The 55,744-nt window shown below is 74.3% G+C and carries 57 protein-coding genes and 1 other RNA gene (1 of these 58 running past the window's edge); 27 read left to right on the top strand and 31 right to left on the bottom strand.

Annotated elements, in window-relative coordinates:
• Positions 1-412: 412 nt before the first annotated feature.
• Together O2V61_RS04905 and O2V61_RS04900 are read left to right on the top strand one after the other, a co-directional pair.
• The gene (locus O2V61_RS04905; RefSeq protein ID WP_269182202.1) at positions 413-790 is read left to right on the top strand and encodes a PadR family transcriptional regulator; all 378 of its coding nucleotides are present in this window, start codon (positions 413-415) and stop codon (positions 788-790) included.
• Between the two features lie 14 nt (positions 791-804).
• Positions 805-1,560 (top strand): hypothetical protein, encoded by a 756-nt coding sequence (locus O2V61_RS04900; protein ID WP_269182201.1) that lies wholly within the window; start codon positions 805-807, stop codon positions 1,558-1,560.
• Positions 1,561-1,733: 173 nt separating this feature from the next.
• Here the strand turns inward: O2V61_RS04900 and O2V61_RS04895 are convergent, their stop codons facing one another.
• Both O2V61_RS04895 and O2V61_RS04890 read right to left on the bottom strand, forming a co-directional pair.
• Positions 1,734-2,156, bottom strand: coding sequence for a VOC family protein (locus O2V61_RS04895; RefSeq protein ID WP_269182200.1), 423 nt, complete (start codon positions 2,154-2,156; stop codon positions 1,734-1,736).
• A 10-nt stretch (positions 2,157-2,166) separates the two neighbouring features.
• Positions 2,167-2,601, bottom strand: a complete 435-nt coding sequence (locus O2V61_RS04890; protein ID WP_269182199.1) for a helix-turn-helix domain-containing protein — start codon at positions 2,599-2,601, stop codon at positions 2,167-2,169.
• Between the two features lie 218 nt (positions 2,602-2,819).
• On the opposite strand from O2V61_RS04890, the gene O2V61_RS04885 reads away from it, so the two are divergent.
• The 5 genes from O2V61_RS04885 to O2V61_RS04865 all read left to right on the top strand — a co-directional run bounded on the left by O2V61_RS04885 (position 2,820) and on the right by O2V61_RS04865 (position 7,548).
• Positions 2,820-3,452, top strand: coding sequence for a DedA family protein (locus tag O2V61_RS04885; RefSeq protein WP_269182198.1), 633 nt, complete (start codon positions 2,820-2,822; stop codon positions 3,450-3,452).
• A gap of 96 nt (positions 3,453-3,548) precedes the next feature.
• Positions 3,549-6,074 (top strand): ATP-binding protein, encoded by a 2,526-nt coding sequence (locus O2V61_RS04880; RefSeq protein ID WP_269182197.1) that lies wholly within the window; start codon positions 3,549-3,551, stop codon positions 6,072-6,074.
• Complete coding sequence (locus O2V61_RS04875; RefSeq protein WP_269182196.1) at positions 6,071-6,763, top strand: response regulator; 693 nt, start codon at positions 6,071-6,073, stop codon at positions 6,761-6,763. Before O2V61_RS04880 ends, O2V61_RS04875 begins: the two co-directional genes overlap by 4 nt.
• Before the next feature lie 33 nt (positions 6,764-6,796).
• Complete coding sequence (locus O2V61_RS04870; protein ID WP_269182195.1) at positions 6,797-7,069, top strand: helix-turn-helix transcriptional regulator; 273 nt, start codon at positions 6,797-6,799, stop codon at positions 7,067-7,069.
• The gene (locus O2V61_RS04865) at positions 7,066-7,548 is read left to right on the top strand and encodes a hypothetical protein (RefSeq protein ID WP_269182194.1); all 483 of its coding nucleotides are present in this window, start codon (positions 7,066-7,068) and stop codon (positions 7,546-7,548) included. Before O2V61_RS04870 ends, O2V61_RS04865 begins: the two co-directional genes overlap by 4 nt.
• Positions 7,549-7,599: 51 nt before the next feature.
• Here O2V61_RS04865 and O2V61_RS04860 read toward each other — a convergent pair whose 3' ends face one another.
• The 5 genes from O2V61_RS04860 to O2V61_RS04840 form a co-directional block, all read right to left on the bottom strand.
• Positions 7,600-8,391: a M23 family metallopeptidase gene (locus O2V61_RS04860; RefSeq protein ID WP_269182193.1), complete on the bottom strand. Its 792-nt coding sequence runs from the start codon at positions 8,389-8,391 to the stop codon at positions 7,600-7,602.
• 300 nt (positions 8,392-8,691) lie between these two features.
• Positions 8,692-9,834: a hypothetical protein gene (locus O2V61_RS04855; RefSeq protein WP_269182192.1), complete on the bottom strand. Its 1,143-nt coding sequence runs from the start codon at positions 9,832-9,834 to the stop codon at positions 8,692-8,694.
• An 11-nt stretch (positions 9,835-9,845) separates the two neighbouring features.
• A complete protein-coding gene (locus O2V61_RS04850; protein ID WP_269182191.1) occupies positions 9,846-10,520 on the bottom strand; it encodes an SCO family protein in 675 nt (224 codons plus the stop codon).
• On the bottom strand, positions 10,517-11,248 hold the full coding sequence (locus O2V61_RS04845) for a YcnI family copper-binding membrane protein (RefSeq protein WP_269182190.1): 732 nt from the start codon (positions 11,246-11,248) through the stop codon (positions 10,517-10,519). The genes O2V61_RS04850 and O2V61_RS04845 overlap by 4 nt, the downstream gene beginning before the upstream one ends.
• 35 nt (positions 11,249-11,283) lie before the next feature.
• The gene (locus O2V61_RS04840; protein ID WP_269182189.1) at positions 11,284-13,098 is read right to left on the bottom strand and encodes a copper resistance CopC/CopD family protein; all 1,815 of its coding nucleotides are present in this window, start codon (positions 13,096-13,098) and stop codon (positions 11,284-11,286) included.
• Positions 13,099-13,219: 121 nt separating this feature from the next.
• Here O2V61_RS04840 and O2V61_RS04835 point away from each other — a divergent pair, with 121 nt between their 5' ends.
• From O2V61_RS04835 to O2V61_RS04815, 5 genes are all read left to right on the top strand, one after another.
• Positions 13,220-14,662 (top strand): MFS transporter, encoded by a 1,443-nt coding sequence (locus tag O2V61_RS04835; RefSeq protein ID WP_269182188.1) that lies wholly within the window; start codon positions 13,220-13,222, stop codon positions 14,660-14,662.
• A 57-nt stretch (positions 14,663-14,719) separates the two neighbouring features.
• Positions 14,720-14,851, top strand: coding sequence for a putative leader peptide (locus tag O2V61_RS04830; RefSeq protein ID WP_269171151.1), 132 nt, complete (start codon positions 14,720-14,722; stop codon positions 14,849-14,851).
• 90 nt (positions 14,852-14,941) lie between these two features.
• A complete protein-coding gene (locus O2V61_RS04825; RefSeq protein ID WP_269182187.1) occupies positions 14,942-15,952 on the top strand; it encodes a sulfite exporter TauE/SafE family protein in 1,011 nt (336 codons plus the stop codon).
• Positions 15,953-16,063: 111 nt separating this feature from the next.
• On the top strand, positions 16,064-17,077 hold the full coding sequence (locus tag O2V61_RS04820) for an NAD(P)/FAD-dependent oxidoreductase (RefSeq protein ID WP_269182186.1): 1,014 nt from the start codon (positions 16,064-16,066) through the stop codon (positions 17,075-17,077).
• A gap of 9 nt (positions 17,078-17,086) precedes the next feature.
• Complete coding sequence (locus O2V61_RS04815; protein ID WP_269182185.1) at positions 17,087-17,722, top strand: class I SAM-dependent methyltransferase; 636 nt, start codon at positions 17,087-17,089, stop codon at positions 17,720-17,722.
• Between the two features lie 31 nt (positions 17,723-17,753).
• Here O2V61_RS04815 and O2V61_RS04810 read toward each other — a convergent pair whose 3' ends face one another.
• Positions 17,754-18,731, bottom strand: a complete 978-nt coding sequence (locus tag O2V61_RS04810) for an NAD-dependent epimerase/dehydratase family protein (protein ID WP_269182184.1) — start codon at positions 18,729-18,731, stop codon at positions 17,754-17,756.
• A gap of 101 nt (positions 18,732-18,832) precedes the next feature.
• Here O2V61_RS04810 and O2V61_RS04805 point away from each other — a divergent pair, with 101 nt between their 5' ends.
• The gene (locus O2V61_RS04805) at positions 18,833-19,219 is read left to right on the top strand and encodes a hypothetical protein (protein WP_269182183.1); all 387 of its coding nucleotides are present in this window, start codon (positions 18,833-18,835) and stop codon (positions 19,217-19,219) included.
• Positions 19,220-19,287: 68 nt separating this feature from the next.
• On the opposite strand, the gene O2V61_RS04800 is transcribed toward O2V61_RS04805, so the two are convergent.
• The 3 genes from O2V61_RS04800 to O2V61_RS04790 all read right to left on the bottom strand — a co-directional run bounded on the left by O2V61_RS04800 (position 19,288) and on the right by O2V61_RS04790 (position 22,501).
• Entirely contained in the window at positions 19,288-19,767 is a 480-nt protein-coding gene (locus O2V61_RS04800) for a DUF5994 family protein (protein WP_269182182.1), read from the bottom strand.
• Between the two features lie 304 nt (positions 19,768-20,071).
• On the bottom strand, positions 20,072-21,961 hold the full coding sequence (gene typA, locus O2V61_RS04795) for a translational GTPase TypA (protein WP_269182181.1): 1,890 nt from the start codon (positions 21,959-21,961) through the stop codon (positions 20,072-20,074).
• A 201-nt stretch (positions 21,962-22,162) separates the two neighbouring features.
• On the bottom strand, positions 22,163-22,501 hold the full coding sequence (locus O2V61_RS04790) for a hypothetical protein (RefSeq protein ID WP_269182180.1): 339 nt from the start codon (positions 22,499-22,501) through the stop codon (positions 22,163-22,165).
• A 120-nt stretch (positions 22,502-22,621) separates the two neighbouring features.
• Between O2V61_RS04790 and O2V61_RS04785 the strand changes: the two genes are divergently transcribed.
• Entirely contained in the window at positions 22,622-24,724 is a 2,103-nt protein-coding gene (locus tag O2V61_RS04785; RefSeq protein ID WP_269182179.1) for a putative bifunctional diguanylate cyclase/phosphodiesterase, read from the top strand.
• A gap of 57 nt (positions 24,725-24,781) precedes the next feature.
• Here O2V61_RS04785 and O2V61_RS04780 read toward each other — a convergent pair whose 3' ends face one another.
• Positions 24,782-25,339, bottom strand: a complete 558-nt coding sequence (locus O2V61_RS04780; RefSeq protein ID WP_269182178.1) for a YceI family protein — start codon at positions 25,337-25,339, stop codon at positions 24,782-24,784.
• 89 nt (positions 25,340-25,428) lie between these two features.
• Here O2V61_RS04780 and O2V61_RS04775 point away from each other — a divergent pair, with 89 nt between their 5' ends.
• A complete protein-coding gene (locus tag O2V61_RS04775; protein WP_269182177.1) occupies positions 25,429-25,947 on the top strand; it encodes a MarR family winged helix-turn-helix transcriptional regulator in 519 nt (172 codons plus the stop codon).
• A gap of 117 nt (positions 25,948-26,064) precedes the next feature.
• The gene (locus O2V61_RS04770) at positions 26,065-26,937 is read left to right on the top strand and encodes a type IV toxin-antitoxin system AbiEi family antitoxin (protein WP_269182176.1); all 873 of its coding nucleotides are present in this window, start codon (positions 26,065-26,067) and stop codon (positions 26,935-26,937) included.
• 56 nt (positions 26,938-26,993) lie between these two features.
• Here O2V61_RS04770 and O2V61_RS04765 read toward each other — a convergent pair whose 3' ends face one another.
• The 3 genes from O2V61_RS04765 to O2V61_RS04755 all read right to left on the bottom strand — a co-directional run bounded on the left by O2V61_RS04765 (position 26,994) and on the right by O2V61_RS04755 (position 30,020).
• The gene (locus tag O2V61_RS04765) at positions 26,994-28,160 is read right to left on the bottom strand and encodes a glycerophosphodiester phosphodiesterase (protein WP_269182175.1); all 1,167 of its coding nucleotides are present in this window, start codon (positions 28,158-28,160) and stop codon (positions 26,994-26,996) included.
• Positions 28,161-28,366: 206 nt separating this feature from the next.
• Entirely contained in the window at positions 28,367-29,131 is a 765-nt protein-coding gene (locus O2V61_RS04760; protein WP_269182174.1) for a crotonase/enoyl-CoA hydratase family protein, read from the bottom strand.
• A gap of 34 nt (positions 29,132-29,165) precedes the next feature.
• Positions 29,166-30,020, bottom strand: a complete 855-nt coding sequence (locus tag O2V61_RS04755; RefSeq protein ID WP_269182173.1) for a patatin-like phospholipase family protein — start codon at positions 30,018-30,020, stop codon at positions 29,166-29,168.
• Positions 30,021-30,113: 93 nt separating this feature from the next.
• On the opposite strand from O2V61_RS04755, the gene O2V61_RS04750 reads away from it, so the two are divergent.
• On the top strand, positions 30,114-31,934 hold the full coding sequence (locus O2V61_RS04750; RefSeq protein WP_269182172.1) for a class I adenylate-forming enzyme family protein: 1,821 nt from the start codon (positions 30,114-30,116) through the stop codon (positions 31,932-31,934).
• Here O2V61_RS04750 and O2V61_RS04745 read toward each other — a convergent pair.
• Positions 31,825-33,987 carry an MMPL family transporter gene (locus O2V61_RS04745; RefSeq protein WP_269182171.1) on the bottom strand — a complete coding sequence of 721 codons (2,163 nt, stop codon included), beginning with the start codon at positions 33,985-33,987 and terminating at the stop codon, positions 31,825-31,827. The genes O2V61_RS04750 and O2V61_RS04745 overlap by 110 nt on opposite strands.
• 40 nt (positions 33,988-34,027) lie before the next feature.
• On the opposite strand from O2V61_RS04745, the gene O2V61_RS04740 reads away from it, so the two are divergent.
• The 3 genes from O2V61_RS04740 to ggh all read left to right on the top strand — a co-directional run bounded on the left by O2V61_RS04740 (position 34,028) and on the right by ggh (position 37,407).
• Positions 34,028-34,570, top strand: a complete 543-nt coding sequence (locus O2V61_RS04740) for a MarR family winged helix-turn-helix transcriptional regulator (RefSeq protein WP_269182170.1) — start codon at positions 34,028-34,030, stop codon at positions 34,568-34,570.
• Between the two features lie 94 nt (positions 34,571-34,664).
• Positions 34,665-35,690 (top strand): potassium channel family protein, encoded by a 1,026-nt coding sequence (locus O2V61_RS04735; RefSeq protein WP_269182169.1) that lies wholly within the window; start codon positions 34,665-34,667, stop codon positions 35,688-35,690.
• A 160-nt stretch (positions 35,691-35,850) separates the two neighbouring features.
• Positions 35,851-37,407 (top strand): glucosylglycerate hydrolase, encoded by a 1,557-nt coding sequence (gene ggh, locus O2V61_RS04730; protein WP_269182168.1) that lies wholly within the window; start codon positions 35,851-35,853, stop codon positions 37,405-37,407.
• 45 nt (positions 37,408-37,452) lie between these two features.
• Here ggh and O2V61_RS04725 read toward each other — a convergent pair whose 3' ends face one another.
• Entirely contained in the window at positions 37,453-38,454 is a 1,002-nt protein-coding gene (locus O2V61_RS04725; protein WP_269182167.1) for an aldo/keto reductase family protein, read from the bottom strand.
• 124 nt (positions 38,455-38,578) lie between these two features.
• Here O2V61_RS04725 and O2V61_RS04720 point away from each other — a divergent pair, with 124 nt between their 5' ends.
• Both O2V61_RS04720 and O2V61_RS04715 read left to right on the top strand, forming a co-directional pair.
• The gene (locus O2V61_RS04720) at positions 38,579-39,082 is read left to right on the top strand and encodes a hypothetical protein (protein WP_269182166.1); all 504 of its coding nucleotides are present in this window, start codon (positions 38,579-38,581) and stop codon (positions 39,080-39,082) included.
• A 123-nt stretch (positions 39,083-39,205) separates the two neighbouring features.
• A complete protein-coding gene (locus O2V61_RS04715) occupies positions 39,206-40,390 on the top strand; it encodes a serine hydrolase domain-containing protein (RefSeq protein WP_269182165.1) in 1,185 nt (394 codons plus the stop codon).
• A gap of 37 nt (positions 40,391-40,427) precedes the next feature.
• Here the strand turns inward: O2V61_RS04715 and O2V61_RS04710 are convergent, their stop codons facing one another.
• The gene (locus O2V61_RS04710) at positions 40,428-40,640 is read right to left on the bottom strand and encodes a LuxR C-terminal-related transcriptional regulator (protein ID WP_269182164.1); all 213 of its coding nucleotides are present in this window, start codon (positions 40,638-40,640) and stop codon (positions 40,428-40,430) included.
• Positions 40,641-40,730: 90 nt separating this feature from the next.
• Between O2V61_RS04710 and O2V61_RS04705 the strand changes: the two genes are divergently transcribed.
• Entirely contained in the window at positions 40,731-41,189 is a 459-nt protein-coding gene (locus tag O2V61_RS04705; protein ID WP_269182163.1) for a hypothetical protein, read from the top strand.
• A 207-nt stretch (positions 41,190-41,396) separates the two neighbouring features.
• A complete protein-coding gene (locus O2V61_RS04700; protein ID WP_331254204.1) occupies positions 41,397-42,161 on the top strand; it encodes a DUF6518 family protein in 765 nt (254 codons plus the stop codon).
• A gap of 69 nt (positions 42,162-42,230) precedes the next feature.
• Here the strand turns inward: O2V61_RS04700 and O2V61_RS04695 are convergent, their stop codons facing one another.
• The 4 genes from O2V61_RS04695 to O2V61_RS04680 all read right to left on the bottom strand — a co-directional run bounded on the left by O2V61_RS04695 (position 42,231) and on the right by O2V61_RS04680 (position 45,653).
• Positions 42,231-42,890 carry a response regulator transcription factor gene (locus O2V61_RS04695; RefSeq protein ID WP_269182162.1) on the bottom strand — a complete coding sequence of 220 codons (660 nt, stop codon included), beginning with the start codon at positions 42,888-42,890 and terminating at the stop codon, positions 42,231-42,233.
• A complete protein-coding gene (locus O2V61_RS04690) occupies positions 42,878-44,095 on the bottom strand; it encodes a sensor histidine kinase (protein WP_269182161.1) in 1,218 nt (405 codons plus the stop codon). Before O2V61_RS04690 ends, O2V61_RS04695 begins: the two co-directional genes overlap by 13 nt.
• A 140-nt stretch (positions 44,096-44,235) precedes the next feature.
• Positions 44,236-44,718: a hemerythrin domain-containing protein gene (locus tag O2V61_RS04685; protein WP_269182160.1), complete on the bottom strand. Its 483-nt coding sequence runs from the start codon at positions 44,716-44,718 to the stop codon at positions 44,236-44,238.
• Entirely contained in the window at positions 44,715-45,653 is a 939-nt protein-coding gene (locus tag O2V61_RS04680; RefSeq protein ID WP_269182159.1) for a non-heme iron oxygenase ferredoxin subunit, read from the bottom strand. The genes O2V61_RS04685 and O2V61_RS04680 overlap by 4 nt, the downstream gene beginning before the upstream one ends.
• 161 nt (positions 45,654-45,814) lie before the next feature.
• On the opposite strand from O2V61_RS04680, the gene O2V61_RS04675 reads away from it, so the two are divergent.
• Together O2V61_RS04675 and O2V61_RS04670 are read left to right on the top strand one after the other, a co-directional pair.
• The gene (locus O2V61_RS04675) at positions 45,815-46,849 is read left to right on the top strand and encodes a 5-methyltetrahydropteroyltriglutamate--homocysteine methyltransferase (protein ID WP_269182158.1); all 1,035 of its coding nucleotides are present in this window, start codon (positions 45,815-45,817) and stop codon (positions 46,847-46,849) included.
• A 60-nt stretch (positions 46,850-46,909) separates the two neighbouring features.
• Positions 46,910-47,602: an NADPH-dependent F420 reductase gene (locus O2V61_RS04670; protein ID WP_269182157.1), complete on the top strand. Its 693-nt coding sequence runs from the start codon at positions 46,910-46,912 to the stop codon at positions 47,600-47,602.
• 47 nt (positions 47,603-47,649) lie between these two features.
• Here the strand turns inward: O2V61_RS04670 and O2V61_RS04665 are convergent, their stop codons facing one another.
• The 5 genes from O2V61_RS04665 to O2V61_RS04645 form a co-directional block, all read right to left on the bottom strand.
• On the bottom strand, positions 47,650-47,784 hold the full coding sequence (locus O2V61_RS04665; RefSeq protein ID WP_269182156.1) for a methionine/alanine import family NSS transporter small subunit: 135 nt from the start codon (positions 47,782-47,784) through the stop codon (positions 47,650-47,652).
• On the bottom strand, positions 47,781-49,394 hold the full coding sequence (locus O2V61_RS04660) for a sodium-dependent transporter (RefSeq protein ID WP_269182155.1): 1,614 nt from the start codon (positions 49,392-49,394) through the stop codon (positions 47,781-47,783). Before O2V61_RS04660 ends, O2V61_RS04665 begins: the two co-directional genes overlap by 4 nt.
• Positions 49,395-49,436: 42 nt before the next feature.
• Positions 49,437-49,892: a hypothetical protein gene (locus O2V61_RS04655; RefSeq protein WP_269182154.1), complete on the bottom strand. Its 456-nt coding sequence runs from the start codon at positions 49,890-49,892 to the stop codon at positions 49,437-49,439.
• Positions 49,893-50,487: 595 nt separating this feature from the next.
• Positions 50,488-50,863, bottom strand: a transfer-messenger RNA (tmRNA) gene (gene ssrA, locus O2V61_RS04650).
• Positions 50,864-50,937: 74 nt separating this feature from the next.
• Positions 50,938-51,363 (bottom strand): iron-containing alcohol dehydrogenase, encoded by a 426-nt coding sequence (locus O2V61_RS04645; RefSeq protein ID WP_269182153.1) that lies wholly within the window; start codon positions 51,361-51,363, stop codon positions 50,938-50,940.
• A 150-nt stretch (positions 51,364-51,513) separates the two neighbouring features.
• Here O2V61_RS04645 and O2V61_RS04640 point away from each other — a divergent pair, with 150 nt between their 5' ends.
• A complete protein-coding gene (locus O2V61_RS04640) occupies positions 51,514-52,419 on the top strand; it encodes a dioxygenase family protein (protein WP_269182152.1) in 906 nt (301 codons plus the stop codon).
• 16 nt (positions 52,420-52,435) lie between these two features.
• Here O2V61_RS04640 and corA read toward each other — a convergent pair whose 3' ends face one another.
• The 4 genes from corA to O2V61_RS04620 all read right to left on the bottom strand — a co-directional run.
• The gene (gene corA, locus O2V61_RS04635; protein ID WP_269182151.1) at positions 52,436-53,581 is read right to left on the bottom strand and encodes a magnesium/cobalt transporter CorA; all 1,146 of its coding nucleotides are present in this window, start codon (positions 53,579-53,581) and stop codon (positions 52,436-52,438) included.
• Between the two features lie 251 nt (positions 53,582-53,832).
• Positions 53,833-54,369: a carboxymuconolactone decarboxylase family protein gene (locus O2V61_RS04630; RefSeq protein WP_269182150.1), complete on the bottom strand. Its 537-nt coding sequence runs from the start codon at positions 54,367-54,369 to the stop codon at positions 53,833-53,835.
• Entirely contained in the window at positions 54,366-55,247 is an 882-nt protein-coding gene (locus tag O2V61_RS04625) for an SCO6745 family protein (protein WP_269182149.1), read from the bottom strand. The genes O2V61_RS04630 and O2V61_RS04625 overlap by 4 nt, the downstream gene beginning before the upstream one ends.
• 18 nt (positions 55,248-55,265) lie before the next feature.
• Positions 55,266-55,744, bottom strand: the 3' portion of a protein-coding gene (locus tag O2V61_RS04620) for a hypothetical protein (protein WP_269182148.1). 541 nt of this gene lie beyond the right edge of the window; the window shows 479 of its 1,020 coding nt (coding positions 542-1,020); its start codon lies off the right edge, out of view; the stop codon is at positions 55,266-55,268.

Genomic DNA, 55,744 nt, shown 5'->3' with positions numbered 1-55,744 from the left:
CGCACCGCCAGCGCGAGCAGCCCGAAGACCACCAGCGTCAGGAGCACGTAGACCACGTCGGTCACGTCGAGAGCACCTTCATCCGCATCCGGGTGGACGACCTGACGTCGTCCACGTCCGGGCGGCGACGCTAGGAGCGCTCAGCGGTGCTGAGGGGTGTCTTGACGAGTCCTTGACGGCGGGGGGTGGCGACCTTGACGCCGTCCTGACGGACATCGCCCGAGTGCGACAGAAATGGCGGCGGTCTCAACGGGTGCGTGCAACAGCCGCTGCGGATGATGACGAGCTCGTGGTCTGGGAGGCGGTTGGCGTGAAGTCGTTCGGACGGGCGGACGGTCCCGGCCTGAGACACGCCGGGAAGTCCGGACAGCAGCTACTAGACAGGCGGTCTAAGTAGAGGGACTATCAAGGTGTGCCGACCGGACCGCAGCCCAGCGAGTGGCTCCGCGGGGTCCTCGAGCTGTGCGTCTTGCGGGTCATGGCTGATGGGCCCACCTACGGCTATGCCATCGCCGGTCGGCTGGCCGACGCGGGCTTCGGCGACATCAAGGGCGGCACGCTCTACCCGCTGCTGGCCCGGCTCGAGAAGAACGAGCTGGTCATCGTCGACTGGCGGACCGGTGGCACCGGTCCGGGGCGCAAGTACTTCACCCTCACCGACGCCGGCCGCGCCGAGCTGGAGCACGGCCTCACCCGGTGGGAGGCGTTCTCGGCCCGGGTCGGCGTCCACCTTGCCGCGGGCGGCGACGCCTTTGTCCACTCCACCCACTCCTCGAGGAGTTCAGCATGAGCGAGTCCCCCGGCGTGCAGGCCGCACCGCAGGAGGTCTGGGAGCGTCCGTTCGTCCGGGCCCACCAGGAGTGGTGCAGCGCGTTCGTGCTCGAGCTGCGGCTGCGAGACGTCCCCGGCCCGGTGATCGGGGAGCGCCTGGGCGAGGTGGAGGGCCACTGCACGGAGACCGGTGAACCCCCATCGGCAGCGTTCGGTGATCCCACCGACTACGCCCGGGAGATCGATGCGGAGAGCTCACCCGAGCGCGTGTCCGGGGTGTGGACCATCGCCGCCCTCGGCGCCGGTCAGGTGCTGGCCATGCTCGTGGGCACCGCTGCGATCCGGAACTGGGCCAGTGGTGAGCCACTGACCTACAACCTGGTGCAGCTCGGCTGTCTCGCCGTGGTCGCGGCCGCGCTGCTGTGCCTGCCTCGAGTGCTGCGCCCGCTGTTGGCGCACCCTTGGGTGGTGGGCACCGCCCTCTTCGCCGTGGTCACCGCGGCTGGTGTGGGAGCCGCAGCAGCCAGTGGAATCTCGTCAGCGACCGTTGTTCCGGTGTCACCGGCAGTGATCGCGATCGGGCTCTTCATGGTGGTGCTCGCCCTGTCCTGGCTCGAGTACCGCGAGCTGACTGGCGACTCCGCCGACGATCTCGTCACCTCCCCTCTCGCCCCTGAGCCGCGAGCGAACAGGGCAGCCCAGCGATCAGGCTGGATCACCTTGGTGCCGGCCCTGATGGTCCCCACCTATTACCTTGCGGTGGGGATCGTGTTCTGGGTCTTGGGCTGAAGCACGTGAACCAGTCCGACGGCGTGCCGCGTTGAGGCAACAGCGTTCCGCCGGCAGTCGTCGGACTGGTCTCGATCTGATCGCCTGCCGTCGCTGAGTCGCGCACGACGCGTGCCACCAGCCAGGGCGACACGCGCGAAGCGCCTTTCCATCACCCGCGTCGCGCGGGCGAGTCAGGTGGACGGCGGCGGGGTGAGCTGGGCGACGCGGACGTGGTTGCCGAACGGGTCGCGGAAGCCGAAGTCGATGCCGTAGGGCTGCACGACCGGCTCCTCGGGGATCTCCACGCCCCGCTCCTTGAGCTCGGCATGGGTCTTGTGCGCGTCGTCGGTGCTGAAGAACAGGTGCCCGCCGGCGGCGCCCTTGGAGATGAGGTCACGCACCTGGGCGGCGATCTCCTCGCTGTAGCCGGGCGGGCCCGGCCGCTCCAGCAGGACGGCGTGCCCGGGGTCGGTGGGCAACGCGACGGTGAGGAAGCGCATCGGGCCGAACTGCATGTCGGTCTGCACCTCGAAGCCGAGCTTGCCGACGTAGAAGTCGAGCGCGGCGTCCTGGTCGGGGACGAAGACCTGACTGATCGTGATGGTGTTCAACATGGTCAGGACGCTAGGGGCGAGCGTCGTCCCCGGGCTTCTCCGAAACTGCGCTGTCCGTGCTCGGCCGCAACCAGCGCATGCCGAAGCAGGACGGCACCGGCGCCAGCGGCCCACGGCGGCGGTAGACGCTCGGCGGCTCCCCCACGATCTCGGCGAAGACCCGGCTGAACGTGCCGAGGCTGCTGAAGCCCACGGCCATGCAGATCTCGGTCACCGACCGGTCCGTGCTGCGCAGCAGCCACATCGCCCGCTCCACCCGACGCCGCTGCAGGTACCGGTGCGGCGTCTCGCCGAACGTGGCCCGGAAGGTGCGGATGAAGTGCGCCTCCGACACGAAGGCGATCCGGGCCAGCGCCGGGACGTCGAGCGGCTCGGCGTAGGAGCGGTCCATCGCGTCCCGGGCGCGCAGCATCCGCCGGTTGGAGTCCTCGCTCGCGCGGCTCATCGGACCGGTCCTGACCTGCTGCTCACGGCGTCTCCTCCTGAGGGTCGACCGTGGCGTCGCCGGGCCCCGTGGTCAAGGGATCAGGGGGATCCCTGATGTGCCGGGGCACCGGTTCCCGACAGGCTGAGCCCAGCCGATCGCCAGCGGCACCGACCACCGTCGGGACGACGGCGACCAGGGGGGCAGCAGATGCGGACGACGGTGCGGGCACGTCCGTGGTGACCACCGCGCTCGACCAGGTCGGCGGGTGGCCGGCGGTGCTGGTGCTCGGGGTCGCCGCGCTGGTCCTGGCCCTGGAGAGCGGGGTGATCGCCGGGGTGCTGCTGCCCGGGTCGACCACGCTCGTCGTCCTGGGGCTGTGGTCGGCGACCACCGGCACGCACCCGGCGCTGCCCATCGCCGTCGCCGCGACCGCAAGCGGCGGTGGGGCGGTGCACGGCTGGCTGCGCGGCCACCACCGCCGGACGACCGGCCCACCGCAGGGCCGATTGCGGACCCGGGTCGAACCCGCGGTGCGGCAGGCGGAGGCGTGGCTGACCAGCACGTCGCCCGGGCACACGGCGCTGGTGCTCGCCGCCGCCCACTGGGCCGCGGTCACCCGGACGCTGACGCCCCGCGTCGCCGGCGGCGGCGGGGTGCCGCTGCGGCTGCTGGCGCCGGTCGTCGTCGCCAGCAGCACCGCGTGGGCGACCACCGTCGTCCTGCTGTCCCGGGAGCTCGGGCAGCAGGTCGCCGACGACGCCGCCTGGGTGCCGGCCGCCGCGGTCGCCGTCCTGGTCGGGGCGCTGCTGGCCCGCCGCCGGCTGCGGCACGGGTCCCTGGCCTGCCGGCCGCACCGCCAGGCCAGCTGAGCCGGCCGACCCCGGGTCACCCGGCAGGGGTGGTCTTGACGGGATCCTGACGCGCGGCGGCACCGGACTGTCGGTACCCGGGGTGATCATGGCGGCATGGCCCGCGGCACGCTGCGCATCTACCTGGGCGCCGCCCCCGGCGTCGGGAAGACCTTCGCCGTGCTCGGCGAGGCCCACCGGCGCCGCGAGCGGGGCTGCGACGTCGTCGTCGGCCTGGTCGAGACGCACGGCCGGCCGCGCACCGCCTCCGCCCTCGACGGGCTGGAGGTGCTCCCCCGCGCCCAGGTCACCCACCGCGGCGTCACCCTCGACGAGCTGGACGTCGACGCCGTCCTCGCCCGCCGCCCGGACGTCGTCGTCATCGACGAGCTGGCGCACACCAACGTGCCCGGCAGCCGGCACGAGAAGCGCTGGCAGGACGTCGAGCAGGTGCTGGACGCCGGCATCAGCGTGCTCACCACAGTCAACGTGCAGCACCTGGAGAGCCTCAACGACGTGGTCGAGCAGATCACCGGCGTCCCGCAGCAGGAGACCGTGCCCGACGCGGCGGTCCGCCGGGCCGACCAGATCGAGCTGGTCGACATGAGCCCCGAGGCACTGCGCCGCCGCCTGGCGCACGGCAACGTCTACCCCGCCGAGCGGGTCGACGCCGCCATGGGCCACTGGTTCCGGGTCGGCAACCTGACCGCGCTGCGGGAGCTGGCGCTGCTGTGGCTCGCCGACCGGGTCGACGAGGGGCTGCGCACGTACAAGCACGACCACGCCATCGACCACGTCTGGGAGGCCCGCGAGCGGGTGGTCGTCACCCTCACCGGCGGCCCAGAGGGCGAGACGCTGATCCGCCGTGCCTCCCGGGTGGCCCGGCGCAGCGGCAACGGCGTGCTGCTCGCCGTGCACGTGCTCTCCGGCGACGGCCTGGCCGGCGCCTCCTCCGGCGCGCTGCGCGCCCAGCGGGTCCTGGTGGAGAGCCTGGGCGGCAGCTACCACCAGGTGGTCGGGGACGACGTCGCCGACGCGCTGCTGGAGTTCGCCCGCGGCGTCGACGCCACCCAGCTGGTCATCGGCACCAGCCGCCGCACCCGGTGGGCACGGGCGCTGCGCGGCGGCATCGGCGGGCGGGTGATCGCCGGCTCCGGCGAGATCGACGTGCACATCGTCACCCACTCCGCCGCCGGATCGCAGGGCTGGCGGCTGCCCCGCAGCCACGGCGCCCTGACCGCGCGGCGCCGCTGGCTGGGCTGGCTGCTCGCGGTGGTCGGCGTGCCGGTCCTGGCGCTGGGCTGCATCGCCGCGCAGGCGGCGCTGTCGCTGGCCAGCGTGCTGCTGGCCTTCGTCCTGCTCGTCACGGCGGTGGCGATCGTCGGTGGGCTGGGGCCCGCACTGGCCGCCGCCGTCGCCGGCGGGCTGGTCGCCAACTGGTTCTTCACCGCCCCCACCGGCCGGCTCACGGTCAGCCAGGTCGACGACGTCGTCTCGCTGTTCGGCGGGGTGGTCGTGGCCGTGGCGGTGGCCGCCGTCGTCGACCGGTCCGCCCGCCGGGCCACCGCAGCGGCCCGCTCCCGCGCCGAGACGGCCATGCTCGCCTCGCTGTCCCGCTCGGTGCTCGCCGGCGACCGGGCCCTGCCCAGCCTGCTGGAGCAGATCCGAGAGGCGTTCGGCCTGCGCGCGGTCACGATGGTGGAGCACGCCGAGGGTCGCGAGCACACCGTCGGCACCTGCGGCGAACCCGGCGCTGACGACCAAGTCGACGACGTCGCGGTCACCGACACCCTCACCCTGCGGCTGTGCGGGCGCGCGCTGCCGGCCGGTGACCGGAAGGTGCTGGTCTCCGTCGCCGAGCAGGCCGCCGTCGCCCTGCAGCAGGGCCGGCTCGCCGCCCAGGCCGCGGAGGCCTCCCGGCTCGCCGCGGGCAACAGCATGCGCAACGCCCTGCTCGCCGCGGTGAGCCACGACCTACGCACCCCGCTGGCCGGGATCAAGGCCGCCGCGTCCGCGCTGCGCACCGAGGAGCTCGCGCTGAGCGAGGAGGACCGCGCCGAGCTGGTCGCCACCGTCGACGAGTCGGCCGACCGGCTCACCGGCCTGGTCGACAACCTGCTGGACATGAGCCGGCTGCAGGCCGGTGTGGTCACCCCGGCCGCGGACCCGGTCGACGTCGCCGCGGTGGTCGGCCGGGCGCTCACCTGGCTGGACCCCACCCAGCGGCGGCGGGTGACCCGCCCCGACGCCACCGACGTGCCGCCGGCGCTGGCCGACCCCGGGCTCCTGGAGCGAGTGGTGGCCAACCTGCTGCTGAACGCCGCCGGCCACGCGCCCGGCGGCCTGCAGGTCGACGTCTCCCGCGTCGACGGCCGGGTCGAGGTGCGCGTGGTCGACCGTGGCCCCGGCGTGCCGGCGCGGGACCGGGACCGGATGTTCGCGCCGTTCCAGCGGCTGGGCGACTCCCCCGCCGGGCAGGGCGTCGGCCTGGGCCTGGCCGTCGCCCGCGGCCTGACCGAGGCGATGGGCGGCACCCTCACCGCTGAGGAGACCCCGGGTGGCGGGCTGACCATGCTGGTGTCACTGCCGGCCGCCCCCGTCGACCACGCGCCCGGGACCCGACTGACGGCGGCCGAGGCGTGAGCCGGGTGCTCGTCGTCGACGACGACCCGCAGCTGCGCCGTGCCCTGCGGATCACCCTGCGCGCCGCCGGCTTCGACGTGGTCACCGCCGAGGACGGGCGCACCGCGCTCGCCGAGGCGGCGGCCGCCCACCCCGACCTCGTCGTGCTGGACCTGGGGCTCCCCGACCTCGACGGCACCGAGGTGCTCGCCGGGCTGCGCCCGTGGTTCACCGGCCCGATCGTGGTGCTCTCGGCCCGCGGCGACAGCTCGGACAAGGTCGGCGCCCTGGACGCCGGCGCCGACGACTACGTGACCAAGCCCTTCGACATGGCCGAACTGCTCGCCCGGCTGCGCGCCGCCCTCCGCCGGGGCACCGCCGACCCCGGGCAGGCGCAGGTGGTCACCGACCACTTCACCGTCGACCTCGCCGCCAAGCAGGTGACGGTGGACGGCGTCGCGGTGCGGCTGACCCCCACCGAGTGGGCGCTGCTGTCGGAGCTGGTGCGCAACCCCGGCCGGCTGGTCGGCCAGCGCGAGCTGCTGCAGTCGGTGTGGGGCCCGGCGTACGAACGGGAGACCAACTACCTGCGGGTCTACCTGGCCCAGCTGCGCCGCAAGCTCGAACCCGACCCGGCGCACCCGCGGTACCTGCACACCGAGCCCGGCATGGGCTACCGCTTCCTGAAAGACCCTCCCCTCCCGGGATAGCGCGTCAGCGATCAGACGTAGTAACTTTGCTACATGCCGCCGCGTAAGCGCTCCGAGGAGCCACAGCTGTACAACCGGCTCACCCTGCTGCGCACCGAGCGCGGCATGTCCCGCCAGGAGCTGGCCGACGCCGTCGGCGTGCACTACCAGACGATCGGCTACCTCGAACGCGGCGAGTACAGCCCCAGCGCCACCCTCGCGCTGCGGCTGGCCGCCGTCTTCGGCCTCCCGATGGAGGCGGTCTTCTCCCTCACCCCGTTCCGCACCCTGTCCGAGCAGGTCTACGGCACCCAGGAGTCCTCATGAGCAGCCCCACCCGCACCCAGCGGCGCGCCGCCCGTCTCGACGACCCGCGCTTCGAGTCCACCCGCACCCCACGCGTCCGACGCCGGCTGGTGGTGGCGATGTGCGGGCTGCTGGTCGTGGAGGCGGGTCTCTTCCTCATCGCCGAGCGGGCGCCCGTGCCCTTCGCCGTCGGCATGGCGGTCCTGCTGGTCGCGTTCACCCTGTGCCTGGGCGCCCTCAAGGGCAGCACCCGCGGGGTGGAGGAACTGCCGGCTCACGCACTGGACGAGCGTCAGTGGCAGCTGCGCGGCGAGGCCTACGCACGTGCCTACCGGATCGGCTTCGCCCTGCTGACCCTGGAGCTCGCCGCCGTCGCCGTCTGGCTGGTCGCCGACTGGCCGGCGCCGGGCACGAACATCCTCCTCGGCGCGATCCTGCTGCCGTTCCACATCGGGATCGTGCTGCCCACCCTGGTCACCGCCTGGCATCGCCAGGTCTGAGCGGGCGCTACAGCTCGACGCCGCGGGCGCTACAGCTCGACGCCGCGGGCGCTACAGCTCGACGCCGCGGGCGCGCAGCCAGACCACCGGGTCGACGCGCTTGCCGTCCAGCCCACCCTGGTGGACCTCGAAGTGCAGGTGCGGGCCGGTCGACTGGCCGCGGCTGCCCAGCAGGGCGATCTGCTGGCCGGCGCTGACCACGTCACCGGCTTCGACCTGGATCTTCTCCATGTGCCCGTAGACGGTCACGTCACCGCTGACGCCCAGGATGTAGACGACCAGGCCGTAGCCGCTGGCCGCACCGGCCCGCAGGACGACGCCGTCCTCGACCGCGTACTCCGGGGTGAGCATCGGCGCCGCCAGGTCGATCCCCCAGTGCATCGTCCCCCAGCGCGGGCAGAAGCAGCTGGTCAGCCGGGCGCCCTTCACCGGCGGCGATGCCTTGGGCCGAGCTGCCTCCGCCGCCGCCTCGGCGGCCTCGGCTGCGGCGGCCTGCTCCTTCGCCACCCGGTCGGCCCGCTCGGCCCGCGAGGCGGCGACCTCCTCCAGCCGGGCGCGCGCCTCGACCTCGGTGATCGCCAGCTGCGGCGTCAGCTCGGTCTCCAGCAGCCCCTCGGCGTCCGAGCCGAGCAGCTCGGCCACCTCGACCGACTCCCGGGCATCGGCGGCGGGCAGCGTCTGGGTGCCGATCAGGGCGACCGTGGCCCCCACGACGAGCGCCGCCAGCAGCGCGGCCGGACGCCGGCGGGCGACCGCCGCCGGGGCAGCCGGGAGAGCGGCCGGCCACGAGCCAGACGACGGGGAGCCGGACGACGGGAAGACCGAGGGCTCCGCGCCAGACAACGGGGAGACCGAGGGCTGAGCGCCCGAGGACGGTGCGACCCGACGTCCGCGGGGGCGGACGGTCGCGCCGGCGTGCCTCGAACCCATGCGCCTGCCTCTCCTGGAACCCCCGGCGTCCTCCTACGGCTCCGGATCGGTCTGGCAGACATCGAAACATCTAGTGACACTGTTGTAATTCGCTGCCCGGCGTGTTCGCCAGGACACGCCGCGTGACTTCCTCGCGACGGTGCGGAAGTGACTGGTGACAACCCGTCGCCGAGTCGACTCGGCGCCGAGTCGACGTCTCGACACGTCGACGGGTCACCTCAGGGCGGGTTCGCCGACCGGGGCATCGGGGCCGGGCACACCCGGGGTCGCCCCGCCCGTCGGTGCCGCGCCCGTCGGTGCGCCGTCCGTCGGTGCGTCGTCCGTCGGTGCGTCGTCCCGGAAGCGGCGGACAGCACCGACCCCGCCGAGGAGCAGCCCCAGCCCGCCGGCGACGAGCACCGCGACCGCGATCCGGGCCAGCGGCTGCGGCCCCGCGGTCAGCGCGTTCGCCGTCCAGAGCACGTCGACGTCGGGCAGGCCCTGCACCAGCAGCAGCCAACCGGCCACCACGGCCATCAGGCCGGCGAGCACGCCGCGACCGCGCCCGGCCGCCCGCACGCCGATCGCCGCCACCAGCAGCACCAGCAGCGCCGGGAGCAGGGCCGAGACGATCGCACCGGCGTGCGAGGAGACGCTGCTCGGCGGCTCGGGGGTGGCCAGCGCGTGGTACAGCGACGCCAGCGCCCCCAGCACGAGCACCGCGGCCAGCGGCCGAGGACCCCGGGCGAGCCAGCCGGCGGCCACCGTGCCGGCCAGCAGCAGCAGGTGGCCGGGCCAGACCAACCAGCCCGGTGGCGGCGGGGTCCAGGTGAGCACCCCCTCGACGAGGACGTCGGTCCCGCCGTGGGCCATCGGCACGGTCCACTCGATCACCGTGTGCGGCCGGGACGGATCTGCCGCGACCACCGGGGGCAGCTGGTCCTCGGTCATCCAGTGGGTCCGGTGGTCGTGCCACACGTACTGCGACTGGGTGGACACCTGCTCCCAGCGGGGCGCCGCGGTGATGTCGACGCCGTCGGGCATCGGCACCCGCCCGTACCGGTCCAGGTTCAGGTAGGTGGCCGGGCTGGCGGCGTTGCGCCAGACGCCGTCCGGCCCGACCCGCAGGTAGGGCTCGCCGGAGTACCCCGGCACGGTCAGCTCGGTGTCGGTCTCGTTGACCACCTCGAGCTCGTCGCCGAACTGCAGCACCCGGACGGTCACCCCCGGCAACTGCGGGGAGACCGCCCGGACGGCGGCGGAGAAGTCGCTGCCCGCCGCGCCGCCGCCGACGTGCGCCGACGCCGGCGCGGCGAGGGCGAGGACCGCCAGCACCCCGAGCAGGACCACGAGGACCCGCCCCGCCTCCGGACGCACGCCGCCCGGGCTCACCCGGCGGTGGCAGCCAGCTCGAGGGCGATGTCGCGAGGGGTGTTGGCCGAGTCGAAGGCGACGTCGGCCTCCCCGTCGGTGCCGTAGAGCAGCAGCAGCGCGGAGTGGCTCTCGCCACCGTTCTGCGCCACCGGGATGCCGGCGGCCAGCTGCGCCTGGTCGATCTGCTCCTGGTCACCGGTGAGGCCGATGAAGTCGTACGGCAGGCCGGCGTCGAACCGGTCCAGGTACTCCCGCAGGACCTCGGGGGTGTCCCGCGCCGGGTCGGTGGTCACGAACACCACCGACGTCTGCTCGGCCACCGCCGGGTCGACCTCACCGAGCGCCAGCATGACGTCGGCCATGGTGGTCGGGCAGATGTCGGGGCAGTTGGTGAAGCCGAAGAACAGCAGGGTCGGCCCCGCCGCGGTCTGCTCGGCGAAGTCGAACGGCGCACCGGAGGTGTCGGTGAGCGTGAAGTCCGGCTTCTGGTACGGGTCGGCCAGCTGGATGCCGCCCTCCCGGACACCGCCCTCGAGCGTGGCCGGGGCCTCCGCCGATCCGTGGTCGTGGCCGGTGGCCTCGGCACTGGCGTCGGCGTCGGCGTCCCCGCCGCAGCCGGCCAGCAGCAGCCCGGTCGCTAGGGTCAGGGCAGTCAGCCCGGTACGGGCCGGGTGGGTCACAGCGCTCACGGAGCCACGGTACGTCGGCGCGCGGTCAGACCGAGGAAGAGACCACCGAGCCCGGCGAGCAGCCCGAGCACCGCGACCACCAGCGCGGTGACGGCCGTGCCGTTGCCGCCCTCGTCCGCTGCCGTGTCGGTCGACGTCGCGACCGTGTCGGTCGAGGTCCCGGCGTCCTCCGCGGCCAGGGACAGCGCCGGCGCCGGGTACCGCGGCTCGGGCTGGCCGTCGACGGTCGGCTCGATCCACGCGGCCTCGGTGCCGTCGCTGTAGATCTGCACGGCGTTGAAGACCAGCTCGTCGGTCTCCGGGAAGGGCCCGCCGGAGAGGGCGAACTCCTGGAACTGGCCGGGGGCGATGCCCTGCCCGTCCTCGGCCCGGAACTCCACGACCGAGACGGCCTGGTCCACCTGCTCGCCGTGCACCTCGACCGGCTCGGGGAGCTGCGCCTCGGTCAGCGAGACGGTCCAGCCGGGCACCGGCTGCGCGCGGAGCGAGGTCAGCGGGGTGTCGGTGGGGACCTGGACCCGCAGCCCGACCGTGCTGGCGGTGTCGCTCTCGTTCGGCACCCGGAAGGTGAGCTTGCCGTAGCCACCCGGAGCAGCGTCACCGGAGGAGACGGTGACGTGCGCGGAGGCGACGCCGGTGCCGGCGACGAGCAGCCCGGCCCAGGCGAGCAGCGCGGCCAGCAGGACGACGGCCGGACGGCGCACGGGACGGAGCAGGGACAGGGACAACGTGTTCTCCTCGGATCTCAGGACGTGCAGGGGTTTCAGCGCACCGGGAAGACGGTGCTGGCGGTGACCGCGGTGAACTCGTCCAGCCGGACGGTCACCGTCAAGGTCCAGGTGCCGGTGGTCGGCAGCGTCGGGTCGGCGACGTAGTGCCCCGGCCCGGCCGGGGCGAGCTCGACGTCCAGCGGGCCGATCTGCTGCTCCACCTCGGTGAGGGCGACCCCGATCTGCTGGGGCTGGGTCAGCTGCCCGACGGCGTCGAAGAGGTAGACGTGCAGCGTGGTCGGGCCGGGCGTGGCCGGGTCCAGGGTGACCTGCACCGAGCCGGCGTCACCGGTGCCGCCGGCCGACTGGAGCGGCAGGGTCACCTCGACCGGCTGGGCGACGGCCGCCTTCGCCGGCGGGGTGCCGACCAGCACCGCGGACAGCGCCAGGACGACGGCAGCGCCGATGCACTCGAGCAGCACCGCCCGGCGCAGCACGCCGATCGTCGCCGGCGGCGCGGGGGCAGCGGGGTCCTCGGCGGGGAGGTCCTCGGCGGTGGGGGCCGACCCGGCGGCGAACGCGTGCGCGACCACCCGGCGCGAGGGGCGGCGGCGGGTGCCCACCCGCTGCTGCACCCAGTCCCGGCTCACCAGGGCGGCGGCCAGCACCAGCAGCACGAGCCCGACCTTGGCCACCAGCACCCAGCCGTACGTGGTGGCGAACAGCGCCGACAGCGACCCGACCTCTCGCACCGACTGCAGCACCCCGGTGACGACCAGGGCGCCGATGCAGCCGGCGGCCAGGCCCGACCAGCGGGGCAGCGCGGCGAGCAGCTCCCCCGCCGGCGTCGGCCCGCGGAGGGCGCCGGCCAGCAGCACGACCAGCCCGCCCAGCCAGACGCTCATCGCCGCGACGTGCACGGCGGCCACGGTCACGGCCAGCACGGGCAGCGGCCCGGCGACCGGGTGGCCGATCGCGGCGACGGAGAGCACCAGTGCGGTGCCGAGCACCCCGGCGGCGACCAGCCAGCCGGCGCCCGGCGCGCTCCCCCGCCGCCAGCCCCGCAGCAGGACGGCGGCCAGCACCCCGGCGAGCACCACCCGCAGCAGCAACGTGCGGCCGAAGGTCGACTCCAGCGTGGTGCCCAGCAGCTGCGGGTCCAGCAGCTGACCGAGTCCGCTCCCGGCGGCGTAGGGGCCCTGCAGCAGCAGCGAGAGCAGCCCGCCGACGACGACGGCGGCCAGCCCGGCGCCGGCCAGCCGGCGCAGCCGCGGCACCGCCCAGCCACCCGGCCAGCAGGTGGCCAGCACCAGCGGCACCCCGAGCCCGAGGGCCAGGCCCAGGTAGCCCAGCCACCGGGCGGCCGGGAGCGCCGTGGCCACGGCCGGGTCCGCGCCGTCCCCCTCGCCGACGGAGCCGGCCGGCACCAGCTCGCCGTTCCCGACCGCGAAGGAGAAGGCGCCGGAGATGGGGTGGGAGTCCGCCGAGACGACCCGGTAGGTGGCCACGTAGCCGGCATCGGGCAGGTTCTCGCGCAGCGGCACCGTGAGGGTGGTGTTCCGCACCTCGGCGGCGCCGGTGTCGACGCGCTCCCCGTCGCCGTCCAGGACCCGGGCGTAGCCGGCGCCCAGGGAGACCGCCTCGTCGAACTCGATGACCACCTCGGCCGGCGCGAAGTCCAGCCGGGCGCCGTCGGCCGGCGTCGTCGTCACCACCGTGGCGTGCGCGGCGGCCGGGCGGGCGGTCCCCACGTCGACGAGCACCCCGAGCACCAGCAGCGCGCCCAGCAGGACGGCGGCGGACAGCCGCTGCGCCCACGACCCGGGACGGCGGTGACCTGCTCGCCGGGGCCACTCCTGCTGCTGCACGGTTGCACAGTCGTCGCTGCGGGCCGTCCAGTTCCCGGCGGTGCACGCCCTCGGAGGAGAGCCGGCCCACACCGACGGCCCCTGCTCCCCGGACGGTCGGTCGATCGACCAGGATGAGCCCGTGGCCGCGTCCCCGTCCGCGGCGGCCGGGGGGTCACCGCCGGACGCCGGCGAGCCCGTCGCGCTGGGCACCGCCCCGGGCCGCTGGGTGCTGCTGGCCACCGTGCTCGCCTCGGCCATGGCGCTGCTGGACGCCACCGCGGTCAACGTCGCGCTCCCCTCGATCAGCCGCGACCTCGGGTCCTCCCTGTCCGGGCTGCAGTGGACGGTGACCGGGTACACGCTGGCGCTGGCCTCGCTCGTCCTGCTCGGTGGCGCGCTCGGCGACCGGTACGGACGCCGCCGGGTCTTCGTGCTCGGCGTCGTCTGGTTCGCGATCGCCTCGCTGGCCTGCGGGCTGGCACAGACGACCGGTCAGCTCGTCGCCGCCCGGGTGCTGCAGGGCATCGGCGGTGCCCTGCTGACCCCCGGCAGCCTGGCGATCATCCAGTCCTCCTTCCGGCACCGGGACCGCCCCCGGGCCATCGGCCTGTGGTCGGCGCTGGGCGGCCTGGCCGGGCTGGTCGGCCCGTTCCTGGCCGGGTTCCTCGTCGACTCGATCGGCTGGCGCTGGGTGTTCGGGATCAACGTGCCGTTCGCGGTGGTCGTCGTCCTGGTCGCCGTCCGGCACCTGCCGGAGAGCCGGGACCCCGAGCGCACCGGGCGGTTCGACGTGCTCGGCGCCGTCCTCGGCGCGCTGGCACTGGCCGGGGTCACCGACGCGCTGATCTCCGCGGGCAGCGACCCCGGGAGCCCGGAGGTGGTGGTCGCCGCGGCGGTCGGCGTGCTGGCCGGGGCGGCGTTCGTCGTCCGGGAGCGCCGGGCGGCGCAGCCGATGCTGCCGCTGGGCGTCTTCGCCGACCGGCAGTTCACCGGCGCCAACCTGAGCACCCTGGCCGTCTACGGGGCGCTGGGCGGGGTCATGTTCTTCCTCGTCCTGCAGCTGCAGACCGTGCTCGGCTACGACGCCACCGCGGCCGGCGCCGCGCTGCTGCCCACGATCCTGGTGATCACGGTGCTGTCGGCGCGGGCCGGCGCCCTCGCCCAGCGGATCGGGCCGCGACTGCCGATGACGGTCGGCCCGCTGGTGTCCGCCGGGGGCCTGCTGTGGCTGACCCGGGTCGGGTCCGGCAGCTCCTACTGGGTCGACGTGCTGCCCGGCTCACTGGCCCTGGGGCTGGGCATGGCGCTGGTGGTGGCCCCGTTGACCGCGACCGTCCTCGGCGCCGCGCCCGACCACCTGGCCGGCGTGGCCAGCGGGGTGAACAACGCCGTCGCCCGGGCGGCCAACCTGCTCGCCGTCGCGGCGCTGCCGGTGGCGGTCGGGCTCTCCGGCGACGACCACACCGACCCGGCGTCGTTCAGCTCCGGCTACTCCCTCGCCCTCGTGCTCTGCGCGGCGGCGATGGTGCTGGGCTCGGCAGTCGCCTGGGCGACGGTGCGCAACGACGTCCTGCGGACGTGACCGGGCACTCCCGGCCCCCTTCCGCACAATCCCCACCAACATGGTAGGAATGTCGCCGTGACGACGACGGCGATGGCGACCGGTGGGCACCCCACCCGCCTCCCGTCGGCCCTCCCCGGTGCGTTCCTGGTGAGCCGTCTGCACGTCGACCTGCTCCGGGTCAGCACCGCCGTCTGTCTCGGCCGCTGACCTCCCGCGCCGTCCGGCGCCCCTCGTTCACGCGGTCTGCTGCGCCCTCACCCGGCGCGCCCGCACCCTCGAACCCGGAGCACATCCCCCGTGAAGACCCTGATCCTGCTCGCCCTCGCGGGCCTCGGCGCCCAGCTCGTCGACGGCAGCCTGGGCATGGGCTACGGCGTCACCTCCACGACGCTGCTGCTCGCCATCGGCACCAACCCGGCCGCCGCCTCGGCCACGGTGCACCTGGCCGAGATCGGCACCAACCTCGCCTCGGGTCTCTCGCACTGGAAGTTCGGCAACGTCGACTGGAAGGTCGTCGCCAAGATCGGTGTCCCGGGCGCGATCGGCGCCTTCGCCGGGGCGACCGTGCTGTCGAACATCTCCACCGCCGTCGCCGGGCCGGTGATGTCACTGATCCTGCTCGGCCTGGGCCTCTACCTGCTGGCCCGCTTCACCCTGCGCGGCATCGACAAGCGCCAGCTGGGCAAGCCGATGCGCGCCCGGTTCCTCGCCCCCCTCGGCCTGACCGCCGGCTTCATCGACGCCACCGGCGGTGGCGGCTGGGGCCCGGTCAGCACCCCGGCCATCCTGGCCAGCGGCCGGATGGAGCCGCGCAAGACGATCGGCTCGATCGACACCTCGGAGTTCCTGGTCTCCCTCGCTGCGAGCGCGGGCTTCCTCTTCGCCCTCGGCAGCCAGGGGATCAACGCCTTCTGGGTGCTCGGCCTGCTGGCCGGCGGCCTGGTCGCCGCGCCGCTGGCCGCCTGGCTGGTCCGCTTCGTCCCGCCGCGGCTGCTCGGCGCCGGGGTCGGCGGCATGATCGTCTCCACCAACGCGACGAGCCTGCTCAGCAGCGACTGGGTCGGCGCCAGCGACCCGGTCCGGTACGTCGTCCTGGCGGTCGTCTACGCGACCTGGGCGGCGGCGGTGGTCTGGTCCTTCCGCGAGTACCGCAGGGAGCGCGCGGCGGAGGCGGCCGAGGCGCTGGCCGCCGAGGCGGAGCAGCTGGCCGAGCAGGAGCGGGCAGCCCGGGCGCAACGCACCGCGCACCCGAACCAGGTGGCGCCGGTCGACGCCGACGGCGTGCCGGTGGGCCGCCTGCACTCCTGACCTCTTTGCCGTAGCGGCAACGATTCTTGCCGCGAGACGTTCTCCCGGCGCACTGTCGGACCCGGCGGGTCACCATCCCGGTGACCCGCCGTCCGAGCAGAGGAGCGCACGGTGGAGACGGAGTACGACGTGGTGGTCGTCGGCGGTGGCGCCGCCGGCCTGAGCGGTGCACTGGCGCTCAGCCGGGCCCGCCGATCGGTGCTGGTGGTGGACGGCGGAGCGCCCCGCAACGCCCCCGCCACGCACGCGCACAACTACCTGGGGCGGGAGGGCATCCCGCCGCGCGAGCTGCTGGCGATCGGGCGCAGCGAGGTGACCGGCTACGGCGGGGAGTTCACCGACGGCGACGTCACCTCCGCCGCCCCGGCCGAGGGCGGCTTCGAGGTGCGGCTGGCCGACGGGCGGTCGGTGCACGCCCGTCGGCTGCTGGTGACCACCGGGCTGGTCGACGAGCTGCCCGACGTCCCGGGGGTGCGCGAGCTGTGGGGCAGCGACGTCCTGCACTGCCCGTACTGCCACGGCTGGGAGGTGCGCGACCAGGCGGTCGGCGTCCTGGCGACCAGCCCCCTCGGCGTGCACCAGGTGCTGATGTGGCGGCAGTGGACCGCCGACCTCACCCTCTTCCTGCACACCGGCCCGCAGCCGACCGAGGAGGAGTGGGAGCAGCTCGCCGCGCGGGGCATCAGCGTGGTCGTCGGCGAGGTCGTCGGCCTGGAGACCGCCGACGGGAGGCTCACCGGGGTCCGGCTGGCCGACGGCACGGTGATCGCCCGCGACGCCCTGGTGGTGGCCCCGCGGTTCACCGCGCGGGCCGGCGTCCTGGAGTCCCTCGGGCTCGAGGTGGTCGAGCAGCGGATGGGCGAGCTGGTGATGGGCAGCGGGGTGCCGGTGGACGCGACCGGGGCGACCGCCGTCCCGGGGGTGTGGGCGGCCGGGAACGTCACCGACATCAAGGCCCAGGTGATCAGCTCGGCCGCGGCCGGGCTGACCGCCGGTGCGGCGGTCAACGCCGACCTGATCATGGAGGACACCCGCCGGGCCGTGGCCGGACGCCGGGTCTTCTCACCCGCCGTCGAGCGGGAGCTGTGCGACCAGGTGCTCGGCGACCGCCGGCACGGGATCTGAGGGGGAACGGTGCACGACCACCAGCAGCAACAGCTCACCGACACCGGCTCCGACCACGCCTCCTGGGAGGAGCGCTACGCCGCCCAGGAGGCCCTCTGGAGCGGCCGGGTCAACCCGACCCTCGCCGCGCAGGCCGCCGACCTGCCGCTGGGGCGAGCCCTGGACGTCGGCTGCGGCGAGGGCGGCGACACGCTGTGGCTCGCCTCCCGCGGCTGGCAGGTGACCGGCCTGGACTGGTCGCAGACGGCCCTGGACCGGGGTGCCACCCAGGCGGCGGCCGCCGGGCTCGGTGACCAGGTCACGTGGGTGCAGGGCGACGTCGCCACCTGGCAGCCGGCCGCTGCGGCGTTCGACCTGGTCACCGCACACTTCCTGCACCCGGAGGCCGCGGTGCGCCACGCGCTGGTGCCCCGGCTGGCCGCCGCCGTCGCCCCGGGCGGCACGCTGTTGTGGGTCGGCCACGGGTACGACGAGCAGCGCGCCGCCGTGTGGGGCGCGGACCGCTTCGCCACCGCCGCCGACGTGCTCGCCGACCTGGACCTGCGGGAGTGGGACGTCGTCCTGGCCGGCGCCCAGGCTCGGCCGGCCGGCGAGCACGACCACCACGACGCCGACGAGGTGGTGCGGCTCCGCCGGCTGGAGTGAGCCACCCGGGTCGACCCACAGCCGGTGCGGCTCAACCCCGAGTCAGCAGGGTCCGCTCCAGGTCGAGAGGGAGGCCAGGCAGTGGCCGGCCGGCCGGGGGCTCCGGACGTTCGCCGGTCTGCATCCAGGTCCAGGTGTCGGCGATCGAGTCGCACACCGGACGGGAGGGCAGGCCGAGCTCCCGGGCACGCGTCGTGTCGACGTCCCAGGCGGTGCGGGCGGTGCTCGCTGCCAGCCACAGCGGGAGGTGGCTCCACTCCTGGACGCCGGCCGCCAGCAGCCCCGCCTCGGGCACCGGCAGCCACTCCGCGTCGCCGCCGGTCACGTCCCGGCAGGTGTCCAGCAGCCCACCGAAGGTCGTCATCCCGGCCGGGCCGGTGGCGTTCACCGCACCGGACCGGCCCTGCTCGACTGACTCGACCAGCCAGCCCGCCAGGTCCCGGGCGTCGACCAGGGCGATGGGCTGGTCCAACCCCTCCGCCGGGACGACGACCCGGCCGCCGGTGGCGATCCGGTCCAGCCACCAGCCCAGCCGGTACAGCGGGTCGTGCGGCCCGACGATCAGCCCGGCCCGCGCGGTGAGGAACCGCTCCCCCAGCGCCGCACCCAGCACCCGCTCGGCGTGCGCCTTGTCCGGCCCGTAGGAGTCCTCGTCGGAGTCCCAGGTCGGCTCGTGCTCACCGGCGATCGGCCCGGGCGGCCAGCCCCGGTAGGCGTTCAGGCTGCTGACGAAGGCGTAGCCGGCGACGTCGGCGAGCGCGGCCGCCGCGTGCTCCGCCGCCGCGCGGGTCTGGCAGGAGGTGTCGACGACCAGCTCCGGCACCCAGCCGTCCAGCGCCGTCGGCAGGGCGACCGGGTCGTCGCGGTCACCGATCAGCATCTGGGCCCCGGCCGCGGGCGCCCCGGAGACGCCGCGGGTGAACGTGGCCACCTCGTGGCCGTGCTCCAGCGCAGCGGTGACGACGTGCCGGCCGAGGAAGTGCGTGCCGCCGAGGACCAGGAGTCGCATGCCCCGACCTCAGCGCAGCCGCAGGCCGCCGTCCAGCCGGTTCACTCCCGGCGTAGTCGCCACTCTCCGCCGCGCGGGTGGGTGGTGGCCACCGTGGCCCGGTGACGCTGCTGGGACCGGACGACCCGCTCCCCCGGCGTCCGTCCCGAGTGCTGGTCGTGGGTACCTCCGGAGCGGGGAGGACCACGCTGGCTGCCCGGATCGGCGCGCTGCTGGACCTGCCGCACGTGGAGATCGACGCCCTCTTCCACGGCCCGGGGTGGGAAGCCCGCCCCAGCTTCGAGGACGACGCCCGGCGCTTCGCCGCGGAGCCGACCTGGGTCACCGAGTGGCAGTACGAACCGGTGCGCCCACTGCTGACGGAGCGGGCCGACCTGCTCGTCTGGTTGGACCTGCCCGGTGTTCCGGTGGGTCACCGGGCCACTGGCGGCAACGCGCGAGCCCCGGCGGGGTTGAGCCGCCTGGGCGCGGGTCGAGCCGCGTGCTGACGCGGCTCAACCCCAGCCCGACCGGCTCAACCCCGCCGGACCGGCTCAGGCACGAGCCGGGGCGGGCCTCAGCCGGCGCGGACTCCGGTCAGCGGGACGACCTGGGAGCGGGACGGGGCGGTGAGCAGCCCGCGCTGCGGGTTGCCGGCGTCCTCGCGCAGGCCGGCCAGCCGGAGCGCCCGCACGCCGGTGAGCGCGTCGGCCTCCGGCGGGACCACCAGCAGGTCGACCCGCCGGTCACCGTCGACGGTGAGGCAGACCAGCTGCTGGTCCATGCTGGCGAACCCGCCGGTGCGCACAGTGCGGCCGCCGATCAGCGCCTTGCGGGCCGGGGGCTCGTCCCAGGCGCCCACGGCGTAGGTGAAACGGTCGATCCGCACGCCGAGGCTCTGCAGCGCCGCCGCCAGCTCGGGCAGCTCGACGGAGAGCAGCCGGCTGCGCGGCCACCACGCCCCGTCGAACGTGCCGTCGGTCGCTGCCGTCGCCGGGCGCAAGCGCACCCGCACGTCGATCCCGTTCCGGAAACCTGCTGCCCGCTGGACCGTCATCGGCTTCCCGACCACCTCTCACACCGTTCCCCCAGGTGCGCCCGGCCTTCCCCGCCGGACCCACCTCTCCGGACCGGAACCTACGACCGAGGCTGCGACACCCCGGCGCGCCACGAGGAGAGCCGGCGAACGCGCCTGACCCACGCGGCCAGCCATCACGAACCGTGATCGACTGACAACTCTCTACCCACTGGACTCACCCGTGCCAGCAGTCCTCGTCCGCGCGTCGTCCCCACCGGACGACGAAACGCCGCCGTCCCCGGAGGGACGACGGCGTTCGATCACGACCCCGGAGGGTCCGTGCTCAGGGCTTGGGCTTCCGGTTCCGGGACCGACCGCGGATCGTCTGGTCCAGCTCCACCTTGCGCACCCGAACCGCGCCCGGCGTGACCTCCACGCACTCGTCCTCGGCACAGAACTCCAACGCCTGCTCGAGGTTGAGCAGCCTCGGCGGGATGAGCCGCTCCAGCTCCTCGGAGGTGGCCTTGCGCATGTTGGTGAGCTTCTTCTCCTTGGTGATGTTCACGTCCATGTCGTCCGGACGCGAGTTCTCACCGATGACCATGCCCTCGTAGACCGCCGTGCCCGGCTCGACCATCATCTGGCCGCGCTCCTGCAGCGAGAACATCGAGTACGTCGTCGCCACGCCGGTGCGGTCGGCCACCAGCGAGCCGGTCGGGCGGGCGCGCATGTCGCCCAGCCACGGCTCGTAGCCCTCGAGGTTGTGGTTCAGCACGCCGGTGCCGCGGGTCTCGGTGAGGAACTCGGTGCGGAACCCGATCAGGCCACGCGAGGGGACGATGTACTCCATCCGCGCCCAGCCGGTGTCGTGGTGCACCAGGTTCTCCAGCCGCCCGCGCCGGACGGCCAGTGCCTGGGTCAGGGTGCCGACGTAGTCACCCGGGGTGTCGATGGTGACCCGCTCGACCGGCTCGTGCAGCTTGCCGTCGATCTCCTTGGTGACCACCTGCGGGCGGCCGACGGTGAGCTCGAACTCCTCGCGGCGCAGCTGCTCGACCAGGATCGCCAGGGCCAGCTCGCCACGGCCCTGCATCTCCCAGGTGTCCGGGCGCTCGGTGGGCAGCATCCGCACCGAGACGTTGCCGACCAGCTCCTGGTCGAGCCGGTTCTTGATCAGCCGGGCGGTGAGCTTCTTGCCCGACTTGCCCGAGATCGGGCTGGTGTTGATGCCGATGGTGATCGAGATCGACGGCTCGTCGACGGTGATCGCCGGCAACGGGCGCGGGTCGTTCGGGTCGGCGAGGGTGTCGCCGATCATGATGTCCTCGATGCCGGCGATGGCGATCAGGTCGCCGGGGCCGGCGCTGTCGGCCGGGGTGCGGGTGAGGCCCTCGGTGACCAGCAGCTCGGTGATCTTGGTGCGGGTGATGGTGCCGTCGGCCTTGCACCAGGCCACCTGCTGGCCCCGCTTCATCTCACCGGAGTGGATGCGCAGCAGCGCCAGCCGGCCCAGGAACGGCGAGGCGTCGAGGTTGGTGACCTGCGCGCGCAGCGGCTCCTCGGCGTCGTAGACCGGCGCCGGCACGGTGTCCAGCAGCGTCTTGACCAGCGGGCCGAGGTCCGGGCTGTCCGGGACGGTGCCGTTCTCGGGCTTGTTCAGCGACGCCTGGCCGGTACGGCCGTTGCAGTAGACGATCGGGAACTCGAGGGTCTCCGCGGGCAGGCCGGCGTCCTCGAGCAGCTCCATGAACAGCTCGTAGGTCTCGTCGACGACCTCCTCGATGCGGGCGTCCTGACGGTCGGTCTTGTTGACGGCGAGGATGACCGGCATCCCCTTCGCCAGCGCCTTGCGGAGCACGAACCGGGTCTGCGGCAGCGGGCCCTCGGAGGCGTCGACGAGCAGCACGACACCGTCCACCATCGACAGCGCGCGCTCCACCTCGCCACCGAAGTCGGCGTGGCCCGGGGTGTCGACGATGTTCACGACGACGGGGTTGCCGTCCTCGTCGGCGAGGCGGATCGCGGTGTTCTTGGCGAGGATGGTGATCCCGCGCTCGCGCTCGAGCTCGCCGGAGTCCATGACCCGGTCCTGCGTGGAGTCGTTGTCCGTCCCCTCGCCCTTCGAGCGCCCGAGGGCACCGGCCTGCCGGAGCAGGGCGTCGACCAGGGTGGTCTTGCCGTGGTCGACGTGGGCGATGATCGCCACGTTGCGCAGGTCGTTGCGGGTGGGCATGCGGAGAGGCACCTCGGGGGATCGCGTGGGGGTCTGCGCGCAGCGGCGCGCGACAGGTGTAACGGCACGGGCGGCCGAGACCTTCCCATGGTAGGGGACGACAGGCCCCCTCCGAGCGGCTGTGACCGGTCTACCACTCGTGAAGGGCCTCGCCCCCCCCTCATCCCTCGCAGGCTCGGGACGAGCCTCTGGACCGGGGCCTCACGACGACGGGCGGTCGGCCACCACCCAGGAGACCGCCGCGGCGACCACCGTGACCACCCCGACCGCCAGCCAGGACGGCCAGCCGACACCGAGGGCCAGCACGTGCGCACCGACGAAGGCGGCCACGTAGCCCGCCGCCAGCGCCGCGGCCACCGCCGCCCCGCGACGGCGGTACCAGAGCCAGCCGGCGGCCAGGCCGCCCGCGGCGAACACGACGCCGCCGAGCGCCCGCACCCCGGTGCCCTGGGCGACGCCGAAACCGGCGGCCAGCCCGACGGCCACCGCGACGGCCGAGGGGAAGCGGGCCTGCACGCGACTGAGGGTCGAGGTCGACATGTCCTCGAGTGTCCCAGCGTCCCCGACCCGGCGGGCCGGGCCTGTGCACGGGAGGGTGAGCGGTGACCCTGAGCGGTACGGTTCGCCGCCCGAGTCCGTCCGGACCGTGCGAGGAGCCCGATGACCCAGCACACCGACCCACCACCGTGGGTGGCCGACGGGTCCTGGCGCGCCAGGGCCACCGAGGCGCTGACGCCGATCAGCGAGGCGGTCTGCTTCCTGGACGCCGAGTACCGCTACACCTGGGTCAACGGCGCCGCCGAACGGCTGCTCGAGCGGCCGGCCGCCGAGCTCGTCGGCGAGGTGCTCTGGACGCAGTTCCCGGACCGGCCCGGCGCGCCCTGGCAGGAGTCGGTCCGGCGGGCCCGGTCGACCGGGTCGACCCAGCACCTGGAGTTCTTCTACGAACCGCTGGACCGGTGGTTCGAGGTGCGCGCCTACCCCGTCCTGGACGACCTGGTCGTCTTCTTCCGGGACGTGCACGAACGGCGCACGCTCGACGAGGAGCGTGCCGCGGAGTCCTCCCTCATCCGCGGGGTGCTCAACGCGCTGCCGGCCCGCACCGCGATCCTCGGCGACGACGGCACGATCCTGACCACCAACACCGCCTGGGCACAGGGGACGACGGCCGGTCGGCCGGCCGCCAGCCGGACCGGCGACGACTACCTGGCCGCCTGCCGCGCGCTGGCCGCGACCGGCGACCCCGACGCGCAGCGGGCGGTCGAGGGGCTTCAGGCGGTGCTCGAGAGGCGGGCGCCGTCCTTCTCCCTCGACTACTCCCCGCCGACCGACGCGGGCAGCGGAGCCGTCGGCACCTGGTGGCACCTGCAGGCGTTCCCGGTGGACGGCGGACCGGGCGTCGTCGTCACCCACACCGACATCACCGACCGGGTGCGGGCCGAGCAGCGGGCCGCCTGGCAGGCCCGGCACGACCACCTCACCGAGCTGCCCAACCGCGCCGCCCTGCACGAGACGATCACCGGGGCCCTGGCCGAGGACGGTGGCCCGGTGACCGTCCTCTACCTGGACGTCGACGGCTTCAAGCAGGTCAACGACTCGCTCGGGCACTCCACCGGCGACCTGCTGCTGCAGGAGCTGGCGACCCGGCTGTCGCAGCGGACCCGCACGAGCGACGTGGTCGGCCGCTTGGGCGGGGACGAGTTCGTGGTGGTCGCCCGCGACTGCGACGCCCCGGCCGGGGAGCTGCTGGCCCACCGGTTCCGGGCCGTCTTCGACGAGCCGTTCGAGCTGGCCGGGACGCGGCTGTCGTTGACCGCCAGCATCGGGACGGCCACCTCCGACCCGGCGCACACCGGGCCCGAGGACCTGCTCCGGGACGCGGACGCCGCGATGTACGCCGCGAAGTCCGACGGCCGGGACCAGCACCTGCACTTCACCCCGACCCTGCGCAGCGCCCTGGAGGACAGGCGTCAGGTCGTCACCCACCTGCGGGACGCGGCGGCGCTGGACCAGCTGACCGTGCGCTGGCAGCCGGTGGTGCACCTGCCCAGCGGCACGGTGACCGGGTGCGAGGCACTGGTGCGGTGGGAGCACCCGCACCGGGGCTGGCTCGAGCCGGCCGAGTTCATCCCGATCGCGGAGGAGACCGGGATGATCGTGCCGATCACCCGCTGGCTGTTGCGGACGGCGATCGCCCAGGCCGAGGCGTGGCGGGCCGACGGGCACGACCTGGCCGTCGCGGTGAACGTGAGCGCCGTCCACCTGTCCTCGGGGACGCTGGTCGACGACGTCCGCCAGGCGCTGGCCGAGCGGGACCTGGACCCTGGGGACCTCGTGCTGGAGCTGACCGAGACGGCGCTGGCCCGCGACCCGGAGCACGCCGTGGCCCAGTTCCGCGAGCTGCGCACCCACGGCGTCCGGATCGCCCTGGACGACTTCGGGGCCGGGTACAGCTCGCTGGCGGCGGTGGCCTCGTTGCCCGCCGACGTGCTGAAGGTGGACCGCGCCCTCGTCGCCGGGCCCCTGCCGGCTGCCGCCACGGCCCCCGAGGCGCTCCTCGGCGCAGTCGCGGCGCTCGGTGCGGCGCTGGACATGGCGGTGCTCGCCGAGGGGGTGGAGACCGCGGCGCAGCTCGAGCTGGCCCGCCGGGTGGGGTGCACCTACGCACAGGGCCACCACCTCTCCCCGCCGGTGACCGGCGACCGGCTGGGCGCACTGCTCACGGAGGGACGGCGGCAGACCGGTCAGCAGCGCCTGCCCTGACACGCAGCAGGGCCCCCACCCGAGCGGGTGGAGGCCCTGTGCGTGACGGGTGCCTGATCAGGCGGTGCGGAGCACGCCCTCGATCTCGAGCTCGACCTCGATCTTGTCGCCGACGACGACGCCGCCGCCGTCCATCGGCATGTCGATGTCCACGCCGAACTCCTTGCGGGAGATGGAGGTCTTGCCGGAGAAGCCGGCCCGCGTGCCGCCGTAGGCGTCGGGGCCGAAGCCGTTGAGCTCCAGGGCCATGGTGACCGGCTTGGTGATGCCCTTGATCGTCAGGTTGCCCTCGACGACCCAGTCCTCGCCCTTGTTGCGCACGCTGGTGGAGCGGAACTCCATGACCGTGTGGTTGCCGACGTCGAAGAAGTCCGCGGACTTGATGTGCGCGTCGCGCTGCTCCTGGCGGGTGTCGATCGAGTCCATGTCGACCGTCGCGTGCACCGTGGAGAGGGCCGGGTCCTCGGCGGTGACGATCTCGCCGGAGAACTCGCGGAAGTAGCCGCGGACCTTGCTGACCATCATGTGGCGGACGGCGAAGCCCACGGTGGAGTGGGAGGCGTCGATGTCCCACGTGCCGACGACGTAGCCGGGGATCTGGGTGATGCTGGCCATGGTGTTCTCCAAGTGGTTGAGCGTTTGACCGGTTGCTTGGGGCGTAGCGTAGTTGAATGCTTGAGCATTCCGCCAGTACCCTCGCCCCCATGACGAGTGACGTGTCCCCCGTGGCGCGGACGGCGGCCGCACCCGCCGCGGTTCCGCCCGCCGCGACGCGCTGGCTGGACCCCGACGAGCAGCGCGCCTGGCGCGCCTGGCTGTACAGCTGGATGCTGCTCGACGACCGGCTCGACCGCGAGCTCACCAGGGAGACGGGCATCTCGCACGCCTACTACGAGATCCTCGTCCAGCTCTCGGAGACCGAGGGCCGACAGCTGCGGATGAGCGAGCTCGCCGAGCGGTGCCTGTCCTCGCGCAGTCGACTGTCCCACGCGGTCTCCCGGCTCGAGGAACGCGGGTGGGTGCGCCGGCAGGTCTGCCCCGACGACGGCCGTGGACAGCTCGCCGTCCTCACCGACGAGGGGTTCGCCGCACTCGAGGGGGCGGCTCCGGTGCACGTGGAGAGCGTGCGCAGCCACCTGTTCGACCAGCTCAGCCCGGAGCAGGTCGCCGCGATGCGCGACATCGGCGAGACCCTGCTGCGCCACCTCCACGACGAGGCGTAGCCCGCGCACCGAGTGACGACCCAGCGGGCTTCCCTGCCCCGGGAAGCCCGCTGAGCTGCCACTCACCGGCTGTGGACGACGCCAGCGGCGACCTGCCCCGCTGCGCCAGGGTGCGGCGTGCCCCGCCCCACCCGCCGTCCCGATCCACTCCGCGGCCGCGTCTTCCGCGGCACGGCGGCCGTCCGCGACGGCCTGCTGACCCGGGACGACCTGCGCAGTCGCGCCTGGGTGCGACTGTTCCCCGACGTCTACGCCGATGCCGCCCTCGACGTCACCCACACGGTGCGCGCGCGGGCGGTGGGCCGGCTGCTGCTCCCGCACGGCGCCGTCTCCGGGGTCAGCGCTGCGGTGCTCTGGGGGCTGGCCGACCTCGCCGGCCCGGAGGACGACGTGGAGGTGACGGTCGCGCCGGGTGCGCCCCGCGGTGCCGCACCCGGCGTGGTGGTGCACCGCCGCGCCGTCCCCGGAGAGCGGGTGCGCCCGATCGAGGGAGTTCGGGCGACCTCCCCGGAGACGACGGCGCTGGAGCTCGCCGGCCGGCTCCCCCTCGATGACGGCGTCGTCCTGCTGGACCGGTTCGTCGCGGCACGGGCCACCACGCTGGCCACCCTGCAGCTGACGGCCGCCGAGCTCACCGGCCGTGGGTGCCGCCGAGCCCGGACGGCGTGTGCACTCGCCGACGGGCTGGCCGCCTCACCCCAGGAGACGCGGCTCCGGCTGCTGCTCACCCGGTCGTCGCTGCCGCCACCGGTGGCCCAGCACGTGGTCCGCCGCGGCGGGGTGTTCCTGGCCCGGGTCGACTTCGCCTGGCCGGCGAGCCGGATCGCGCTGGAGTACGAGGGAGCGTGGCACACCACCCGCATCGCCGCGGACCGGCGGCGGATCGAGTCCCTCCAGGCTGCGGGCTGGCGGGTGCTGTTCGTCACCGCCGCCGACCTGCACTCCCCCGCGGCCCTGCTGGCGAGGATCGCCGCCGCACTCACCGAGTGACGGCCCAGCGGGCTTCCCTGCCCGGGGAAGCCCGCTGAGCTGCCACTCACCGTGCGTCAGGCGGCTGGGGACAGCTCCGCGTCCTCGAAGAGGTCGCGGGTGAGCACGCCGGTGTCCGGGTTGTCGGTGAAGATCCCGTCCACGCCGGCCTCCCAGAACGCCAGCTGCTCCTCCAGCGCCCGGCCGTAGGCCGCCGGGTCGGTGCCCTCGTCGAGCTCGGCGGGCAGGAAGGCGTTTTCGTTGCGGAACGTGTACGGGTGCACCAGCAGGTCGACGGCGTGCGCGTCGGCGACGAAGGACGTCGGCTCCCCCAGCGTGCCGTCCTCGGCCAGCGGGATCACCTGGTTCTTCTCCGGGCCCACCCCGTCGGCGTACCGGGAGATCACGGCCAGCCCGACCGCGGTGGACAGGTCGGCGTAGGTGTACGGCTGTCCCGCGGCGACCAGGTCGGCCGGGGCACCACTGGCCGACAGCAGCTGCACCAGCGGCACCTCCACCCCGGCCGCGTCCAGCTCACGGAGGTTCGTCGTCTCGAACGACTGCAGGAACACCGGGGAGTTGCGGCGGTCGAGGCGCGCCTCGCGCAGGTCGGCCACCAGCGGCTCCTCCAGCGAGAGCCCGATCCCGTCGAAGTAGGTCGGGTGCTTGGTCTCGATGTAGGCCCCGATCTCCCGGCGGAGCTCACGGCTGAGGTCCTCGCGCAGCTGGAGGAACTCGTCCAGGGTCGGCACCGCGAACAGCCCGTCGTAGAGGGTGTTCTCCTCCCGGAGTTCCGGCAGCCGCTCGACCGCGCGCAGGGTCTGCAGCTCCGCCAGCGTGAAGTCCTCGGTGAACCAGCCGGTCAGCTCGACGCCGTCGACAGTCTTGGTCGTCTGCCGGTCGGCGAACTCCGGGCGGTCGGCGACGTCGGTGGTGCCGGAGATCTCGTTCTCGTGCCGGCAGACCAGCACGGCGTCGGCGGTGCTGACCACGTCGCACTCGAGGTAGTCCGCGCCCATCCGGGCGGCCAGCTCGTAGGAGGCGAGCGTGTGCTCCGGCCGGTACCCGGAGGCTCCCCGGTGGCCGATGACCAGCAGGTCCTCGGCGGGATCGGCGCCGGGAGGGCCACCGTGGTGAGAGCCGCCCGGTGGGGTGGCCGAGGACGCCGGGGCGACCACCAGGGACAGCAGGACGGCGAGCAGGGCGGTCAGCACAGCGGCGGACAGCCGGGACGTACGGCTCATCGGGACCCCCACGGGCTCGGACGGCGACCCTCGCCGACGGCCCGCCCGACCAGCACAGTGCGCCCTCGGCCACCGCACAGGCAAGGCCCGGCGAACACCGGGTGAAGCCGACCGGCGCGTCCGGCGAGTCGCCCGGCGCGTCGCCCTCAGCGCTCAGCGAGTGACAGCTCAGCGGGCTCCCCCGGGCAGGCAAGCCCGCTGAGCTGTCACTCGCCGCGCCAGACCGGGGGGCGCTTCTCGGCGAAGGCCCGGGCACCCTCCAGCGCGTCGGCCGAGCCGAACACCCGGTCGGCCAGCTCCCGCTGCGCGTCCAGCGCGGCCCGGTCGGTCCACCCGACCGACCCGGCGATCAGCTGCTTGCTGGCCCGCACCCCGAGCGGGCCGTTGACCACGATCCGGGCGGCCAGCTCCCGCGCACCGGCCAGCGCGCCGCCGGGCTCGGTGAGGGTGTTGACCAGGCCGAACCGGTGCGCCTCCTCGGCGGGCAGCGGGTCACCGGTCAGGGCCATCTCCATCGCCCGCTGGTAGGGCAGCGCCTTGGCCAGCCGCAGCACCCCGCCGCCGGCGGCGAACAGCCCCCGCTTGACCTCCGGGATGCCGAACCGGACGTCCCGGGCGGCCACCACCAGGTCGGCGGAGAGCGCCAGCTCGCAGCCGCCGGCCAGCGCCCAGCCCTCGACCGCGGCGATCAGCGGCTTCGCCGGGGGCGCCTCGGTGAGCCCGGCGAACCCGCGGCCCTCGATCCGCGGGCGCTCGCCGCGGGCGAAGGCCTTGAGGTCCATGCCGGCGCAGAACGTGCCGCCCGCCCCGGTGAGCACCAGGACGGCGACGTCGTCGCGGGCCTCGAACTCGTCGATCGCGGCCGCCAGGGCCTCGGTCGTCGCCAGGTCGACGGCGTTCTTCGCCGCCGGCCGGTTCAGGGTGAGCACCCCGACCCCGTCGGTCACCTCGGTCAGCACCGGTGCGGTCATGGCGTGTCCTCTCGTGTGGGTCGGGAGCGCGGCCTCAGCCCTGCCACACCTCGGCGACCCGCGCGGCGACAGTGGCCGCCTGGGTGCGCCCGGCCCGGGCCGATGGTGCACGGGCGGCGGGGTCGAGCACGTTCTTGCCGATGGCGGCCCGGCTGGCCTCGTCCGGGGCGACGACGGCGACCCGGCTGACCAGGCCGGTGACCTGGGCGTCGACGCTGGCCATCGGGCCGGCGCCGCGCGGCAGGGGGGCGATCACCACGATGCGCTCGTACTCGGCGGCCAGGTCGGCGTTGGCCGTCGAGCGCATGCCGCCGTCCATGTAGCGCCGGTCGCCGACGGTGACCGGCGGGTACACCCCCGGGACGGCACAGCTGGCGCCCACCGCGGTGACCAGGTCGACCCCCGAGTCGCGGGTGAAGGGGGTGAACTCGCCGCTCTCGGTGTCGATGGCGGTGACCACCAGCGGCCGGTCGGGCCACTGCGCGCCGGCCAGCCGTCGCTCGATCGCGGCCCGGCGCTCCTCCTCCGACGGCGTCCGGCCGGTCTCGGCGGCGGTGCGCGCCAGCTGGCCGATCCGGCGGCGGAAGGCGCCGTCGTCGCGGCGCGACAGCAACATGGCCAGCCCGTACCGGGCCAGCGTGCCGCGGCCCATCCGGGACGCGGTCTCCTGCGGGCCGACCGGTTCCAGCTGCCGCTCGTGCAGCGAATCGACGTCGGCCCCCGTGGTCACCAGGGCACCGACCACCGAGCCGGCCGAGGTGCCGACGACGAGGTCGGCCGACGTCAGGTCGACGCCGGCCTCGGCGAGCCCGGCGAGGACCCCGATCTCCCAGGCGATGCCGGTGACGCCACCGCCACCGAGGACCAGGGCCGTGCGCTGAGAGCTCATCCGGCCATCCTGACGCACGTCGCCGGTCTCGACTCGACGAGTGACGTACGCCACCCTGATGCCCCAGCACCGCCGCTGACCAGAGGACGACGGATGACCACGACGCAGGCCCCCAGCACCACCCCGGCAGCGCCCGAGCGGTCCCCCTGGCCCCCTGGCCTGCCGCGCTCGCTGGACTACCCGCTCGCCCCGGTCGGCTCGGTGCTGCGGGCCGCGGTACGCCGCTGGGGCGACCGGACGGCGTTCGTCCACCACGACGTGGAGCTGTCGTTCACCGAGCTGGGCCGCCGGGCGCACGCGGTGGCCGCCGGGCTCGCGGCCCGCGGCATCGGCCGGGGTGACGTGGTCGCGGTGCACCTGCCCAACTGCCTGCAGTACCCGGCCGTCTACTACGGGGTTCTGCTGACCGGTGCGACCTTCTCCCCCACCAACCCGCTGCTGCCCCCGGCCGGGCTGGCGCACCAGCTGGCCGACGCCGGCGCCCGGGCACTGGTCACCTGGGAACCGGTGCTGCCCGTCGTCCGGCTGGCACTGCCCGGCACCGGGGTGGAGACCGTGGTGGTCACCGGCCCGCAGCAGATCGGCGACCCGACCGCCGCCGTCGACCTCGCCGACCTGCCCGGTGCGGTCTCGCTGGCCGACCTGCTGGCCGCCGACCCGACCGACGCCCACCGCGACGCCGACCTGGACCCGGTCACCGACCTGGCGCACCTGGCCTACACCGGCGGCACCACCGGGGTCAGCAAGGGCGTGGAGCTCCCGCACCGGGCCGTGGTCACCAACGTGCTGCAGTCGGCCTGCTTCAGCACCGGCTCGGTGCCGGCGCTGGACGCCGAGGGCGACGTCACGCTCGACCAGTTCGGCGACCCGGCCGAGCACCCCACCCGGCTGGGCACCGCCACGATCATCAACCTGACGCCGTGGTTCCACGCGATGGGGGTGATCGGCTACCTCAACGGGCAGGTGCTCAGCGGCGCGACCGTCGTGGTGCACGACCGGTTCGACCCGGCGCGCTACGTGGCCGACGCCGTCCGGTACCGGGTGACCAGCATCGGCGGCGCGCCGCCGGTGTTCGTCGCGCTGCTGCAGGTCCCCGGCATCGCCGAGGCCGACCTGTCCAGCGTCCGGGGCTTCTCCAGCGGCGCGGCTCCGCTGCCGGTGCCGCTGATCGAGCGGATGGCCGCGTTGGTGCGCGGGGTGGTGATCGCAGAGGGCTACGGGCTGACCGAGGTGACGATGATGGCGACCGGCAACCCGCCGCACACCTCGGGGATCCGCAAGCCCGGCACGGTCGGCGTCCCGCTGCCGGACACCGAGGTCAGCATCCGCCCGCTGGGCGGCGGTGACCCGCTGCCGGCCGGGGAGCGCGGCGAGGTCTGCCTCCGCGGCCCGCAGCTGATGCGCGGGTACGCCGGGCGGCCCGACGCGACGGCCGAGTCGATCGACCGCGACGGCTGGTTCCACACCGGCGACGTCGGGGTGCTGGACGCCGACGGCTACCTGTCGATCGTCGACCGGACCAAGGACATGCTGCTCTACAAGGGCTACAACGTCTTCCCGCGCGAGCTGGAGGAGATCCTGTTCGGCACCCCCGGGGTGGCGGCCGCCGCGGTGGTCGGCCGGCCCGACCCGGAGGCCGGGGAGCTGCCGGTCGCCTACGTGGTGAGCCGGGCCGACGACGCCGGTGCGGCACTGACCGCCGCGGGCGTGATGGCGGTGGTCAACGAGCAGGTCACGCCCTACACGCGGCTGCGCGACGTCGTCTTCGTCGACGCCCTGCCGGTGTCGCCGGCCGGCAAGGTGCTCAAACGCGAGTTGACCGCTCGCGAGCGTGCCGCGGGGCCACCTGAGCGTGCCGCGGGGCCGCGTGCGCCGGCCGGTGCCGGGGACGGCCGAACGGCCACCACCAGTTGACGTCACCGAACAGCGCGACCAGCGCGGGCGTGAGCACCCCGCGCACCACGGTGGCGTCGAGCAGGATGCCCAGCGCGAGCGTGGTGGCGAAGATCTTCACGTCGACGACCGGCACCGTGGAGAGCGCGACGAAGGCCAGGAAGAGGATCAGCGCCGCCGAGGTGACCAGCCGGCCGGTGTACGCGACGCCGTGCACGGTCGCCTCGTCGGTGCTCATGCCGGCGTCCCGGCCCTCCCGGATCCGGGACAGGATGAAGACCTCGTAGTCCATCGACAGCCCGAACAGGAACGAGAACGCGGCCACCGGCACCCAGAAGGTGAGCGTGCCGGTGGCGGAGGCGCCGAAGAGGGTGTCGGTGAGGTTGCCCTCCTGCCAGATCCACACGGTCATCCCGTAGGCGGCCGCGATCGACACCACGTTGAGCAGCAGCGCCTTGACCGGCAGCCAGATGGAGCGCAGCGCCGGGGCGAGCAGCGCGAAGGTGACGACGACGACCAGCGGCAGCACCCACCAGGCGTTGCCGTAGATCGCCTCGACCGAGTCCGCGTCGCCGGCCGCGGTGCCACCGACCTGAGCCCCGGGGAGCTCGTCGGCGGCCGCCCGGACGGCGGTCAGCGCCTCGCGACCGGCCGTGGACGACGGGTCGTCGGCGAGGACGACGTCCACCAGCCCCGTCCCGCCGTCCTGCCAGGCCTCCCCCTCGGGCGCGAGCACCCCGGCCACGCCCTCGACCTCGGACAGCCGCTCGACGGCCGCGGCGCGGTCCTCGGTGAGCACCTCCACGGGCCGGACCAGCCCGGCCGGGAGGCCGGCGCCGGTGAGCTCCTGGAAGGCGGTCGCCGCCGGGGCGGACCCGGTGGCGATCGCCGAGACCTGCGGGGAGCCCAGCCGGATGCCCAGCACCGGGGAGGCGAGCAGCAGCAGCAGCGCGGTGGCCAGCGCTGCTGCGACCCAGCGGTGCCGAACCACCGTCGTCCCGATCCGGCGCCAGGCGCGGCTGTCCGAGCCACGCGCCTCCCGGCGCGGCCACTCCAGCCGCCGCCCGGCCGAGGCGAGCACGACCGGCAGCAGGGTGAGCGCGACGAGCACGCTGACCAGCGGGATGAACAGCCCACCGAAGCCGACCGTGCGCAGGAAGGGCAGCGGCAGCACCACCAGCGTCAGCAGCGAGATCGCCACGGTGACCCCGCTGAAGACGACCGCGCGGCCGGCGGTGGTCATCGCGGTGCGCACCGCGGTCAGGTCGTCGGCGCCGGCCGCGCGCTCCTCCCGCCAGCGCATGACCACCAGCAGCGAGTAGTCGATCGCCACGCCCAGCCCGATCAGCCCGACCAGGTACTGCACGATGAAGCTGACGTCGGTGACCGTGGTCAACGCGAGCACCAGCAGGAAGGTCGTGGTGATCGCCACCGCGGCGACCAGCAGCGGCACCAGCGCCAGCAGCGAGCCGAACACCAGCGCCAGGACGACGATCGCCCCGCCGGCGCCGAGGGCGATCTCCACGATGATCGGCCGCTCCTCACCGCCCCCCTCGGCCAGCAGCGGGGTGCCGGTGACCACCGGCTCGACCCCGGCCACGGTGACCCCCTGCAGCGCGCCCTCCAGCTGGGGCAGCGCGGCCGCGTAGGGCGCCGGGCCCTCCACCGCCGGGGGCCAGACCAGCACGACCGCGGTGCCCTCGGCGACGAGCACGTCGGTCGCCGCGCCCTCGTCGAGCGGGCTGGCCACCCGCCAGCCGGGCTGCCGCAGCCGGTCGACGACGGCGGCCAGCTCCTCGCGGTTCTCGTCGATGCTGCTGCCCTCGGGCAGCGCCACGGTGACCGCCAGCGGGTCGACGCCCCCGCCGGTGCCGAACTGCTCGACGATGGCCTGGTTCGCCTCGTACGCGGGCTGCCCGGGCGTGGAGAAGTCGAACCCCAGCCGGTCGATCGTGGTCGGGGCCAGCACCCCGCCCACCACCGCGAGCGCCAGCCAGGTGAGCACCACGATCCGGCGGTGCCCGAGCACCCAGTCGGCCAGTCGGCCCATCTCGTCCCCCTCGACCCGAAGCATCAGGAGGCTGATGCTCTGCGGACAACCTACGGTGTCCTCCGTGGCGGATCCAGCGGACGGCGACGGCCCGGGCGCCGGGCTGCCGCCCTGGCTCGCCGAGGACCCCGCCGGCATCCCCGCCTACGCCCTCGCCCGGGCCGGCGCCGCGGTCAACGCGCTCTTCGCCCGGGAGCTGGCCACCGTCGGGCTGCGGCCGCACACCTTCGTGGTGCTGGTCCACCTGGCCCGCGCCCGCACGCTCACCTCCGCAGAGCTGGCCCGCCGGCTGCAGCTGACGCCACAGAGCATGAGCGCCCTGCTGCACGGGCTGGTCGACGCCGGCTGGGTCGAGCGGCCCGGGCCGGTCCGCCGCGGCCAGCGGGCCCAGGTGCACATCACCGAGGCCGGCCACCAGGCGCTGCTGGCCGCCGGCCCGGTGCTGGCCGAGCTGGGCCGCCCCGCCGTCCTGGGGCTGACCGAGACGGAGGCGGCGACGCTGCACGGCCTGCTGGACCGGGTGCTCGCCGCCGTGCAGGCAACGCCCGGGGCGGAGCGGCTCGGCGGGCCGCAGCCCAACCCGGGACCGGCCGACACCCCGACCTGACGGCGGCGGGGCCCACGGTCCCCAGCCACGGCGGCTATCGTCCCGCCGGTGACGTGCGAGCGGCCGGTCCGGTGAGCAGGGTGAACGGGGCATCGTGAGGGACGACCACAGCGGCGTCCACCTGCCGCACACCGAGGAGTCCCCGGCCCGGCAGGTCGGGCGCCGGGTGATCATCGCCGCCACCGTCCTGATCGCCACCGTGCTGATCGTCTACCTGCACCGGGACAGCTACGCGGACAACCAGGGCGGCGAGATCAGCCTGCTGGACGCCACCTACTACGCCACCGTGAGCCTCTCCACCACCGGCTACGGCGACATCGTCCCGATCACCGCCGGCGCACGGCTGGTCAACATCGTGGTGATCACGCCGTTGCGCATCATGTTCCTGATCGTTCTCATCGGGACGACCCTGGAGGCGCTCACCGCGCGCTCCCGGGAGGAGTTCCGGATCCGACGCTGGAGGTCTCGCGTGCGCCAGCACGTCATCGTGTGCGGCTACGGCACCAAGGGCCGCAGCGCCATCCGCGCCCTGCTCAGCACGGGCACCGATGCCGACCACATCCTCGTCGTCGACCCCTCGCCGCAGGCCATCGACGAGGCCACCGCGGCGGGGTTCACCGGTGTGCTGGGCGATGCCGGTCGGATGGAGGTGCTGCGCCGCACGTCGGTGGAGAAGGCCCGGGCGGTCGTGGTGGCGGCCGACCGCGACGATGCGGCCGTGCTGATCACCCTGACCGTGCGGCAGCTCAACCCGACGGTGCCGATCACCGCCAGCGTCCGCGAGGAGGAGAACGCCAGCCTGCTGCGCCAGTCCGGCGCCGACTCGGTGATCACCTCCTCGGCCACGTCCGGGCGGCTGCTCGGCCTGTCGACCGACCAGCCCGGCGTCGTCGCGGTCGTCGAGGACCTGCTGACCAGCGGGCGGGGGCTGGACCTCGCGCAGCGCACGGTCAGCCAGTCCGAGGTCGGCCTCGGGCCGCGCCAGCTGCGGGACGTCGTCCTGTCCGTGGCCCGCGGCGGGCGCACGCTGCGCTTCGACGACCCGCTGATCGGCACCCTGCAGAGCGAGGACGTGCTCGTGGTCGTCAAGGCCCACCGGACGGCGCACGAGAAGGGCTGACCCACCCGCTGGAGCATGCCGGGCCCGTCCGCGTGAGACTGCTGGCGTGGCGGTCAACGACCGTCGCGTGACGTTCGCATGAACTGTGCCCGGCGGGCAGGCGTCTCCCACCATCGCGGGTGAGGATGGCCGGGCACCGGCGAGAGGAGCGGACCAGCAGATGACCGTGTCCCAACCGAGCGCGGTGGAGATCGGGCTGATGTCCGGCCGCGCCGGCTACGTCCTGCGGGCGAACGACCGCGGCGCCTTCACCGTCGCCTCCCCCACGCTGTACCCGCACATGTGGAGCTGGGACGCCGGTTTCGTGGCGCTGGGCATCGCGACGGTCTCGGTCCCCCGGGCGCTCGACGAGCTGCGCAGCCTGCTGTCGGGGCAGTGGGCGACCGGGATGATCCCGCACATCCTGTTCCACGAGCCCAGCGACTACTTCCCCGGCCCGGAGCGCTGGCGCACCCAGGTGGCGGCCGCCCGCCCGGCCGGGGTGCTGACGTCGGGGATCTGCCAGCCGCCGATCCACGTCATCGCCCTGTCCCGGATCCTGCACGACGCCCGCCGGAAGGGCGGCGCCGACCTCGAGCTTGCCGAGGAGTTCGTGCGGGAGACCTTCGACCAGTGGCTGGCCTGGCACTCCTACCTGGCGACGGCCCGTGACCCCTACTCCTACGGGCTGGTGGAGATCCACCACGGCTGGGAGTCCGGGATGGACGACTCCCCGCGCTGGGACTCCCCCTACGCCAACGTGCACCCGCAGCCGGACATGCCGCCGTTCGTCCGCGCCGACCTGGCCCACGTCGCCGACCCGTCGCAGCGGCCGACCGACGCCGAGTACGCCCGCTACCTGTGGCTGCTGGAGCAGAAGGTCCGCACCCGGTACGACGACACCGCCTACCGGGCCACCGGCGACTTCGTCGTGGGCGACGTGCTGGTGTCGGCGCTGCTGGCCGCCGCCAGCGACCTGCTCGCCGACATGGGCGAGGAGCTGGGGATCGGCGGCGGCACGGCCGGGGGTGTGGAGCAGTCCCGGGCGATCGCCCGCCGGTTCCGCACCGGCGTGCTGCGCTCGGTCGACACCCGGACCGGGCTGGCCCGCGACCTGGACCTGCGCACCGGCCAGTGGCTGGACGTGGAGAGCGCCGCCGGGTTCGCCCCGCTGCTGTGCGGCGGCGACGAGGCGCTCACCCGCCGGCAGCGCGACCTGCTGCTCGGGCCGCGGTGGTGCGGGCACTCCCGGCTGCGCTGGCCGGTCATGCCCTCGGTCTCCCCCGCCTCCCCGGCGTTCCGGGAGCAGACCTACTGGCGCGGGCCGCAGTGGCCGGTGCTCAACTGGCTGATGGCCTGGGCGCTGAACCGCTCCGGTGAGCCGGAGGCCGCCAACCAGCTGCGGCTGGCCGGGCTGTCCCAGCTGATCGACTGCGACTTCGCCGAGTACTACCAGCCGGTGACCGGCGAGACGCTCGGCAGCCGCGACCAGTCGTGGACGGCGGCGATCGCGCTGGACTTCCTCGCCGCCCGGCGTCCGGCCCAGCGGCGTCCGGTCCGCTGGCTCACCAGCGAGCTGCCCCGGATCACCCCGGCCCAGCGGGACACGCACCGGGACGCCCCGCGCGATGCGCACCATCCCTCGCCGGTCCCGCACACCGGGCACGTCGCCGGCCGCCGCCCGCCGCACGGCCGCGGCCCGGCCACCACCCCGCAGCCCCAGCAGCGGCCGTCCTGACCGGGCCGGGCCGGGCGGGCTCCGGCGAGCCCGCCCGGCCGGGTCTCACGGCCGCGGGTCGGGGCTGTTGGTCAGCGCCGGGTCGGTCAGCGCCACCGGGGCGAGGACCTCGTCGATCCGCTTCTTGACGTCGTCGTCGAGCCGGACCCCGGAGGCCTTGACGTTGTCGGTCACCTGCTCCGGCCGGCTGGCCCCGATGATCGCCGCCGCGACGTTCTCCTCCTGCAACACCCAGGCCACCGCGAGCGTGGCCATCGTCAGCCCCAGGTCGTCGGCGACGGGCTTGAGCTCCTGCACCCGCTCCAGGACGTCGTCCTTCATCCAGCGGGCGATCATGTTCGCCCCGCCGCCCTTCTCGTCGGTCGCCCGCGAGCCGGCCGGCACCGGCTGGCCCGGCAGGTACTTGCCGGTGAGCACGCCCTGCGCGACGGGTGAGAACACGATCTGGCTGATGCCCAGCTCGCGGGAGACCGGGATGACCTCCGCCTCGGGCACCCGGTGGAGCGCCGAGTACTGCGGCTGGTTGGACACCAGCGGGATCCCCAGCTCGTCGGCGAGGGCCTTGCCGGCCCGGATCTCCTCGGCCCGCCACTCCGAGACGCCGATGTAGAGCGCCTTGCCGCTGCGCACGACGTCGGCGAAGGCCAGCATCGTCTCCTCCAGCGGCGTCTCGTAGTCGTAGCGGTGGGCCTGGTAGAGGTCGAGGTAGTCGGTGCCGAGCCGGCGCAGCGAGGCGTCGATCGACTCGAGCACGTGCTTGCGGGACAGCCCACGGTCGTTCCGGCCCGGGCCCGTCGGCCAGTAGACCTTGCTGAACAGCTCGATCCCGCTGCGCCGCTCACCGGCCAGCGCCTTGCCCAGCACCTCCTCGGCCCGGCCACCGGCGTAGACGTCGGCGGTGTCGAAGGTGGTGATCCCGGCGTCGAGGGCGGCGCGGACGCAGGCGTTCGCCGCGTCGGCCTCCACCTGACCGCCGTGGGTGATCCAGTTGCCGTAGGTGATCTCGCTGATCTTCAGGCCGCTGCGGCCCAGGTGTCGGAACTCCATGTGTCGTTCCTACCCGCTGGCCGAGGTCACGGCTCGGCATCGAGTCCACGACCGACGGGAGTGGGACGCGGGCAACGGGGGCAGTCCCCTCCCGGACCATGCCCACGACCTGAAGGAGTTCCCTGTGAAGCGGACGATGCTCTTCGCCGCCACGGCCGCCGCCGCTCTCGTGCTCACCGCCTGCGGGGACGACGAGGACGGCGTCGGAGGCTCCTTCGAGGCGCTGGACGACGGGGCGGTGACCGAAGAGCCCGAGGTGCTGGTCGACCTGACCGGCGAACTGGTCGACCCCGAGGGCAGCGTGCTGGGCACCGCCACCTTCGGCAGCACCACCAACGGGACGGAGATCGAGGTGGACGCCAGCGGGCTGACCCCGGGCGATCACCCGATGCTGCTGGTCAGCGAGGGCGGCTGCACCGAGGACGCGATCGACAGCGCCCCGGTGGCCGACCTCCCGGACCTGCCGGTGACCGAGAACGAGGTCGGCGAGCTGAGCACCCTGGCCGGGGAGTTCGACCTGGACCTGCTGGCCGACGAGGACGGCACCTCACTGCTCGTGCTGCCACTGGAGGACGAGGACCTGGCCGACGACGCGGCCTGGGTGGCCTGCGCCTCGATCGAGGGCTGAGGAGACGCCACTCCCGGGTGCAGCCTGCGCCACCTCGGGTGACCCCTGGGCGGGATCGATCGGCGCGGCCTCCCCGGACAGGCTCGGGAGGTCCGCACGATCGACCTGCTCCGAGGAGTCCCCGTGCCCGCAGCCACCGCCCCGAACCGCTCCCCCATCCCCCGCCGTACCTGGGCCACGCTGCTCGTCGCCGCCGCTGCAGTGACCACCGCCGGCGCCACCGGCGTGCTGAGCCCCGACGACGCTGCGGCCGATGCCGCCCGGCCGGCGCACGCCCTGCAGGGTGAACTGGACGCGCTCGTCGCCGACGACGGGTTCCCCGGCGCGCTCGCCGCCGTCCGCGGCTCGGGTGGCCGGGTGCACCACCTCACCGCCGGGGTCGGCGACCTGACCACCGGCGAGCCCGTGCCGGTCGACGGCGAGGTGCGGATCGCCAGCAACACCAAGACCTTCGTCGCGACCGTCGTCCTGCAGCTGGTCGAGGAGGGGCTCGTCGACCTGGAGGCACCGATCGAGCAGTACCTCCCCGGCCTGGTCCGCGGCCCGGGCGGAGACGGCAACGCCATCACCGTGCGGCAGCTGCTGCAGCACACCAGCGGGCTGCCCGACTACGTCGACGTCGTCGTCGCCGACCACGCCGCCAACCAGCACCGCTACGTCGAGCCGCACCAGCTGCTGGACATCGCGCTGGCCCGGCCGGCCACCTTCGCCCCCGGCAGCAGCTGGCAGTACAGCAACACCAACTACGTGCTGGCCGGCCTGCTCGTCCAGGAGGTCACCGGCCGGCCGATCGGCGAGCAGATCACCACCCGGATCATCGAGCCGCTCGACCTGGACGACACCTACTGGCCGCACGAGGGCGAGCAGGAGCTCCGCGGCGACCACCCGCACGGCTACTACGCCGCCGAGCCGGGGGCCGAGTACGCCGACGTCACCGTGCAGGACCCCTCCTTCGGCTGGGCCGCCGGCCAGCTCGTCTTCTCCCCCGGCGACCTGCTGGACTTCTTCACCGCGCTGGTCGACGGCGAGCTGCTGACGCCCGCGCTGCTGGCCGAGATGCAGGCGACGGTGCCGGCGCCGGACTCCTCCGCCCGCGGTGACGAGGCCTACGGGCTGGGGCTGCAGACGTTCACGCTCAGCTGCGGGGGCACCGCCTGGACCCACGGCGGCGACATCCCCGGCTACGAGACCCGGGGCGCGGTGACCGAGGACGGGCGCGGCGCGATGGTCGCGGTCACGGCCCTGCCCACCGCGCTCGAGCAGTACGTGCACGTCGAGGACGTCGTGGACGCCGCGATCTGCGAGTGAGGGAGGACCCCGGCTGCGCCGTCGCGCAGTCGGGTGCTCAGCGCAGCGGCACCAGCCCCGACGCGTAGGCAGCGATCACGGCCTGCGTGCGGTCCCGGGCGCCGAGCTGGCGCAGCAGGCTGCTGACGTGGGTCTTGACGGTCTGCAGGCCGAGGAACAGCTCGGTGGCGATCTCACCGTTGCTCAGGCCGTGCGCCATCAGCCGCAGGTCACCGGCCTGGTCGTGCTGGCCCTGCGGCTGCGGCGGCACTGCTCGGCGCCTGCTGGGGCTGCACCGCCGGGACGCTCAGCCGCACCGATCTCGGTCCCCACGGGCCGGGGCGCACGGGAGGATGGCTGCATGACGACCACCGCGGCGCCCCCGCGAGCAGGTGCAGTCCTCGCGTCGGGAGCGGCCACCGTCCTCTGGTACGCCCTGCCCGACGGCATCTCCTCGCGCACCGCTCGGGGATGGGTGAAGGTCGGCCTGTTTGCCGGGTCCCTCGCGCTCAGTGCACCCGAGCTGCGGGCGGCGTTGGCCACCACCCGTGAACGGCCGGGACCCGGCGGCGGCGATGACCCGCCGTTCACCTTCCGGTCGCTGCCCGCCGGCAAGCAGGCCGTCACCCTCGGCTCCGCGGCGGCCGCGCTCGCCCTCGCGGCCCGCGGGGTGGTCGCCGTCGAACGATGGGCCTTCCGCCAGGGACAGGCCCGGGCCGCGGCCGGCAAGCGGCTCCCGCACACCGGTCCGGCCCTGGCGTACGGCGTGCTGACGATCGGGCTCTGGCTGGTCCCCGCACCTTCGTCCGACCAAGCCTGAGCGCGCGACCGACAGTCCCGTCCTTGAGCCAGCAGACTCAGCGCAGCGGCCGATGAGGTCGTCCGGGTCCGCCTGCTGGAGGCACGGCGGCCTGGCAGGACGGCGAGTACCGGATCGACGAGCGCTCCGACCTGGGGATGAGGTGTGTTCGCCGATGTCCGTCCGCAGGCCGATCCGCGATGACCTGCTGCCTGCCAGGGTTCGACCGTGCGCAATCCCGTCCCCGCTGCCGCCGTGTCGTCCGAGGCTCCGCAGGCTTCTCCTGACCGTCCTCTCGACGTTGCCCACGACCGGGACGGCGGTGTCGACGGCGGCGGTTCCCACCTCGCGCCGAGTGCGGAGGAGCGATCTGGGCTGGGCACCCCCGCGGCGCTCGGCGTGGCCGTGCTGGTCGGCCTGGCATGGGGAGCCGCGACGTCTGGCCTGCAGACGGTCCTGCCCTGGCCCTTCTCCGGGCTCGCCAACGCAGTCAGTCCCTGGGTCGCCCCCGCCTTCGCCGTCGGTGCGCTGACCAGGCGGTCGTGGGTCGCTGCCGTCGCCGGGGTGCTCGTCTGCCTCGGCGAGGTCGGCGGGTACTACTTCGTCTCCATGGTGCGTGACTTCGGCGTCAACCCGTCCATGGTCGTGTTGTGGGTGGCCACCGGCGTGGTCGGCGGTCCGCTGTTCGGCGCGGCGGGATGGTGCTGGCGTCGGGTGCGGTCGCTGCGCTGGGCGGGGCTGAGCGCGGCGCTCCTGGGCGGGGTGTTCCTCTCCGAAGGCGCCATCGGCTATGGGGTCTACCTGGGCTACGCCGGTGACGCCGTCGTCTTCTGCACCCTCGGGGCCCTGCTCGTGGTGGCGCTGGGAGCCGCTGCGCCGGCGGCACGAGCGGCTCGTGCACCTGGTCGAGGCATCGGCACCGCCATGGCCTGGCTGCTGCTGGTCTTCCCGCTGGGTGCCGCCGGGCAGGCGCTGCTGCGAGTCGTCGCCTGAGCCGTGCCCGGTGGGCACACCCGCACGTGGTCGACGACCAGGCCTGGCCGCGCGATCGAGGAGCACGCGTCACCCGCGGCGGCGGACGTCGTCCAGGTAGCGGAGCACCGCGGTCACCCGGCGGTCGGCCCGGTCGTCGGGCGGCAGGTCGAGCTTGGCGAAGATGCTGCGGATGTGCTTGTGCACCGCACCGTCGGTGACCACCAGCCGCTCCCCGATCGCGGTGTTGCCCAGCCCCTCCGCCATCAGGGCCAGCACCTCCCGCTCTCGTGGGCTGAGCCGCTCCAGCCGGGTGTCGGTCCGGGTCCGGGCGAACAGCTGGGCGACCACCTCGGGGTCGATCGCGGTGCCGCCGGCGGCGACCCGGTGCAGGGCACCCAGGAACTCCTCCACCCGGCCGACCCGCTCCTTGAGCAGGTAGCCCAGCCGGGCGGCGCCGCCGGCGAGCAGGTCGGTGGCGAAGGCCTGCTCCACGTGCGCCGACAGCACGAGGACGGCGAGGTCCGGCCGGCGGCGCCGCGCCTCGACGGCGGCCACGATCCCCTCGTCGGTGTGCGTCGGCGGCATCCGGACGTCGACGATCGCCACGTCGGGCCGGTGCTGGTCCAGCGCGGTGAGGAACTCCGCCGGACCGGCCGCGGTCGCCACCACGTCCAGCTGCTCGGCCCGCAGCAGCAGGGCCAGGCCCTCGCGCAGCAGGGCGTCGTCCTCGGCGATCACGATCCGCACGGCAGCTCCACGGTCAGGGTGGTGGGCCCGCCGGGCGGGCTGGTCAGGGTCAGGGTGCCGTCGTGCGCCTCGACCCGGCGGCGGATGCCGACGATGCCGGAGCCGCCGCCCTCGACCGCGCCGCCGGCACCGTCGTCGGTGACGCGGACGCACAGCCGCCCCGCACGCAGTCGCACGTCCACCGCGGCCCGGCCGGCCCCGCTGTGCCGGGACACGTTGGTCAGCGCCTCGGCCACGGCGAAGTACGCGGTCGCCTCGACCGAGGCGGCGCAGCGGACCGGCACGTCGACGTCCACCTGGCACGGCACGGCGGAGGTCGCGGCCAGCCCGGTGAGCGCGCCGGCCAGACCGCGGTCCTCCAGCACCGGCGGCAGGATGCCGCGGGCCACCGCTCGCAGCTCGGCCAGCGCCTGCTCCGCGGCGTCCTGCGCCCGCCCGAGGATCTCCTCGGCGGCTGCGGGGTCCCGGGGCACGGCCCGCCGGGCGGCCCCCAGCAGCACCGTGACACCGACCAGCCGGTTCTGTGCGCCGTCGTGCAGCGACCGCTCGATCCGGCGCAGCTCGGTGGCGTGCGCGTCCAGGGCGGCGGCGCGGGTGGCGGTGAGCTCCGCGACCCGCAGCGAGAGGTCCGTGCCGGCGTCCGCCGCGAGCAGCCGGCGTCCGCGCCGGGCCAGCAGGCCGGCCACCGGCGGGGTGAGGACGACGGTGAGCAGCGCCCAGGCCAGGCCGATCCCCACGACCGGGACGACACCGGCCCAGTCGGACACCACCCAGAAGGTCAGCGCGTCGGTGGCCTCGTCGTCGGGCAGCAGCTGCCACCACAGCGGGAAGGTGAGCTCGCGGACGGCGTAGATCGGCAGCAGCAGACCGACCGCCGACAGCAGCAGGCCGGCTGTCGCGTGGCCGGCGAGCCAGCGCACCTGGCGCCGGGTGGCCGGGTCGGCGGCTGCGTCCCGGAGCCGCCGTGGCGGGGGCCCCGCGCCGACGACCTCCGGGCCCCAGCGACCGAGCCGAGCCCGCTCCCGCTCGGCGACGGCGTGGACCCCGCGGAGGCCGGCGGGCAGCGCCAGCAACCCGATCCCGACCAGGCTGGTGACCAGTGCGCCGAGCAGGAACAGCAGTACGCCCAGCGCGAGCAACGCCGTGCCCAGCGCACCCGGCAGCTGCTCCAGCGCCACGAGGCTGCGGCCGGCGGTGCGGGCCACGGGGCCTCGCCGGGCGCCCGCACGCTGCCTGCTCGTCGTCGCCACGGCTGCTGACGCTAGGGCCCTTCACGGGGCGGGGACAGCGATCCGGGCCAGGAGTACAGCCTGCTGTACCCCCGGCGGGTCAGGTGAGAGGCGGGTCAGACGAGCTTCAGCGTCATCCGCTTGAGCCGCACGATCAGCCGCATGGCCCCGGACCGGCCGAGCTCCTCCTGCCGCTCCTGCAGCTGACGGCCGAGCTCCTCCAGCCGTTCCTCACCGAGGCCGTGCGCCTGGGGGAACATCCGCTGCTCCTCCTCGAAGGTGTGGTGGTGCAGCGTCGAGGAGAGCATCCGCACCTCGGTGACGAACTCCGGGTCGTCCACGGGCGTGCGCATGACGGTCGCGAGCTGCTCGTCGATCTGCCGGTGCTCGGCGTGGGCCAGCGAGAGCAGCGGGGAGACGTCCCGGACGGCGGGGTAGAACAGCTCGTCCTCGATCTGGGTGTGCACCTCCAGCTCGCGCAGCAGCCGGTCCCGCAGCCGCCGGCGGTCCGTGACCTGGTCGTCGGTCGTCTCCGCGAGCTCTCGCAGCAGCCCGCGCAGCACGTCGTGGTGGGCGGTCAGCACCTCATCGGCCTTCATCGGGACGCCTCCTCGGCGGTCGTCGTGGCGGTGGGGCTGCGCCAGTGCCGCCGGCGGCGGACCTCGACCTGGCCGTCGCTCACCCGGGTCTCGAAGCAGGGCAGCGGGGCGGTCGACGGGCCCTGTGCCGGTTCCCCGGTGGCCAGGTCGAAGCGCGAGCCGTGCCACGGGCAGACCAGTTCCCCGCGGTGCAGCCACCCCTCCCCCAGCGGTGCGCCCTGGTGCGGGCAGGTGCCGCCCACGGCGTGGACCTCGCCGTCCTGGGCGACCAGCACCACCGGCACGCCGGCCACGTCCACCCCGACCGGCTCCCCCTCGACGAGGTCGGCCTGCGCGAGCACCGGGGTGAACCGGCGCGGCTCGGGGCTGCGGTCGGCGTGGTCGGTGCCGAGGCCGTGGCGGTAGGACAGGGCACCGCCCAGCCAGCTGCTGGCCACCGTGAGCGCGAGCCCGGTCGCCGCGGTGACCCGGGCCCGCACCGCCCGGCCGCGCCCGCGGTCGACGAAGGACCAGCCGTACAGCGCGAGGGCGGCGCTGTTCAGCCCGGCGTGCACCAGCCCGACCCGCCGGGCGCCGTCGTGCGCGTGCTGCCAGTCGGTGAACCCGGTCGCCGCGGACGCCACCGCGCCGGCCACCCCCACGCCGACCACGGCCCGGGCCGCCGGGCCGGCTCCCGGACCGCCACGGCCGGTCGCGTCGAGACCGTCGAGCACCAGCGCCGCCGACCAGGCCCCGACCGGCACGGTGACCAGCGCGGGGTGCAGCGGGTGGCCCAGCCAGACGCCGTGCAGCAGGTCCTGCAGCGGTCGGGCCAGCCGGCCGGTGAGCAGGTAGGTCAGCGCTATGCCGTGTTCCACCTGGTAGCCCGGCGCGTCGAGGACGTCCCAGCGCTCGACCGCCCCCAGGGCACGTTCCAGCCGACTCCGCACGCTCACCGGGGGACGTCCCGTCCAGTCATGTCCCCCCGGTGCCCGGTGCCGGGCGGACGAAACGACGTCTCCGAGGCGCGGCAGACCCGGGCCCTGCGGGGAGCCTCCTCCGGCCCCGTCGCACGCAGCGTGGAGGATCGGGCGCGTCCACGTCCTCAGGAGGAACCGTGCCCGTCTCGCTCCCCCCGCTGCCCACGACCGTCGTCGGCAGCCTCCCCCAGCCGGACTGGCTGATCGACCGCGACCGGCTCGGGCACCAGTTCCCGCCGCGGGTCCGGGCCAAGGAGCTGTGGCGCGTGCCCACCGAGTTCCTGCAGGAGGCCCAGGACGACGCCACGCTGGCCACCATCCGGGCGCAGGAGGAGGCCGGGCTGGACATCGTCGGCGACGGCGAGATCCGGCGCGAGTCCTACTCCAACCACTTCGCCACCGCGCTCGACGGGCTGGACCTGGACCACCCGGGGTCGGTGCGCAACCGCTCCGGCATCGACATCCCGGCGCCGCGGGTGGTGGGTGAGATCCGCCGGCCGGCCTCGGTGCAGGCGGCGGACGTGCGGTTCCTGCGCGCGCACACCGACCGGGCCGTGAAGATCACCGTGCCCGGCCCGTTCACCATGGCCCAGCAGGCGCAGGACGACCACTACGGCGACGACCGGGCCCTGGCGCTGGCCTACGCCGAGGTGGTGCGCGCAGAGATCGCCGACCTGTTCGCCGCCGGCGCCGACATCGTGCAGCTGGACGAGCCGTGGCTGCAGGCCCGCCCCGAGGTGGCCCGCCGCTACGGCGTCGAGGTGCTCACCGCCGCGCTCGCCGACGCCCCTGGGCCGGTGCACGTGCACGTCTGCTTCGGCTACGCGGCGATGGTCGCCGACCGGCCCGAGGGCTACTCGGTGCTGCCGCAGCTCGCCGACGTGCCCGCCGCGGCGATCTCGATCGAGACGGCGCAGTCGCACCTGGACCCGGCGACCCTGCGCCCGCTGCGCGGCACGGGCGTCGCGCTGGGCGTGCTGGACCTCTCCACCCCCGAGGTGGAGACCCCGCAGGTCGTCGCCGACCGGGTGCGCCGCGCGCTGGACCACGTGGACGTCGACAGGCTCGTGCTGTCCAGCGACTGCGGGCTGAAGTACCTGCCGCGGGAGTCGGCCGCGGGCAAGATGCGGTCCCTCGCCCGAGCTGCGGAGCTGCTCCGCGCCGAGCTCTGACCCGGCCGGCGGACGCCGCCGGCCGGGAATGACCCGGCCGTGGGCGCGCTTCCCGCGGACATGACCACCATCGGACTCATCGGCAGCGGCAACATCGGCAGCACCGTCGCCCGGCTCGCGGTCGACGCCGGCCACGACGTCGTGCTCAGCAACAGCCGGGGGCCGGAGACCCTCACCGAGCTCGTCGGCCGGCTCGGGCCGCGCGCCCGGGCGGCCACTGCGGCCGAGGCCGCCGCGGCCGGCGACGTCGTCGTCGTGACCGTGCCGCTCAAGGCCTACCGCGAGGTGCCGGTCGAGCCGCTGCGCGGCAAGGTCGTGATCGACACGAACAACTACTACCCCGACCGCGACGGGCACATCGCCGAGCTCGACGACGAGTCGACGACCACCAGCGAGCTGCTCCAGGCACACCTGCCGGAGGCGCAGGTCGTGAAGACCTTCAACAACATCTACGTCACCCAGCTCGGCACGCTGCAGCGGCCCGCGGGCGACCCCGAGCGCTCCGTCCTGCCGGTCGCCGGGGACGACGAGACGGCCAAGCAGACGGTGTCGGCGTTCCTCGACTCGATCGGCTACGACGCCCACGACGTCGGCCCGCTCGCGGAGGGCTGGCGCTTCCAGCGCGACACGGCGGCCTACGTCGTGCCCTACGCGGTCCCCGGCGACGGCTTCCCCGAGGTGCCGGGGCGCCAGGTCACCCGGGCGAAGCTGACAGAGCAGCTGGCCGCAGCCGTCCGCTACCGCGACATGTGACGGTCGGGGCGTCGTCGACGCCCCGACCTGCCGTCCGCCGGCCGGGGTCAGAGGTCCCGGCGCGGGTCCTCGGCGCGCTCCTCGACGGCGCCGTGGTGCAGCAGGCTGGCGATGGCCAGGGCGAGGCCACCCCAGATCACGGCCATCGCCACCACCATCATCACGATCGCGGCCGTGCTCATCGGGGTCCTCCGTCGTCCTGGTGGCGGGTGTGCGGGGCCGGGTCGGGCGCGTGCAGCGGCTCCGCCGGGTCGGAGCCGGGGGGCGGTCCGTCCAGGTGCGTCCCGGCGCGCCACGGCAGCCGGGCGAGGAGGAAGCCGATGAGCGGCAGCGCCACGACGAGTGCCCAGCCGAGGACCAGCAGGAGCCAGGCCGGGTAGTCCTCGTACGGCGCGGCGAGGTCGTCCCGCAGTGCGAGGACGAGCACCACGGCCAGGCCCGCCGGTGCGACGACGCTCGTCAGCAGCCGCCACCCGGTGCCCACCCGGGGACGCCCGTGGACGTTGAGGTGCGCGCCGAGGACGGGCAGTGCCCGGAGCGCCCACGCGACGACCAGCATGCTGACCAGCGCCACGACGAGGATCCCGTACTGGTTGACGAAGTGGTCGACGACGTCGAGCACGTAGATGCCGCTCGTCGTGCTGAACAGCACCAGGCTCAGCACCGCGGCGGGGACGCCGACCGCGAGGGTGGCGGTGAGCCGGCCGGTGTCGAGCTTGTCCCGGACGGCGGAGATCACCACCTCGATCACGCTGATCAGCGAGGTGATGCCGGCGATGACCAGCGCACCGAAGAACAGGACGCCGAGGAGGGCGCCGGCGGGGGCCTCGCTGATGATTGCCGGGAAGGCGATGAAGGCCAGGCCGATCCCGCCACTGGCGACCTCGTCGACCGGGACCCCGTTGGCCTGGGCCATGAAGCCCAGCGCGGCGAACACCCCGATGCCGGCGAGCAGCTCGAAGCCGGAGTTCGAGAACCCGACGACGAGGCCGGAGCCGACCATGTCCTCCCGGCGGCCGACGTACGACGCGTACGTGATCATGATGCCGAAGCCGACCGACAGCGAGAAGAAGATCTGGCCGAACGCGGCCGCCCAGACCGAGGCCGAGGTGAGGGCCGACCACTCGGGTGCGAAGAGCGCGTCGAGGCCGGCCCCGGCGCCCGGCAGCAGCAGTGCCTGCACGACGAGGGCGGCGAAGGCGAGCACCAGCACCGGGATGACGACGAGCGAGGTCACGCCGATCCCGCGCTGCACACCGAGGGCCATGATCACCAGGACGGCCAGCCACACCAGCGCGAGGGGCCAGAGCACCCCGGGCACCACGTCGGCGGTGACCCGGACGTCACCGGCCTGGAGGAACTCGCCGAAGAAGAAGCCCTCGGGATCGGCGCCCCACGCCTCGTCGAGGGAGAAGAAGGTGTAGCGCAGCGCCCAGGCGATGACCGCCGCGTAGTAGACGGCGATGACGAAGCAGATGCCCACCTGCCACCAGCCGAGCCCTTCGGTGCCGCGGCGCAGCCGGGCGAAGGAGAGCGGTGCCGAGCCACGGTGGCGATGGCCGATCGCGTAGTCCAGCAGCAGGAACGGGATGCCTGCGGTCAGCAGCGCGACCAGGTAGGGCAGCAGGAAGGCGCCGCCACCGTTCTCGTAGGCGACGTAGGGGAACCGCCAGATGTTGCCGAGCCCGACGGCCGACCCGATCGCTGCCAGGATGAAGACGCGCCGGGAGCTGAAGCCGCCGCGGCGGCGCTCCTGGTCAGGCTGTGCGGCTTGCCCTGCCGGCGTGCTCATGCCACGTCCTGTTCCGTGACGACGTCGACCCCGCGCACCGGCTCAGTCGCCGGCACGTGGGACCACCGCGAGCTCGTCCGCCTGGACGTAGACCTCGACGTCGGCCAGCAGAGCGAGCTGATCGGGCTCCAGCTCACCGCTCAGCTCGTCGAGGAACTCGTCGGTGACGGCGGCCACCTCGCCCTCGAGCTCGGCGATCGTCGTTCCGATGCCGAACCGGTCGGTCAGGTCGCCGTAGTACACGAACACGGGACCGGTGTCGGTGTCGATGAAGAACCCGGCGCTCTGGACGGTCTCGGTGACGACCAGGCCGGACGCATCGACGTCCTGTCCGACCTCCTCGGCGCTGATCCCCTCGCTCAGGTCGACCGGGTCGTCCCGCTGGGCGACGACGACGGCGGCGACGGCGAGGGCCACCAGCACGAGCAGGCCGATCAGCGCCAGCAGCAGCCAGCGCCTCGCGCGAGCCGATGAGCGGTTCTCCCCAGATGTGGACATGACACCTCCTGGCCCACGACCGTGCCCGGAGACGGCCCGCGGCACACCCGGGCCGGTGGGCCGGGCTGTCCGGCAAGGCCTGAGACGACGAGGCAAGGGCGTGATCCCACGAACGGCGCAGGGGCACGTGCACCCATCGACCGCGAGATCAGCACCCCGGCACAGGCCCGGTACGCCGGGTCGTTCAGCCCTTCCCGGCGGGATCGGCGACTCCTACCATCGGGCCATGACTCGGAAGCCACTCCGGTGCCGGTTCGGGTTCCACTCCTACGTCCAGCGACACCCGGACGGCGGACGGCCTTCGGGACCGGACGAGAAGATCTGCAGGCGGTGCGGGAGACGCACGGGCACCCCACTCGGAAACGTGCCGGGCGCCGTCCTCGGCTGATGCGACCTCTCCGCCGCTGAGCACCGCCTCTCCGCCGGAGGAGACGTCGCGCGTGGTCCGTCGGCCGACGGCCGACGGTGCGTGGACTGTTGTACCCGGCAGAGTCCGGCCGACTGCTCTTCCTGACGACGAACCGCCCCGGACCTGACGGTCCGGGGCGGTTCGGGGGACTACGTGGACCTCCGCACGTCGTGCGGAGACCTCGGGGGGTGGAGGCGGCGGGAATCGAACCCGCGTCCTGCGACGCATCACCAGGGCTTCTCCGAGCGCAGTTCGCTCTGCCTCTGCTCGGCCCTCCCGATCTCACGAACGAGTCGGGATGACGGGCCCAGTCGCTGTTTGGTGTCCCACACGCACCCGCGACCGATGCGTGCGGTGAGTCATCTAGCTGATGCCAGGATCCGGGCCGATGACGAACCCGGGCTGACAGACTCGCCTAGCTGCTGTTAGGCAGCGAGAGCGAAGTCGCGCTGATTGGAATCGGCGCTTGTGTTTTTTGCAACGGATGGTTAACGAGATCATCGTTGCCTTCCTCGGCTCGCTTCCCCTGGCCAAACGACCGCAGTCGAGACCAATCGCCCCCCTGTGTAGTTGTACGGCCAGCATAACGGCAACCACCCCGGGGTTGTTCCCCGCGCGCGCAGGTCCGCCCCTCGGTCAGCCACGTCCGGCCAGCGCGGCGCGCAGCACACCGCGGACGTCCTCCGCGGAGACCTCGCGCGGCGCGGCCGGAGCCGCAGCGGCGACCCGTCCCGCCACCCCGTCGACCTGGTCCTCCCGCAGCCCGAGAGCGCCCAGGGAGGTCGCGGCGCCGGCCCGCACGGCGAGCTGGTGCAGCGCGTCGGCGCCGTCGTCGGCACCGAGGGCGCGGGCCACCCGCCGCAGGGCGTCCGGCGCCGCCCCGGCCACCAGGGCCGCGACCTGCGGCAGCACCGCGGAGTGCACCTCCTGCGACCGCCCGGTCAGGATGAGGACCCGACGCCCACCCAGGCGCGCCACCTCGCCCGGCACGTCGGCCCGCCGCCCGGCCCCGAACAGGACCCTGGTCGGCAGTCCGTCGAGGTCGAAGCGGTCGTCGCTCACGTCGGACTCCTCCTGCTCGGTCCACCCCGTCGAGGAGGAGCATCCCCTGCGCAGCCCGGTGAGCTGGCCCTCGTCCTCCCTCTAGCCTGAGCAGCGTGTCCGCTGTCACAGGCCGGCGGTCGTCCCGCTCGATCCGCCAGGGAGAAGCACATGACCGACGCGCAGACCGATGACGTCGTGGCCGACATCGACGAGCACACCGTCACCGACGCCGTCGTCGCCAGCTTCGCCGGGACGTCGGACGCCCGGCTGCGCGAGGTGCTGGGCGCGCTCGTACGCGGTCTGCACACCGCGATCCGGGAGGTGGACCCGACGCTGCAGGAGTGGGAGCACGCGATCGACTTCCTGACCCGTACCGGCCAGACCTGCGACGACGTGCGGCAGGAGTTCGTGCTGCTCTCCGACGTCCTCGGCGTCTCCTCGCTGGTGGAGAACATCAACCACCGCAAGGCCGGCGGGGCCACCGAGGCGACCGTCCTCGGGCCCTTCCACATGACCGTCTCGCCACCCCGCAGCAACGGGGACTCGATCGACTTGGTGGGCGGCAGCGAGCCGTGTGTCGTCACCGGGCGGGTGCTCTCGGTCTCCGGTGCGCCGGTGCCCGGCGCGGAGGTGGACGTGTGGCAGGCCGACGACCACGGCTTCTACGACGTCCAGCAGCCCGAAGTGCAGCCGGCGGGCAACGGCCGCGGCCTGTTCACCACCGACGACGAGGGCCGGTTCTGGTTCCGCACCACCGTCCCGGCGCACTACCCCATCCCCACCGACGGCCCGGTCGGGGAGCTGCTCGCGGCGACCGACCGCCCCCCGTACCGGCCGGCGCACATCCACTTCATCGCCGACGCGCCGGGCTACGTGCCGGTGACCACGCACATCTTCGTCGAGGGCAGCCCGTACCTGGACGCCGACGCGGTCTTCGCGGTCAAGCGCAGCCTGGTCCGCGACTTCGCCCCGGTCGACGACGCCGAGCAGGCCGCGCGGTTCGGCACCGTCAACCCGTTCCGGCTCGCCGTCATCGACCTCGTCGTCGAGCCGACCGGCGCGCCGTCCCCGTGACCGCCGCGGCCCGTCCTCAGATCCAGTCGCGGCGCTTGAAGATGACGTACAGCGTCAGGCTGACCATGAACATCAGCACGACGGCGAACGGGTAGCCGTAGTACCAGTCGGTCTCGGGCATGTGATCGAAGTTCATCCCGTAGACCCCGCCCACGAGGCTGGGGGCGAAGAGGATGGCCGCCCACGCGGAGATCTTCTTGACCTCCTCGCCCTGGGCGATGCTGGTCTCGGTGAGGGTCTTCATCTCCTCGTTCTGCCGCTGGGCGACCAGCGTGGCGTTCACGGTCAGGATGTCGCGCAGCTGCAGCCGGAAGCCCTCGACCCGCTCGGTGGTCTGGGTGACGTGGTCGGCGACGTCCCGCAGGTGGCTGCGCAGCTCCTCGTCGACGCCGTACTTCTCGAACCCGGCGGTGATCGCGGCGAGGATGCCGGTCAGCGGCTGGACCGCCCGCTGGAAGTCCACGACCTCCTGGGACAGCTCGTAGATGCGCCGCGACACCTGCGGGTCACCGCGGAACACCTCGACCTCGATCTCGTCGATGTCCTTGTCCAGCCCGGCGACGACCGGGGCGTAGCCGTCGACGACGGCGTCCAGGATCGCGTACAGCACCGCCTCCGGGCCGTGGGCCAGCAGCTCCGGGGAGCTCTCCAGCCGGCGGCGCACCCGGGCCAGGTCCGGCGACTCGGCGTGCCGGACGGTGATGGCGAAGTCCGAGCCGAGGAACAGGTGCAGCTCGCCGAACTCCACCTCCTCGGCCTCGTCCAGGTAGCGGGCGGCCTTGAGGACGACGAAGAGCGTGTCGCCGTAGCGCTCGAACTTCGGCCGCTGGTGGGCGTGGATGGCGTCCTCGACCGCGAGGTCGGGCAGGTCGTACTGCTCGGCCAGCTCACCCAGCTCGGCCGGCTCCGGGCGGTACAGCCCTAGCCAGACCATCCGGTCGTCGAAGCCCTCGGTCAGCCACTCGTGGCTCTCGGCCACCGACTCCGGCGTGGCGATCCGCCGGCCGGCGGCGTAGACCGCGTTGTCGACCAGCCGGGAACGCCGCTCGGTCGCCGGGACCGACCCCGGCTGCTCGGCCGGGCGCGGGGGCACCAGGACGGCGCGCGGTCGGCGGGTGAGGGTGGACAGGGCGGTGCGGGGGGCGAGACGACGATCGGCCACGGCGGGGCTCCCGGGGGACGCGGGGACGGGGGCAGCAGGTCCCCGCAGGCGTGCCCGCCCGGGTCAGGTGACCGGGGGCGTCAGCGGGTGAGGACCCGGGGACTGTGACTGGGAGGCTCCGATCGCACGGCCCAGCACCTCCCGTCTCCCGAGGGCCGGCGTCCGTCACGCGGCCGTCGTCCATCGTGACACGCGGTGCCGCCCCCGGGCACCCCGGTCGCCCCACCAGGGGGTGAACGGGCGGGGAACGGTCAGCCGGCGACCTCGCCGGCCGGTGCCGGCACCCGCAGCGCCACCAGGAACCGGGACACCATCGCGTAGCCGGCCACGGTGGTCACCAGCTCGACCACCTGCCGGTCGTCCAGGTGGGCACGCACCGCGGCGAAGACCGCATCGGGGACGTCGACCTGCCCGCTCGAGGCGTCGGTGAACCGCAGCACGGCGACCTGGACGGCGGAGAACACCGGCGCCGCGGCGGGGTCGTGGGTCCGCAGCGCCGCCAGCTGGGCGTCGGTGACCCCGGCCCGGCGGGCGGCGGGCTCGTGCGCGACCCACTCGAAGACCGCGTCGTTGAGCACGGCGACCCGGAGCACCACCAGCTCGGTCAGGTCGGCGGTCAGCGTGGTCCCGGTGCGCAGCGCCCCGAGCAGTGCGCTCCACCCCTCGGCAACGGCCGGGCTGTGCAGCAGCAGGCGGTCCAGCGCGGACAGCTGTCCCCCACGCCGGGCGCGCAGCACGTCGGCGGCCGGGCCGTCGCCGTCGGCGTCGGGCAGCCGCGCGCCGGTCACGGGCGGGACAGCACGCCGGCCGGGAACGCGCCGTTGCCCAGCAGCCGGCCGGTCAGGTCGCCGGCGAGCTCGGCGACCCGCTCGGTGCGCGCGGTGCCCAGGTGCACGAACGGGGCGGCCGACAGTGCGTCGGTCTCCTGCTCGATCGACGCCCGCAGCTGCTGGCCGGCCTCGGTGAGCGCCCCGTCGGCGACCAGGCCGCGCTCGGTCAGGCCGGTCAGCGCCGCCGTCCACTCCTCGTCGGACCAGCCCCGGGTCGCCTGGGCGGCCTGGCGGGTGAAGCCGCGGCCGGTGAGCGTGTGGGTGACCAGCGCCTCCAGCCCGGTCAGCCCGTGCCGGACCAGGCTCAGCACGTGCCCGTCACCGCGGTGCTCGCGGAGCAGGGTGACGCCGTGCCAGACCTGCAGCAGCGGGTCCTCGGGCCAAGGCAGGTCGGCGTGGGCGGCGAACAGTGGCCGGGCCTCCGGCGTCAGCGCGGTGCACGCCTCGCGGAGCAGGCCGGCCAGCTCGACCAGGCTGCTCTCGTCGGCGCCGTCGAGGAGCCGGGTGAGCGAGGCGGTGGCGGCCGCCGTCCGGGCGGCGAGCACCTGGTCGGGTGTGGCGAGGGTCCAGGCGCGGGGCAGGTGCCGGGCGACGATCGCGGGGGCGAAGTTGGCGAACGTCGCCGTCACCACGCCCGGGCCGACGGCGCCCATCGCGGCCGCGCGGCCGGCGAAGTACACCATCCGGCCGGGGCGCAACCCGGCTGCGGTCAGGTGCTCGTCGGTCTCCGGCGCGAAGTAGACGTGAGAGTGCAGCGGCTCCAGCCGCCGGTGCGTGCGGGCGACCAGGCGGAGGTCGGGGGCGAGCGGGACGGCGGGCTGATCGACGCTGACCATGCCGCGCACCCTAACGACTCAGCCGGACGCCCCCGCGCTGGTCGGCGTCGTGCTGGCGGGGGCTGTGGTGGCCGGCGCGGTGGTGGCGGGGGCCGTGGTGCTCGGCGCGGTGGTCGCCAGGGCCGTGGTGGCCGGGGCCGAGAGGGCGGCCGCGACGCAGGAGTGGTTGTGGTCCAGGTCGTCCTCGACGTACTGGGTCATGACCACCCGGCCGCCGTCGACGAGCGGGTCCTCGGAGCAGTTGGCCACCGAGCCCGAGAGGCTGCGGGCCCCGGCCAGCCAGCTGTCCAGGCCGTGCAGGCTGCTCCACGAGGGCACCTCGCCGACGATCTCGCCCCACTGGTAGCCGGTCGAGTAGAGCCCGACCCAGCCACCCACCGATTCCAGGTGGTCGGTCATCCCCTCCAGGGTGGCCCGGTTGTTCCGCTGTGCGGCGGCGCCGTCGGTCTGCCAGGTGTTCATCGTCTCGACGTCCAGCCACCACCGCAGGCCGACGA

This window comes from Modestobacter sp. VKM Ac-2985, from assembly GCF_026967925.1.
In the GTDB taxonomy this organism is placed as follows: domain Bacteria; phylum Actinomycetota; class Actinomycetes; order Mycobacteriales; family Geodermatophilaceae; genus Modestobacter.
The sequence above is the reverse complement of the archived record's forward strand: the minus strand, read 5'-3'. Positions and strand labels throughout refer to the sequence as shown.

Bases quoted from the DNA above. Each gene is read 5' to 3' on its own strand.
- O2V61_RS04705 (WP_269182163.1), top strand. From the start codon at position 40,731: ATGACGACCACCGCGGCGCCCCCGCGAGCAGGTGCAGTCCTCGCGTCG.
- O2V61_RS04810 (WP_269182184.1), bottom strand. From the start codon at position 18,731: ATGCGACTCCTGGTCCTCGGCGGCACGCACTTCCTCGGCCGGCACGTC.
- typA (WP_269182181.1), bottom strand. From the start codon at position 21,961: ATGCCCACCCGCAACGACCTGCGCAACGTGGCGATCATCGCCCACGTC.
- O2V61_RS04745 (WP_269182171.1), bottom strand. From the start codon at position 33,987: ATGCTTCGGGTCGAGGGGGACGAGATGGGCCGACTGGCCGACTGGGTG.
- O2V61_RS04755 (WP_269182173.1), bottom strand. From the start codon at position 30,020: ATGAGCTCTCAGCGCACGGCCCTGGTCCTCGGTGGCGGTGGCGTCACC.
- O2V61_RS04865 (WP_269182194.1), top strand. From the start codon at position 7,066: ATGAGCAGCCCCACCCGCACCCAGCGGCGCGCCGCCCGTCTCGACGAC.
- O2V61_RS04640 (WP_269182152.1), top strand. From the start codon at position 51,514: ATGACCGACGCGCAGACCGATGACGTCGTGGCCGACATCGACGAGCAC.
- O2V61_RS04665 (WP_269182156.1), bottom strand. From the start codon at position 47,784: ATGAGCACGGCCGCGATCGTGATGATGGTGGTGGCGATGGCCGTGATC.
- O2V61_RS04870 (WP_269182195.1), top strand. From the start codon at position 6,797: ATGCCGCCGCGTAAGCGCTCCGAGGAGCCACAGCTGTACAACCGGCTC.
- O2V61_RS04625 (WP_269182149.1), bottom strand. From the start codon at position 55,247: ATGGTCAGCGTCGATCAGCCCGCCGTCCCGCTCGCCCCCGACCTCCGC.
- ggh (WP_269182168.1), top strand. From the start codon at position 35,851: ATGACCGTGTCCCAACCGAGCGCGGTGGAGATCGGGCTGATGTCCGGC.
- O2V61_RS04725 (WP_269182167.1), bottom strand. From the start codon at position 38,454: ATGGAGTTCCGACACCTGGGCCGCAGCGGCCTGAAGATCAGCGAGATC.
- O2V61_RS04660 (WP_269182155.1), bottom strand. From the start codon at position 49,394: ATGAGCACGCCGGCAGGGCAAGCCGCACAGCCTGACCAGGAGCGCCGC.
- O2V61_RS04780 (WP_269182178.1), bottom strand. From the start codon at position 25,339: ATGGCCAGCATCACCCAGATCCCCGGCTACGTCGTCGGCACGTGGGAC.
- O2V61_RS04685 (WP_269182160.1), bottom strand. From the start codon at position 44,718: ATGAAGGCCGATGAGGTGCTGACCGCCCACCACGACGTGCTGCGCGGG.
- O2V61_RS04655 (WP_269182154.1), bottom strand. From the start codon at position 49,892: ATGTCCACATCTGGGGAGAACCGCTCATCGGCTCGCGCGAGGCGCTGG.
- O2V61_RS04765 (WP_269182175.1), bottom strand. From the start codon at position 28,160: ATGAGCCGTACGTCCCGGCTGTCCGCCGCTGTGCTGACCGCCCTGCTC.
- O2V61_RS04880 (WP_269182197.1), top strand. From the start codon at position 3,549: ATGGCCCGCGGCACGCTGCGCATCTACCTGGGCGCCGCCCCCGGCGTC.
- O2V61_RS04895 (WP_269182200.1), bottom strand. From the start codon at position 2,156: ATGTTGAACACCATCACGATCAGTCAGGTCTTCGTCCCCGACCAGGAC.
- O2V61_RS04785 (WP_269182179.1), top strand. From the start codon at position 22,622: ATGACCCAGCACACCGACCCACCACCGTGGGTGGCCGACGGGTCCTGG.
- O2V61_RS04670 (WP_269182157.1), top strand. From the start codon at position 46,910: ATGACCACCATCGGACTCATCGGCAGCGGCAACATCGGCAGCACCGTC.
- O2V61_RS04800 (WP_269182182.1), bottom strand. From the start codon at position 19,767: ATGACGGTCCAGCGGGCAGCAGGTTTCCGGAACGGGATCGACGTGCGG.
- O2V61_RS04750 (WP_269182172.1), top strand. From the start codon at position 30,114: ATGACCACGACGCAGGCCCCCAGCACCACCCCGGCAGCGCCCGAGCGG.
- O2V61_RS04790 (WP_269182180.1), bottom strand. From the start codon at position 22,501: ATGTCGACCTCGACCCTCAGTCGCGTGCAGGCCCGCTTCCCCTCGGCC.
- O2V61_RS04760 (WP_269182174.1), bottom strand. From the start codon at position 29,131: ATGACCGCACCGGTGCTGACCGAGGTGACCGACGGGGTCGGGGTGCTC.
- O2V61_RS04890 (WP_269182199.1), bottom strand. From the start codon at position 2,601: ATGAGCCGCGCGAGCGAGGACTCCAACCGGCGGATGCTGCGCGCCCGG.
- O2V61_RS04775 (WP_269182177.1), top strand. From the start codon at position 25,429: ATGACGAGTGACGTGTCCCCCGTGGCGCGGACGGCGGCCGCACCCGCC.